At 68.4% G+C, this 57671-nt stretch carries 53 protein-coding genes and 1 pseudogene (2 of these 54 running past the window's edge); 30 read left to right on the top strand and 24 right to left on the bottom strand.

Translation table 11 applies throughout. The features are described 5' to 3' along the window. Both ACFWFP_RS27665 and ACFWFP_RS27670 read right to left on the bottom strand, forming a co-directional pair. Positions 1-314, bottom strand: partial view of a DUF402 domain-containing protein gene (locus tag ACFWFP_RS27665; RefSeq protein WP_379299749.1) — the 5' portion only. The gene continues 238 nt to the left of window position 1, outside the view; only the first 314 of its 552 coding nucleotides appear in the window; the start codon lies at positions 312-314; the stop codon falls past the left edge of the window. A gap of 46 nt (positions 315-360) precedes the next feature. Beyond that, positions 361-981, bottom strand: coding sequence for a DUF402 domain-containing protein (locus tag ACFWFP_RS27670; RefSeq protein ID WP_379299751.1), 621 nt, complete (start codon positions 979-981; stop codon positions 361-363). A gap of 371 nt (positions 982-1352) precedes the next feature. Between ACFWFP_RS27670 and uvrB the strand changes: the two genes are divergently transcribed. Next, positions 1353-3530 carry an excinuclease ABC subunit UvrB gene (gene uvrB / locus ACFWFP_RS27675; protein ID WP_379299753.1) on the top strand — a complete coding sequence of 726 codons (2178 nt, stop codon included), beginning with the start codon at positions 1353-1355 and terminating at the stop codon, positions 3528-3530. Positions 3531-3637: 107 nt separating this feature from the next. On the opposite strand, the gene ACFWFP_RS27680 is transcribed toward uvrB, so the two are convergent. Then, on the bottom strand, positions 3638-4105 hold the full coding sequence (locus ACFWFP_RS27680; RefSeq protein ID WP_379299755.1) for a VOC family protein: 468 nt from the start codon (positions 4103-4105) through the stop codon (positions 3638-3640). Between the two features lie 62 nt (positions 4106-4167). On the opposite strand from ACFWFP_RS27680, the gene ACFWFP_RS27685 reads away from it, so the two are divergent. From ACFWFP_RS27685 to ACFWFP_RS27695, 3 genes are all read left to right on the top strand, one after another. Further along, the gene (locus tag ACFWFP_RS27685; protein ID WP_379299853.1) at positions 4168-5007 is read left to right on the top strand and encodes a DUF6597 domain-containing transcriptional factor; all 840 of its coding nucleotides are present in this window, start codon (positions 4168-4170) and stop codon (positions 5005-5007) included. A gap of 131 nt (positions 5008-5138) precedes the next feature. Beyond that, a complete protein-coding gene (locus ACFWFP_RS27690; protein ID WP_379299757.1) occupies positions 5139-5570 on the top strand; it encodes a hypothetical protein in 432 nt (143 codons plus the stop codon). Positions 5571-5837: 267 nt separating this feature from the next. Then, entirely contained in the window at positions 5838-6290 is a 453-nt protein-coding gene (locus ACFWFP_RS27695; protein WP_378661184.1) for a universal stress protein, read from the top strand. Positions 6291-6341: 51 nt separating this feature from the next. Here ACFWFP_RS27695 and ACFWFP_RS27700 read toward each other — a convergent pair whose 3' ends face one another. The 3 genes from ACFWFP_RS27700 to ACFWFP_RS27710 are packed head-to-tail and all read right to left on the bottom strand — an operon-like array spanning position 6342 to position 10403. Further along, on the bottom strand, positions 6342-8633 hold the full coding sequence (locus ACFWFP_RS27700; protein ID WP_379299758.1) for a HelD family protein: 2292 nt from the start codon (positions 8631-8633) through the stop codon (positions 6342-6344). A 44-nt stretch (positions 8634-8677) separates the two neighbouring features. After that, positions 8678-9013, bottom strand: a complete 336-nt coding sequence (locus ACFWFP_RS27705; RefSeq protein ID WP_379299760.1) for an antibiotic biosynthesis monooxygenase family protein — start codon at positions 9011-9013, stop codon at positions 8678-8680. A 13-nt stretch (positions 9014-9026) separates the two neighbouring features. After that, on the bottom strand, positions 9027-10403 hold the full coding sequence (locus tag ACFWFP_RS27710) for a diguanylate cyclase domain-containing protein (protein ID WP_379299762.1): 1377 nt from the start codon (positions 10401-10403) through the stop codon (positions 9027-9029). Between the two features lie 94 nt (positions 10404-10497). On the opposite strand from ACFWFP_RS27710, the gene ACFWFP_RS27715 reads away from it, so the two are divergent. Further along, entirely contained in the window at positions 10498-11643 is a 1146-nt protein-coding gene (locus tag ACFWFP_RS27715) for a beta-ketoacyl synthase N-terminal-like domain-containing protein (protein WP_379299855.1), read from the top strand. 1 nt (position 11644) lies between these two features. On the opposite strand, the gene ACFWFP_RS27720 is transcribed toward ACFWFP_RS27715, so the two are convergent. Beyond that, the gene (locus ACFWFP_RS27720) at positions 11645-13468 is read right to left on the bottom strand and encodes a GAF domain-containing protein (RefSeq protein ID WP_379299764.1); all 1824 of its coding nucleotides are present in this window, start codon (positions 13466-13468) and stop codon (positions 11645-11647) included. 138 nt (positions 13469-13606) lie between these two features. Here ACFWFP_RS27720 and ACFWFP_RS27725 point away from each other — a divergent pair, with 138 nt between their 5' ends. Further along, on the top strand, positions 13607-14389 hold the full coding sequence (locus ACFWFP_RS27725; protein ID WP_379299766.1) for a sigma 54 modulation/S30EA ribosomal C-terminal domain-containing protein: 783 nt from the start codon (positions 13607-13609) through the stop codon (positions 14387-14389). A gap of 4 nt (positions 14390-14393) precedes the next feature. Here the strand turns inward: ACFWFP_RS27725 and ACFWFP_RS27730 are convergent, their stop codons facing one another. Then, positions 14394-15026: a response regulator transcription factor gene (locus ACFWFP_RS27730; RefSeq protein ID WP_056824462.1), complete on the bottom strand. Its 633-nt coding sequence runs from the start codon at positions 15024-15026 to the stop codon at positions 14394-14396. A gap of 228 nt (positions 15027-15254) precedes the next feature. Between ACFWFP_RS27730 and uvrA the strand changes: the two genes are divergently transcribed. Beyond that, positions 15255-18260 (top strand): excinuclease ABC subunit UvrA, encoded by a 3006-nt coding sequence (gene uvrA, locus ACFWFP_RS27735; protein WP_379299768.1) that lies wholly within the window; start codon positions 15255-15257, stop codon positions 18258-18260. Between the two features lie 463 nt (positions 18261-18723). Here uvrA and ACFWFP_RS27740 read toward each other — a convergent pair whose 3' ends face one another. Further along, positions 18724-19065, bottom strand: coding sequence for a DUF1844 domain-containing protein (locus tag ACFWFP_RS27740; RefSeq protein WP_379299770.1), 342 nt, complete (start codon positions 19063-19065; stop codon positions 18724-18726). A 334-nt stretch (positions 19066-19399) separates the two neighbouring features. Here ACFWFP_RS27740 and infC point away from each other — a divergent pair, with 334 nt between their 5' ends. From infC to ACFWFP_RS27760, 4 genes are all read left to right on the top strand, one after another. Then, entirely contained in the window at positions 19400-20113 is a 714-nt protein-coding gene (gene infC / locus ACFWFP_RS27745) for a translation initiation factor IF-3 (protein ID WP_379299857.1), read from the top strand. Between the two features lie 29 nt (positions 20114-20142). Next, the gene (rpmI, locus tag ACFWFP_RS27750; protein WP_056824456.1) at positions 20143-20340 is read left to right on the top strand and encodes a 50S ribosomal protein L35; all 198 of its coding nucleotides are present in this window, start codon (positions 20143-20145) and stop codon (positions 20338-20340) included. A 115-nt stretch (positions 20341-20455) separates the two neighbouring features. Continuing rightward, positions 20456-20842, top strand: coding sequence for a 50S ribosomal protein L20 (gene rplT, locus ACFWFP_RS27755; RefSeq protein ID WP_019046423.1), 387 nt, complete (start codon positions 20456-20458; stop codon positions 20840-20842). 35 nt (positions 20843-20877) lie between these two features. Then, complete coding sequence (locus ACFWFP_RS27760) at positions 20878-21675, top strand: TrmH family RNA methyltransferase (RefSeq protein WP_379299772.1); 798 nt, start codon at positions 20878-20880, stop codon at positions 21673-21675. Positions 21676-21697: 22 nt separating this feature from the next. Here ACFWFP_RS27760 and ACFWFP_RS27765 read toward each other — a convergent pair whose 3' ends face one another. Then, entirely contained in the window at positions 21698-22270 is a 573-nt protein-coding gene (locus ACFWFP_RS27765; protein WP_379299774.1) for a TetR/AcrR family transcriptional regulator, read from the bottom strand. Between the two features lie 102 nt (positions 22271-22372). On the opposite strand from ACFWFP_RS27765, the gene ACFWFP_RS27770 reads away from it, so the two are divergent. Further along, positions 22373-23806 carry a DHA2 family efflux MFS transporter permease subunit gene (locus ACFWFP_RS27770; protein ID WP_379299776.1) on the top strand — a complete coding sequence of 478 codons (1434 nt, stop codon included), beginning with the start codon at positions 22373-22375 and terminating at the stop codon, positions 23804-23806. Here the strand turns inward: ACFWFP_RS27770 and ACFWFP_RS27775 are convergent. After that, positions 23791-24255, bottom strand: a complete 465-nt coding sequence (locus ACFWFP_RS27775; RefSeq protein ID WP_379299778.1) for a hypothetical protein — start codon at positions 24253-24255, stop codon at positions 23791-23793. The genes ACFWFP_RS27770 and ACFWFP_RS27775 overlap by 16 nt on opposite strands. Positions 24256-24784: 529 nt before the next feature. Here ACFWFP_RS27775 and pheS point away from each other — a divergent pair. From pheS to ACFWFP_RS27825, 10 genes are all read left to right on the top strand, one after another. Beyond that, positions 24785-25846 (top strand): phenylalanine--tRNA ligase subunit alpha, encoded by a 1062-nt coding sequence (pheS, locus tag ACFWFP_RS27780; RefSeq protein WP_378637343.1) that lies wholly within the window; start codon positions 24785-24787, stop codon positions 25844-25846. A 19-nt stretch (positions 25847-25865) separates the two neighbouring features. Then, positions 25866-28367: a phenylalanine--tRNA ligase subunit beta gene (gene pheT / locus ACFWFP_RS27785; RefSeq protein WP_379299780.1), complete on the top strand. Its 2502-nt coding sequence runs from the start codon at positions 25866-25868 to the stop codon at positions 28365-28367. Between the two features lie 136 nt (positions 28368-28503). Next, positions 28504-29874 (top strand): TerD family protein, encoded by a 1371-nt coding sequence (locus ACFWFP_RS27790; protein ID WP_379299859.1) that lies wholly within the window; start codon positions 28504-28506, stop codon positions 29872-29874. Continuing rightward, positions 29871-30629, top strand: coding sequence for an alpha/beta hydrolase (locus ACFWFP_RS27795; protein ID WP_379299782.1), 759 nt, complete (start codon positions 29871-29873; stop codon positions 30627-30629). Before ACFWFP_RS27790 ends, ACFWFP_RS27795 begins: the two co-directional genes overlap by 4 nt. 42 nt (positions 30630-30671) lie before the next feature. Continuing rightward, complete coding sequence (locus ACFWFP_RS27800; protein ID WP_379299784.1) at positions 30672-31172, top strand: PspA/IM30 family protein; 501 nt, start codon at positions 30672-30674, stop codon at positions 31170-31172. Positions 31173-31219: 47 nt separating this feature from the next. After that, positions 31220-32245, top strand: coding sequence for a hypothetical protein (locus ACFWFP_RS27805; RefSeq protein ID WP_379299786.1), 1026 nt, complete (start codon positions 31220-31222; stop codon positions 32243-32245). A 380-nt stretch (positions 32246-32625) separates the two neighbouring features. Then, a complete protein-coding gene (locus tag ACFWFP_RS27810) occupies positions 32626-35370 on the top strand; it encodes a nitrate- and nitrite sensing domain-containing protein (RefSeq protein ID WP_379299788.1) in 2745 nt (914 codons plus the stop codon). 28 nt (positions 35371-35398) lie between these two features. After that, on the top strand, positions 35399-35827 hold the full coding sequence (locus ACFWFP_RS27815) for a roadblock/LC7 domain-containing protein (RefSeq protein WP_379299790.1): 429 nt from the start codon (positions 35399-35401) through the stop codon (positions 35825-35827). After that, complete coding sequence (locus tag ACFWFP_RS27820) at positions 35824-36264, top strand: DUF742 domain-containing protein (protein WP_379299792.1); 441 nt, start codon at positions 35824-35826, stop codon at positions 36262-36264. Before ACFWFP_RS27815 ends, ACFWFP_RS27820 begins: the two co-directional genes overlap by 4 nt. Before the next feature lie 31 nt (positions 36265-36295). After that, the gene (locus ACFWFP_RS27825) at positions 36296-36841 is read left to right on the top strand and encodes an ATP/GTP-binding protein (RefSeq protein WP_379299861.1); all 546 of its coding nucleotides are present in this window, start codon (positions 36296-36298) and stop codon (positions 36839-36841) included. On the opposite strand, the gene ACFWFP_RS27830 is transcribed toward ACFWFP_RS27825, so the two are convergent. From ACFWFP_RS27830 to ACFWFP_RS27860, 7 genes are all read right to left on the bottom strand, one after another. Further along, positions 36823-37095 (bottom strand): hypothetical protein, encoded by a 273-nt coding sequence (locus ACFWFP_RS27830; RefSeq protein WP_379299794.1) that lies wholly within the window; start codon positions 37093-37095, stop codon positions 36823-36825. The two genes, ACFWFP_RS27825 and ACFWFP_RS27830, sit on opposite strands and share 19 nt — an antisense overlap. Next, positions 37086-37712 (bottom strand): hypothetical protein, encoded by a 627-nt coding sequence (locus ACFWFP_RS27835; protein WP_379299796.1) that lies wholly within the window; start codon positions 37710-37712, stop codon positions 37086-37088. Before ACFWFP_RS27835 ends, ACFWFP_RS27830 begins: the two co-directional genes overlap by 10 nt. 88 nt (positions 37713-37800) lie before the next feature. Continuing rightward, a complete protein-coding gene (locus tag ACFWFP_RS27840) occupies positions 37801-39180 on the bottom strand; it encodes a lipase family protein (protein WP_379299798.1) in 1380 nt (459 codons plus the stop codon). A 79-nt stretch (positions 39181-39259) separates the two neighbouring features. Continuing rightward, positions 39260-39901 carry a TetR/AcrR family transcriptional regulator gene (locus ACFWFP_RS27845; RefSeq protein WP_379299800.1) on the bottom strand — a complete coding sequence of 214 codons (642 nt, stop codon included), beginning with the start codon at positions 39899-39901 and terminating at the stop codon, positions 39260-39262. A gap of 16 nt (positions 39902-39917) precedes the next feature. Beyond that, positions 39918-40727 carry an ABC transporter ATP-binding protein gene (locus ACFWFP_RS27850; protein ID WP_379299801.1) on the bottom strand — a complete coding sequence of 270 codons (810 nt, stop codon included), beginning with the start codon at positions 40725-40727 and terminating at the stop codon, positions 39918-39920. Next, complete coding sequence (locus ACFWFP_RS27855; protein WP_379299803.1) at positions 40727-41809, bottom strand: FecCD family ABC transporter permease; 1083 nt, start codon at positions 41807-41809, stop codon at positions 40727-40729. The genes ACFWFP_RS27850 and ACFWFP_RS27855 overlap by 1 nt, the downstream gene beginning before the upstream one ends. After that, entirely contained in the window at positions 41806-42837 is a 1032-nt protein-coding gene (locus tag ACFWFP_RS27860; RefSeq protein ID WP_379299805.1) for a FecCD family ABC transporter permease, read from the bottom strand. Before ACFWFP_RS27860 ends, ACFWFP_RS27855 begins: the two co-directional genes overlap by 4 nt. Before the next feature lie 83 nt (positions 42838-42920). On the opposite strand from ACFWFP_RS27860, the gene ACFWFP_RS27865 reads away from it, so the two are divergent. The 3 genes and pseudogenes from ACFWFP_RS27865 (at position 42921) to ppc (ending at position 47457) form a co-directional block, all read left to right on the top strand. Next, a complete protein-coding gene (locus ACFWFP_RS27865) occupies positions 42921-43988 on the top strand; it encodes an ABC transporter substrate-binding protein (protein WP_379299807.1) in 1068 nt (355 codons plus the stop codon). Positions 43989-44049: 61 nt separating this feature from the next. Further along, positions 44050-44585 (top strand): annotated as a pseudogene (locus ACFWFP_RS27870) (sugar O-acetyltransferase). A gap of 100 nt (positions 44586-44685) precedes the next feature. Further along, on the top strand, positions 44686-47457 hold the full coding sequence (gene ppc / locus ACFWFP_RS27875) for a phosphoenolpyruvate carboxylase (protein WP_379299809.1): 2772 nt from the start codon (positions 44686-44688) through the stop codon (positions 47455-47457). A gap of 19 nt (positions 47458-47476) precedes the next feature. Here the strand turns inward: ppc and ACFWFP_RS27880 are convergent, their stop codons facing one another. From ACFWFP_RS27880 to ACFWFP_RS27895, 4 genes are all read right to left on the bottom strand, one after another. Continuing rightward, entirely contained in the window at positions 47477-47644 is a 168-nt protein-coding gene (locus tag ACFWFP_RS27880; RefSeq protein ID WP_379299811.1) for a hypothetical protein, read from the bottom strand. Positions 47645-47750: 106 nt separating this feature from the next. After that, complete coding sequence (locus ACFWFP_RS27885) at positions 47751-48158, bottom strand: RidA family protein (protein ID WP_328661198.1); 408 nt, start codon at positions 48156-48158, stop codon at positions 47751-47753. A gap of 5 nt (positions 48159-48163) precedes the next feature. After that, on the bottom strand, positions 48164-48934 hold the full coding sequence (locus ACFWFP_RS27890; RefSeq protein ID WP_379299813.1) for an IclR family transcriptional regulator: 771 nt from the start codon (positions 48932-48934) through the stop codon (positions 48164-48166). Continuing rightward, positions 48931-49965 carry a sugar kinase gene (locus tag ACFWFP_RS27895; RefSeq protein ID WP_379299815.1) on the bottom strand — a complete coding sequence of 345 codons (1035 nt, stop codon included), beginning with the start codon at positions 49963-49965 and terminating at the stop codon, positions 48931-48933. The genes ACFWFP_RS27890 and ACFWFP_RS27895 overlap by 4 nt, the downstream gene beginning before the upstream one ends. Before the next feature lie 154 nt (positions 49966-50119). Here ACFWFP_RS27895 and ACFWFP_RS27900 point away from each other — a divergent pair, with 154 nt between their 5' ends. From ACFWFP_RS27900 to ACFWFP_RS27915, 4 genes are read left to right on the top strand one after another with little or no spacing between them, the layout of a single operon-like run. Further along, positions 50120-51415, top strand: coding sequence for an amino acid deaminase (locus tag ACFWFP_RS27900; RefSeq protein WP_379299817.1), 1296 nt, complete (start codon positions 50120-50122; stop codon positions 51413-51415). Between the two features lie 9 nt (positions 51416-51424). Beyond that, entirely contained in the window at positions 51425-53038 is a 1614-nt protein-coding gene (locus ACFWFP_RS27905) for an amidohydrolase family protein (RefSeq protein ID WP_379299819.1), read from the top strand. After that, a complete protein-coding gene (locus tag ACFWFP_RS27910) occupies positions 53035-53676 on the top strand; it encodes a bifunctional 4-hydroxy-2-oxoglutarate aldolase/2-dehydro-3-deoxy-phosphogluconate aldolase (protein WP_379299821.1) in 642 nt (213 codons plus the stop codon). Before ACFWFP_RS27905 ends, ACFWFP_RS27910 begins: the two co-directional genes overlap by 4 nt. 11 nt (positions 53677-53687) lie before the next feature. After that, the gene (locus ACFWFP_RS27915) at positions 53688-55121 is read left to right on the top strand and encodes a GntP family permease (protein WP_379299823.1); all 1434 of its coding nucleotides are present in this window, start codon (positions 53688-53690) and stop codon (positions 55119-55121) included. Between the two features lie 54 nt (positions 55122-55175). Here ACFWFP_RS27915 and ACFWFP_RS27920 read toward each other — a convergent pair whose 3' ends face one another. Continuing rightward, positions 55176-55724: a TetR/AcrR family transcriptional regulator gene (locus ACFWFP_RS27920; RefSeq protein WP_379299825.1), complete on the bottom strand. Its 549-nt coding sequence runs from the start codon at positions 55722-55724 to the stop codon at positions 55176-55178. Between the two features lie 98 nt (positions 55725-55822). Here ACFWFP_RS27920 and ACFWFP_RS27925 point away from each other — a divergent pair, with 98 nt between their 5' ends. Then, a complete protein-coding gene (locus ACFWFP_RS27925) occupies positions 55823-56920 on the top strand; it encodes an FAD-dependent monooxygenase (protein WP_379299827.1) in 1098 nt (365 codons plus the stop codon). 257 nt (positions 56921-57177) lie between these two features. Here ACFWFP_RS27925 and ACFWFP_RS27930 read toward each other — a convergent pair whose 3' ends face one another. Beyond that, positions 57178-57671: the 3' portion of a helix-turn-helix transcriptional regulator gene (locus tag ACFWFP_RS27930; RefSeq protein ID WP_379299829.1), read on the bottom strand. Its footprint extends 487 nt past the window's final position; 494 of the gene's 981 nt are visible here — the last part of the coding sequence; the start codon falls outside the window, past its right edge; it ends in the stop codon at positions 57178-57180.

Genomic DNA, 57671 nt, shown 5'->3' on the forward strand with positions numbered 1-57671 from the left:
TGATCGACCGAGCGCCACAGCGTCGGCGACTCCCTGGTGAACTCGCCGACATCGACATAGATGTCCTGCCATTGCTCGACGCCGGGGTTGTAGTGGAGCTTCGACGCCCGCAGCGACAGCTCCGGCAGCACCCACGATTCCAGGTAGTGGAAGTGCGCGTGATCGGAGTGGCGACCCATGTACAGGCCCCACGGCTCCACCCGATAGATCTCCACCGGCCGGACGAAGCCTTTGGGATCGGTGTTCGTCCTGGCCGCGACGTCGAAGTACTCGACCTTGGGTGGATGCACGTGCACGGTGGATGCCTGCGTCATGAGCGCAGAATCTACCGGCGCGCGCCGACCCGCGCCCGGTCGCCGGTCACATCCAGGTCAGCGTGATGTCCCGGGACCGCAACCACTGTTCGACGTCGTGGTCGTTGGCCGCCAGCCCGTCGAGCACGCGCGCGGCGCGCTCGAACGCCCGGTCGGCGAGCTCGGTGTCGACATGACCCGCGGCGTGCGCGGCGAGCAGCTCGCTCGACCCGGACAGCGTCGAGGACCGGCCGCGCCGCACCGCGATGTCGAGGAAGTAGTCGGTGGCCCGCCATCGTTTCGGCCCCACCTGGACGCACTCGACGATGTCGAGCACGTAGTCGTGGCTGCGGTGATGGCCGGGCCGGTCGTGGCTGATGGTGGCGCGAACGGCCTGGTCGGGCAGCATCCACGACTCTTGGTAGCGGCCGTGCGGCCGGTCGAGGATGCGGGCCAGATAGAGGCCCCACGGCTGCACTTCGTACCGGTCGACCGGGCGGATGAAGCCCCTGGTGTCGGTGGTGGTCAGCTCGGCGAGGTCGAAGTATTCGACCCGGGGTCTGGCAGCCGGTGAGACGGTCGTCGAAACGGGGGCCGGTGTGTGCGGGTTGCGTATCTCTCTGGCGAAATAGCCGGCGAATCCGGTTACCGCGGGAGCCGCGACGAGCAGGGGAAGCAGAACGCTCATGGCCTTGTCCTTCACCACGTCCGATGATCAGCTCAGGGTACGCCCGCCTCGGCGGATGTGGCGGGGTCGGTTCGGCGCCTCGATCGTCGAATGCCCTTGGTGCAAGGGGCTTTTCGGGCATCGCACGAGGTGCCGGGCATTCGCCGGGCTCGCTTGCGACTGCCTCGACCAGGCGGAACAGGGGTCGCCGATGGTTTGCTCGATGGTGGCTGTTGTCACATTCGCGCAGTGCCGCGACGGCATCGATGAGCAGAAGTTCACCGGAACGACCACGACGCGACCGGCGGTCATCGGCGCGGCGCGGGGTGTGGCGGACGGGCGGTGGCTCGCGGAAGCCGAAACGTGTCAGTGGTCGCGCCTAAGCTGGATCCATGGCATTCGCAACCGAGATCCCGACGGAAGGGTACGAAGAGCGGGGTCACCCGATCGCCCATTCCGAACACCGCCCCGTCGGCACGATCGAGCGCTCGGGCGCCCGATTCGAGGTGGTCAGCGAGTATTCGCCCGCCGGGGACCAGCCCGCGGCCATCGCCGAGCTCGAGCGCCGGGTGAACGCGGGGGAGAAGGACGTCGTCCTGCTCGGCGCCACCGGCACCGGTAAGTCGGCGACCACCGCGTGGCTGATCGAGAAGTTGCAGCGCCCCACGCTGGTGATGGCGCCGAACAAGACCCTGGCCGCGCAGCTGGCCAACGAGCTGCGCGAGATGCTGCCCAACAACGCGGTCGAGTACTTCGTCTCGTACTACGACTACTACCAACCCGAGGCGTACATCGCCCAGACCGATACCTACATCGAGAAGGACAGCTCGATCAACGACGACGTCGAGCGGCTGCGGCACTCGGCGACCTCGAGTCTGCTCTCGCGTCGCGATGTCGTGGTGGTCGCCTCGGTGTCGTGCATCTACGGTCTGGGCACCCCGCAGTCGTATCTGGACCGGTCGGTGCAGCTCGAGGTCGGCGGCGAGATCGACCGCGACGCGCTGCTGCGGCTGCTCGTCGACGTGCAGTACACCCGCAACGACATGTCGTTCACCCGTGGTTCCTTCCGGGTGCGCGGCGACACCGTCGAGATCATCCCGTCCTATGAGGAGCTGGCGATCCGCATCGAGTTCTTCGGTGACGAGATCGAGGCGCTCTACTACCTGCACCCGCTCACCGGTGACGTGGTGCGCCAAGTCGATTCGGCGCGCATCTTCCCGGCCACCCACTATGTGGCCGGTCCGGAACGGATGGAGCGCGCGGTCGGCGATATCGAGGCCGAATTGGCCGCGCGGCTCGAGGAATTGGAGCGTCAGGGCAAATTGCTCGAGGCGCAGCGATTGCGCATGCGCACCGAATACGACCTGGAGATGATCCGTCAGGTCGGCTTCTGCTCGGGCATCGAGAACTATTCGCGCCACATCGACGGGCGCCCGGCGGGTTCGGCGCCCGCGACGCTGCTCGACTACTTCCCCGACGACTTCCTGCTGGTGATCGACGAATCGCACGTCACGGTGCCGCAGATCGGCGGCATGTTCGAAGGCGACATGTCGCGCAAGCGCAACCTGGTCGATTTCGGTTTCCGGTTGCCGTCGGCGGTCGACAACCGGCCGCTGACCTGGGAGGAGTTCGCCGGGCGCATCGGGCAGGCGGTGTATCTGTCGGCGACACCGGGCAACTACGAGCTGGGTCAGGTCGGCGGTGAGGTGGTGGAGCAGGTCATCCGCCCGACCGGCTTGGTCGACCCGAAGGTCGTGGTCAAGCCCACCAAGGGGCAGATCGATGATCTGGTGCACGAGATCCGTGAGCGCGCGGAGCGCAACGAGCGGGTCCTGGTCACCACGCTCACCAAGAAGATGTCCGAAGACCTCACCGACTACCTGCTCGGTCTCGGTGTGAAGGTCCGCTACCTGCACTCCGAGATCGACACGCTGCGGCGCGTCGAACTGCTCCGGCAGCTACGCCTGGGCGAATACGACGTGCTCGTCGGCATCAACCTGCTGCGGGAGGGCCTCGACCTGCCCGAGGTGTCGCTGGTCGCGATCCTCGACGCCGACAAGGAAGGCTTCCTGCGGTCGAGCACCAGCCTCATCCAGACCATCGGTCGCGCGGCGCGCAACGTGTCCGGCGAAGTGCACATGTACGCGGACAAGATCACCGACTCGATGCAGCACGCCATCGAGGAGACCGATCGTCGCCGGGCCAAGCAGATCGCCTACAACACCGAAAACGGCCTCGACCCGCAGCCGCTGCGCAAGAAGATCGCCGACATCCTCGATCAGGTGTACACCGAGGCCGAGGACGAGGTGGCCGTCGGCGGATCGGGCCGCAATGCCAGCCGCGGCAGGCGCGCGCAGGGCGAACCGGGCCGGGCCAGCTCGGGGATCTACGCCGAACGCGATGTGAAGTCGATGCCACGTGCCGAATTGGCAGCCCTGGTCACCGAACTCACCGCGCAGATGATGAACGCGGCCCGCGAATTGCAGTTCGAGCTGGCGGGCCGGTTGCGCGACGAGATCGCCGACCTGAAGAAGGAGCTGCGCGGGATGGACGCCGCGGGGCTTTCGTGACCGTGCCGGCGTCGCGGCCTGTGGGCGACCCTACCTCCGAGCCGCGCGACCGATCGCGCAGCTCGGAGTCGAGGCCCCTGCGGTCGAGGATCCGGCCGGTGAGGTCGTTACGCCTGCTCGGCCATCCAGGCGGCGACACGGCGGTCGGCCTCTTCCCGCGAGACGTCCTCGACCCGGGTGATCACCGCCCAGCGGTGGCCGAAGGGGTCGATCACCACGCCGAAGCGGTCGCCGGTGACGAAGGTCTGCGGCTCCTCGGCCGCGCGGGCACCGTGGGAGAGCGCGCGGGCGATCACCGCGTCCACGTCGGGGCAGTAGTGCACCACCGAGGTGTGCACCCAGTCCTCGGGGGCGCGAACATTGTTGTCGGGGATGGGCATTCCGAGCTGCAGGGTGGAATCCCCGATGAGCAGTTCGGCGTGCGCGGGCTGTCCGTCGGGCAGATCGGCGCGGCTGAGCACCTTCGCCTCGAAGACCGCGGTGTAGAAGTCGATGGCCGCGTTTGCGTCCGGTACGGCCAGGAAACAGGTGATGGAGTGGTAGCCCTCCGGAATGGGCGCAACGGGATTGGTCATGACTACGATCCTGCGCCGACGCCGGCGGGCAGTCTTGTAAGAACGCGACAGATCGGCCGGTGATGACGGCGGCGCCGGATCCCGGTGATGTGAAAGGCATCCTGCACCCGCAGGAGCAGGCGAAACACCGGTCGCTGAACCGGCTGGGGGTCGGGCCCGCGCTGGCCGAGTTCGCGGACCGGTACTGGGCGGTGCGGTGGGATCTGCGCGGTCAGCCCAGTTATTCGGCGCAGGTGCTGTCGTTCCCGTGTGTGAACGTCACCTTCGAACGCAGCATCACCCGTACCGGCGGCTTCGTCACCGGGGTGTGCACGACGAAGTACGTGCGTGAGCTCGCCGGGCAAGGCGAGACCTTCGGTATCCGGTTCGCCCCCGGCGGTTTCGGTGCCTTCACCGGCATGGATGTCGGCGCGCTGCGCGACGATTCGGCCCCGCTGAGCGCGGTGCTGCCCGAAGCCGCGGGGCTGGCCGCCCGAGTGCTGGCCGAACAGTCCGACGAGCGCAGACGCGACGTCGTCGAGGAGTTCTTCGCGGGCCGTGGTCGCACCGACGATCCGCACTACGCGCTGGTGACCCGCATCGTCACCGCCATGGCGGACGATCCGCGGCTGACCAGGGTCGACCAGGTCACCGATCGTTTCGCCGTCCCGATCCGCACCCTGCAACGGCTGTTCCGCCGCTATGTCGGCGCAGGCCCGAAATGGGTGCTGTGCCGGTTCAGATTGCAGGACGCGGCCGACCTGCTCGCGCGCGGCCGCCCTGATCTCGCGGTACTGGCCGCCGAGCTCGGCTATTTCGACCAGGCGCATTTCAGCCGCGAATTCACCGCCGAGATCGGGATGTCGCCGATGGAATACGCGCGCAGCGCTCAGTCGGTGAGCGCGGTCCCCGCCGCAGGCTGAGCGGGCGCGTACAGACCCCAGAAGTAGGGGGTCTGAAATATCGACATTCCACCTTGGGTGCGCGGGGTTCGTCGATAGTGTCACCGCATTCGCAGCGGCCGTTGCTGCGTGGAGACGTCAGGACCTCAACAGTGACAACATCTTTCGACCGGACTTCCCGCCTCGGCGCCGCCCTCGCGACCGCGCTGGCCGCCACGGCTCTGCTCGCGCCGGGCGCGCACGCGGACATCTCGGATGGCCAGCGGGTCAGTGTGTCGAGCTCCGATCCGAAGGCCGGCTGTTCCTACACGGTGGTCGCGGTGAACGTCGTCGGCTACAGCTCGGGCCACGCCGGCGCACCGGTGACCTTCTACGACAACGGTGTCGTGATCGACACGGTGGCGGTCCCGGCGATCGGCGAGACCAAGACCTCCTGGCGCCCCGCTGCCGCCGGCTCGCACCAGCTGACGGCGAAAGTCGACAGCTATCTCAACAGCTGGTGGATCACCCCCGCTACGGTGACCGTGGCGGCGAATACCGGCACCGGCAGCGCGGCATGTGGGTTCCCGAGTTTCTCCGGTTGATGTGATCAAAGTCCCAGCCGCACTACGGCGTTGATCGTGTTGTGATAGGCCACAATTTATTCGAACCGCGGTCTTGTTGCCGCAGGTGAATCTTCTCGACTGTTGCGAAAGCCACCGTGACATCGGGCAGGAGCGCCAACACTCCCGGTGTGATCTGTTGCGATTTCTGATAAATCGGCCTGATTTGGCGTTAGGGTCGAGCCAATTGCCGCGCTGACGCTCGATTCCCGGGTGGTTCGGCGCTGGCACCGACCAGTTGGAGGAGAGATGACCGCCTACCGGACCATTGTCGTCGGTACTGATGGCTCGGATTCGTCGTACGTGGCGGTGGAGAAGGCCGCGGCGCTCGCCGGGGACGCTGAGGCAACTCTCGTGCTGGCCTGCGCCTACTTCCCGACCGACGACCGCGACGTCGCCGCCGCCGCCGATGTGCTCAAGGACGAGGCCTACCAGGTCCGTGGCTCGGCCCCGACCAACGAGATCCTGCACGTTGCCCGGGAAAAGGCCCTGGCCGCCGGTGCGAAGAACATCGTCGATCGCGCGATCGTCGGCGAGCCGGTCGATTCGCTGCTCGACCTCGTCAACGAGGTGGACGCCGACCTGCTCGTCGTCGGCAACCGAGGCCTCAACACCCTCACCGGCCGCCTGCTCGGCTCCGTCCCCTCGGACGTGGCCCGCAAGTCCCGTTCGGACGTGCTGATCGTGCACACCGTCCGCTAGTTCGACGACGAAGGCCCCTGACCGACTGTGGTCAGGGGCCTTCGTCGCGTCTCAGGCCGGTTCGAGCGCGGACAGCGCCTCGGGGAGGTCCTCGGTGTGCACCACGGCCAGTCGCTGGGTCGCACGGGTCAGCGCGACGTACAGGTCGTTGAGGCCGCGCGGGGACTCGTCCAGGATGGCCTGTGGCTCCACCAGGTACACGCGGTCGAATTCGAGGCCCTTCGCGTCGTGGACGGTGAGCACCTGCACGAATTCGCCTGCCAGCGAAGACAATTCGGGCACCAGGGCCGCGGGGGCGAGGACCGCGGAGGTACCGGGTCCGTTCTCGGCTTCGAGTAATCGGGCCACCTCGCCCACGACTTCCGCGGACAGCACCCGGTAGGCGCGTGGGGGATGGCCGGTCTCGCGAACCGAACGCGGCACCTTGGTACCCGGATCGATCTCGGCGAGCACATCGGCCGCGACCGCCATGATCTCGGCGGGGGTGCGGTAGTTCACCGTGAGCTCGGTGAGCTTCCAGCGTTGTGCCACATACGGTTCGAGCACCTGCTGCCAGGACGACGCGCCGGCCGGATCACCGGTCTGGGCCACATCGCCGACAACGGTTATCCAGCGATTGGGGATGCGCCGCATCACCATGCGCCACGCCATCTCCGAAAGCTCCTGCGCCTCGTCGACGATCACGTGACCATAGGTCCAGGTCCGGTCGCCCGCGGCGCGTTCGGCGGTGGTCTGGCGGTTGCCGAATTCCTGGCGCTGGGCCAGCTGGGAGGCGTCGATCAGGTCGTAGGCCATCAGGATCTCGGGATCGAGTTCGTCCTCGATGTCCTGCGGGGCGGAACCGGTGAGGATGTCGAGGGCATCCTGGGCCTCCTCGATCTGGGCCCTCCACCGGCGACGCGAGCGTTCGCGTTCCTCGGTGTCGTCGACGCCGAGCAGCTCGGCCAGCTCGTCGAGCAGCGGGGCATCGGCCGCGCCGAAGGTGCCGTCGTCGGCGCGCACCAGCTCGGCGCGGTCGCCGGGGCTCAGCGTCTTGGCGGCGCGCTCGAGCCGGGCCGGGTCGGCGAGCAGGTCGGCGAGCACGTCCTGGGGTGACAGCACCGGCCACAGCGCGCTGATCGCGGCCTGCACGTGCGGGTCGGCCCGCATCTCGTCGCCGATCTCGCTGAGGTCGGCGGAGCTGAGCAGGCTCGTACCGCCGGACAGGTCGGCGCCCATCGTGGCGGCGAGCTGATCGGTGAGCGCGTCGATCACCGACGACGCGAAGATCGGCCTGGCCAGGTTGTGCGGGCGTCGCGAGGAGCGGGCCCGCCCGCGCGCCCTGGTCGCGATCTTGCGGTCCAGCGTCACCGGATAGCCGTCGAAAGCCAGCCGCACCGGCTCCGACGGCACTTCCTGACGGTCGCGCACCGCCTGCTTGAGCACCTCGAGCATGTCCAGGGAGCCCTTGATCTCCCCGGCACGCAGCGAATCCTCGCGCACCGCCTTCACGCCCGGGTACAGGTCGCCGATGGTCGACAGCAGCACGCCGGTCTCGCCGAGGGAGGGCAGCACCTGGCCGATGTAGTCGAGGAAGGTGGCGTTCGGGCCGATGATCAGCACGCCGCTCTTGGCCAGCTGCTGCCGGTAGGTGTAGAGCAGGAACGCCGCGCGATGCAGCGCGACCGCGGTCTTGCCGGTGCCCGGCCCACCCTGCACCACGAGCACGCTCTTGTGCTCGGAGCGGATGATCGCGTCCTGCTCGCTCTGGATCGTCTCGACGATGTCGTTCATGTGCCCGGTGCGGGCGGCGTTGAGCGCCGAGAGCAGCGCGCTCTCGCCACCGACGCCGTCGTCGGTGCCGACCACGCCGTCACGCTCGGCGGCATCGAGATCGAGGTACTCGTCGTTGATCGCGGTCACCGCGCGGTTGCGCGAGCGGATGTGCCTGCGCCGGGTGACGTTCTCGGGATTGGCGGTGGTGGCCAGGTAGAACGGGCGGGCCAGCGGAGCGCGCCAGTCGAGCAGCAGCGGCTCGTAGTCGTTGTCCTCGTCGAGGATGCCGAGCCTGCCGATGTAGCGCGCCGCGTCCTCGGTGCCTTCCAGATCGATCCGGCCGAAGCACAGGCCGTGCTCGGCCGCGTCGTACTTGGACAGGTCCTCGTTGTAGAGCTGGGTGAAGGACTCGCGCTCACTGCGCGCCTGCGGCGTGCCACCGGATTCGAGGAGCACGGTCTTGAGCCGGTTCTGCGCGTAGTCGCGCATGCCGTCGAGCCGGTCGTAGAGCACCGAGAGGTACTGCTGCTCCTGTTCGATCTCGCTGTTGTGCGCGGCCGGGGAGGCGTCGGCGAGGCGGTCGGGCAAAACAGGACTCCTTTGTCACCGCGTTGAGAACAGAGTTGTCGAGTCTACGTGTCCGCGGGCAGGGCCGCCGCGACCGGGAAGACTTCGTCGCCGAGGACCGGGGTGAAGTGCTCGACCACCGGGAAAGGCTCGTAGAAGTGGTGCAACAGCGCACGCCAGCGCTGATATTCCGGTGACTCACGGAATCCCACCGTGTGGTCGGTCAGTCGCTCCCAGCGCACCAGCAACAGGAAGCAGTCGGGTCGCTCGACACAGCGCGACAACGACAACCCGCCGAAGCCCGGCATTCCCGCGATGATCGGATACGCCTGCGCGAAGGCCGCCTCGAAGGCGGCGGCGGCGCCGGGGCGAACGGGTAACAGCGCGTGTTCGACGATCACGCCGACCAGTCTGTCAGGAGGCGTGGGTGTTGTTCGAGCGTCGATTCTGACCGAGACCGAGCTCACGATGGGCCGCCGGCTTGTCGCGGTACATCGCCAGGTCGGCGTCGTGCAGCACGGCCTCGGGCGTGCGGCGTTCGTGCGGGCCGAGTTCGGTGATGCCGACCGAGGCGCTCACCTCGAGTCGGTGACCGCTGGCGATGATCGGTTCCGCCATTCTCACGCGCAGGCGCTCCACCAGCGCGGGCAGGTCGGTGCGCTGCGGATGACCCGCCAGCAGCACCAGGAATTCGTCGCCACCCAGCCGCCCGACCAGGTCTTCGTTGCGCAGTGCCTGTTGCAGCCGCTGGGCGACGATCTGTAACACCGTGTCGCCGATGGCGTGCCCGAGGGTGTCGTTGATCGCTTTGAAGCCGTCGAGGTCGATGAACAGCACCGTGGTGACCAGTGTGCCGCCGTCGTCGGCCAGCGCCGCGGACAGCTGCGAGAGGATCAGGGAACGATTCGCGAGCCCGGTCAGCGCGTCGTGGGTGGCCTGGTACTCGAGCTGGCGCCGACTGGCTCGGTACTCGGTGATGTCGGAGAACGAGGACACCCCGGACGAATCCGGGCTGTCCGGGTTGAGCAACCGGCAGTTGCACGACACCCACACCTGGTGCCCGTCGGCGCGCTCGACACCGAAGACGAATCCGGTGACCACCTCGCCGGTCGCGAGGGTGTGCGCCATCGGATGCTTACCCGGCGGCAACGGCTGCCCATCGCGGTCGACCATCGTGAGCGGCAGGTCATCGATGAGGCGCCCGAGGATCTGCCCGCCCTCCTCGATGCCGAGAATGCGTCTGCCCGCCGGGTTGATCGACTCGAGGCGACCCCGCCGATCGACGACGAGTACACCCTCCTCGAGCTGGGACACCACGGTCGTGAAGTACGCTTCCGCCTGCCGGGCCGACGCCTCGGCGGCCCGCTGCGCGGTGAGATCGTGCACGACCACCTGGAACGCGAGCTTCTCCTTCCACACCGTGAGCACCGACACGGTCTGGACCGGCACTGTCCGCCCGTCCACCCGGATGAGGTCCATGTCGGTGGGCGGGGAGGCCGAACCCTCGGCGGTGAGCTGATCGATCCGGTCGAGCATGGCCGCGACGGAATCGGGATGGACGAAGACGGTGATCGACAAGCCGAGGAGGTCGTCGGCCGAATCCGCGCCGAGCAGACGAACCATCGCCGGATTGACGTAGACGATCGTCCCGGACTCGTGCACACAGATGGCATCGGGGGTGTGTTCGACCAGCGACCGGTAGCGCTGCGCGAGCTGCTCGGCGCTCGCCGCGTCGGTCCTTCCTTCTCCCACTGCGAAACCCCCGATCTCGGCCTGGTCTGCGAACGGCATACCGGACTAGTCTGGTGATCCTTCATGAAGATCCGCGAGGAGCGATGTGACACTGGATGTGCTCACGGGCGGCATGACCCACCGCCTCGATTCTATGTCGATCGCCGGGATCGGTGTTGTCTCCGGTTACGGGTGGGGTCGCGAACACCTGTGGCAGGGACTGATGGGGTGCAAACCGGCTGCCCGTTTGTACCCCGGTTACGGGCCCGGACGTGATCAGCACGCCTGGGTTGGGCGGATCGGCGACGGTGGTGACCCGGCGTACGGCACCGGGCTGTTCGGGCGTGCCGTGTTCGCCGTGGCCGCCGAGGCGATCGCCGACGCACGGGAACGCGGGTGGCGCCGGGAGGGACGCACCGTCGGCCTCGTCCACGCGTTCACCCTGGGCGACGTCGCCGATTGGCGCGATTTCTACCGCCATGACGAAGGCCACCGGCGCTCGCGCGACTATCTGCGGATGCTGCCGTCGACACCCATCTCGGTGGTGATGCAGGAGTTCGGTTTTCACGGACCCGCGATGAACGTGTCGGCGGCGTGTAGTTCGGGCAATGCCGCCCTGCTGACGGCGAAGATGTGGCGTGACGCGGGTCTGGTCGATGACGTGTTGTGCATCACCACCGACCTGTCGGCCACCCCGGACATGCTCGAACATTTCGTCGGTCTGGGTGCCGCGATCGCCGATGCCGACCCGTTCACCGCCTGCAGGCCCTTTCAGGAAGGCACCCTCGGTTTCACCATGGCCGAGGCGTCGGTGGCGCTGCTGCTCACCGACGCGATCGAGCAGCCCTATGCGCGACTGCTCGGCGGCGCGATGACCAACGACGCCTTCCATGTCGTCTCGGTCGATCCCGGCCACGCCCAGATCATCGCCTGCGTCCGGCGCGCACTGGCCGACGCCGGAATCGATGCCGGCGACGTGGCGTACTACAACGCGCACGGCACCGGGACCAAGCAGTGCGATGCCGCCGAACGCGATGTGCTGAGCACCGTCTTCGACGACCGGCCCGCCGTCGCCGCGCTCAAACCGCTGACCGGGCACTGTCAGGGCGCCTGCGCGGCAGTCGAAGTCGCCACGATCGCCCTGTCCTACGAGCGCGGCCGGGTCGCGTCGGCGCCGATCGTGGCCCCCGCGCACCCGCGACTGCTCAACGGCCCGACCCCGCTGCTCGCGGGCCCGACGCTGAAACTGTCGATGGGAATGGGCGGCAACAACGCCGCCGTGGTCCTGGCCCCGGCCTGACTCAATCCTCGCCCGGCTCGGGTCCGGCGGCGAGGGCGAACCCGCCGGTCGCCGGCGCGTCCTGGGGCAGTGGCACCGCCCAGCGCAGCTGTGTGCCCGACATCTCGGGGTGGTTGCCGTCGGCGTCGGGGCGTTTGGCCGGACCGACCTCGAAGTAGCCGCCCGCCTCCTGCGCGCGCTGCTCGAGATTGCGCAGCCCGCTGCGGATGACGTGGTTCGGAATGCCCCAGCCGTTGTCGGACACCGTGATCACCAGATCGTCGGCCACCTCGATCACGATGGCCACGGTGTCGGCGCCGGAATGGCGCACCGCGTTGCTCACCGCCTCGCGCACCACCGCCTCGGCGTGGTCGGCCAGCTGCGGATCGAGCACCGACAGCGGACCCGATACCTGGATCGTCGCGCGCAGGGCGATGTCGGAGGTCTGGCGCCGGATCGCCACCTCGAGGCGCTGCTGCAGCCCTTCGCTGTGGCCGGAGCCGCTGGCATGCAGATCGAAGATGGAGGTGCGGATCTCCTGCACCACTTCCTGCAGATCCATGATCACTGTCGAAAGCCGTTGCCGCACTTCGGGAACCACCGCCTTGGGCAGGGTTGCCTGCACGGTGAGGCCGATCGCGAACAGTCGCTGGATCACGTGGTCGTGCAGGTCGCGCGCGATCCGATCGCGGTCGGCGACCAGGTCGAGTTCGCGCATCCGCTGCTGGGCGTCGGCCAGCCGCACCGCCAGCGCGGCTTGATCGCAGAATGCCGCCGTCAGCTCGAGCATCTCATCGGAATACGGCGCGAAACCCGGCGGCCGGAACGTCACCAGGACGCCGAGGGTGGCATCGGGGGTGCACAGCGGCAGGACGAGAGCCGGTCCGGCGCCGGGTAATTCGGCCACGGGGAACTCGACGCCCAGCGACACCTTCGACACGTCGTCGAAGCGCAGTGGCGTCCGTCTGCTGAAGGCGTCGCCCACCACCGTTCCCGCGATCGGGATGGTCTGCCAGTCCTGGCCCGCATCAGGTCCGGTCCACTGTGTGACCACCAATTCGCTGATCTCGCCGGGCAATTCGTCGGGCACCGGCACCGAGGCGAGGAACGCCTGATGCGATCCGGTGAGCCCGCGCGCGTGATCGACCACATGGCCGAGCACCCGATCGGATTCGGTACCGGCCAGGAATTCCGTCGCGATATCGCGGGTCGCCTCGATCCACGCCTGCCGGGTGCGGGCCTGCTCGTAGAGTCGCGCGTTGTCGACCGCGATCCCCGCGGCGGCCGCCAGCGCCAGCACCAGGACTTCGTCTTCCTCGGTGAACGGCTGGCCGTCGGACTTCTCGGTCAGATAGAGACTGCCGAACACCTCGTCCCGAATGCGTACGGGCACACCGAGGAACGTGTGCATCGGCGGATGTCCCGCGGGAAACCCGATCGAGGATTCGTGCTGGGTGAGATCGGCCAGCCGCAGCGGCGCCTTGTGTGCGAACACCGCGCCGAGTACGCCGTGGCCCGCGGGTAATCGCTGGATCCGGTCGCGGATCTGATCCGGCATGCCCTCGTCGATGAACTGCGCGACCTGCTGATCGTGGCCGCGCACCGCCAGCGCGCCGTAGCGGGCGTCGACCAGGTTCATCGCGGTCCGCACGATGGTGCGCAGGGTTTCGTCCGGGTCCAGACCCGCGGTGACCGTGAGCATGGCCTCGACGAGGCCGTCCATCCGATCGCGCGAACCGATCATCACTTCGACCCGATCGGCGACCTCGCCGAGCAGGCTGCGCAACATCTGCCGCGACACCGTCTGGTCAGCCGAATAGCGGCCGCCCCGACCGTCATTCGCCATCGCAGTACCCCGTCTTCGCAGCTCCTGGAGTGAGTCCGAACAAGTCTAGTCGGCAATGAGGGGACTTTCGGCCCTTCACTCGCACCGGTGGTAATGGTGGCATTGGGCACCGGGAAATGGGATCGAGAAGTGGGGCACATGATGAATTCGTTGTCGAGCACCCAGCACTGGACGACCGCCGCGGACCCGGAGCTCGCCGTGACCACGCGTGGCGAAGTGCCGGCCCAGGACGTCACCCGTGCTGTTCGCGCCATCACCCGCGTGATGCGCAGGCATCACCTCGACAGCCCGGCCAGGGTGCGCGTCACCGCGCCGCAGGGATACGACGAGCCGACCCTGGTGCAGGCCAATATCCGGACCAACGACACGTTCACCCGTGTCCAGGTCACCGGCCCCGGCGGCTTCGCGGTCACCTTCGCCGCCGAACGGCTCGACCGCCAGCTCGCCCGCCGCGCGGGTAAGGAAGCGCGCGGCGCGTGGCCCGACCCGGCCCGCCGTCCGCTGGCCCAGATCACCGAGACGCGCCCGATCATCCGCCGCAAGGACTGTGCCCTGATGACCGGCACACCGCTGGAAGCCAGCACCGTCCTGGACGCGATGGACTATGACGCCTACCTGTTCACCGACGCCGACACCGGCGAGGACGCCATCGTGACGTGGGCCGACCCGCACGGCGTCTCGCTGGCCAGGCAGCGGCTCACCGCCGCGGCGGACCGGTCGGCCGAGCTGCCGCTGACCGCGAGCGCGATGCCGGTACGGGTGGTGCAGGACGCGGCTCCCGTCTTCGCCGAGGACGAGGCCTCCGACGCGCTGTGCGCGGCCGGGCTGCCCTACCTGTTCTTCACCGACAGCCACACCGGCCGCGGCAACCTGCTCTACCGCCGCTACGACGGGGACCTCACCATCGTCGTCCCGTCCTGAGCCGTCAGGGCTCGCGGAGTTTGGTCGCCAGGACGGCGGCCTGGGTGCGACGTTCGACACCCAGTTTCGCCAGCAGTCGCGAGACGTAGTTCTTGACCGTTTTCTCCGCGAGGAACATGCGCGCGGCGATCTGCCGGTTGGTCAGGCCCTCACCGAGCAGTTCGAGCAGTCGTCGTTCCTGGTCGGTGAGCCCGGCCAGTGGCCCGGACGGTTCGGCGCTGCGGCGCAGCCGGGCGCGCAGGGCGTCGGCGGCGCGGGTATCGAGCAGCGAGTGGCCCGCGCCCACCTGCTTGATCGCGTCGGCCAGTTTCATCCCGTCGATGTTCTTCACCACGTACCCGCTGGCGCCGGCCAAAATGGCGTCGAGCATGGCGTGCTCATCGGAGAACGAGGTCAGGATCAGGCAGTGCAGGTCATCGAACTCGGCCAGCAGGTTGCGGCACAGCTCGATGCCGTTGCCGTCGGGTAACCGCACGTCGAGGACCGCGACATCGGGGCGGGCCTCGCGGATGCGCACCATCGCCTCGGCGACGCCACCTGCCTGACCGATCACAGTGAGTTCTGGATCACCTTCGAGCAGGTCGATCAACCCTCGCCGCACGATCTCGTGGTCGTCGACCAGGAACACCTCGAGCACGCCGGCTCCTTCATCATGTCGAACGATCCCCCCTTGTGGTCCAACATAATCCGCGTAACTCGGTCGTGGGGCTTGTCGGCGAACGAGAAATGTCACGCCCCCTGCACAGCGCCACGGGGCGAGGGGGCCGCTCGCCTGCGGACCGAAACTTGTCGGACCCCCGGCCTAGCATTGACGACGGGGGAATATGTCCGGTCGGCGGATGACGATGGAGAAGGGATTCACCAGGTGGCGGAACGCCTCACTGTGCGCGGAGCTCGGGAACACAACCTGAAAGGTGTAGACCTGGATTTGCCGCGCGACAGCCTGATCGTGTTCACCGGTCTGTCCGGTTCCGGGAAGTCGAGCTTGGCGTTCGACACGATCTTCGCCGAGGGGCAGCGTCGCTACGTCGAATCGCTGTCGGCCTACGCGCGTCAGTTCCTCGGGCAGATGGACAAGCCGGATGTCGACTTCATCGAGGGGCTCTCGCCCGCGGTGTCGATCGACCAGAAGTCGACCAACCGCAACCCGCGGTCCACGGTCGGCACCATCACCGAGGTCTACGACTACCTGCGCCTGCTCTACGCCCGTGCGGGCACACCGCACTGCCCGGTCTGCCACGAGCTGATCGAAAAGCAGAGCCCGCAGCAGATCGTCGACCAGGTACTCGCCATGGACGACGGCCTCAAGTTCCAGGTGCTCGCGCCGGTGGTGCGCACCCGCAAGGGCGAGTTCGTCGACCTGTTCGACCAGCTCAAGACCCAGGGTTACTCGCGCGTGCGGGTCGACGGCGTGGTGTATCCGCTCACCGATCCGCCGAAGCTGAAGAAGCAGGAGAAGCACGACGTCGAGGTGGTCGTCGACCGGCTCTCGGTCAAGGCCGCCTCCAAGCAGCGCCTCACCGACTCGATCGAGACCGCGCTGCGGCTGGCCGACGGCATCGTCGTGCTCGACTTCGTCGACCGCGACGAGCACGCCCACGACCGGGAGCGCCGCTTCTCCGAACGCCTGGCCTGCCCCAACGGCCACCCCCTCGACATCGAAGACCTCGAGCCCCGCTCGTTCTCCTTCAACTCGCCCTACGGCGCCTGCCCTGACTGCACCGGCCTCGGCATCCGCAAGGAAGTCGACCCGGAACTGGTGGTGCCCGACCCGGACCTGAGCCTGGCCGAGGGCGCGATCGCCCCGTGGTCGCGCGGGCAGACCGCCGAGTACTTCAACCGGTTGCTGTCCGGCCTGGCCGAGGCGATCGGCTTCTCGATGGACACCCCGTGGCGCGACCTGCCCGCGAAGGCCCGCAAGGCGGTGCTGGAAGGCAGCTCCGACCAGGTGCACGTCTCCTACACCAACCGCTACGGCCGCAAGCGCTCCTACTACGCCGATTTCGAAGGCGTGATGCCGTTCCTGCAGCGGCGCATGGAGAACACCGAGTCCGAGCAGATGAAAGAGCACTACGACGGGTACATGCGCGATGTGGCGTGCCCGGTCTGCAACGGCTCCCGGTTGCGCCCGGAGATCCTGGCCGTCACCTTGGCCTCCGACGGCACCGACAAGTCGATCGCCGAGGTCAGCGAGCTGTCCATCGGCGACTGCGCGCACTTCCTGAACGCGCTCACGCTGGGGGAGCGCGAGACCGCGATCGCCGGGCAGGTGCTCAAGGAGATCCAGGCCCGGCTCGGCTTCCTGCTCGACGTCGGCCTCGAATACCTGACGCTGTCGCGGGCCGCCGCGACCCTGTCCGGCGGTGAGGCGCAGCGCATCCGGCTGGCCACCCAGATCGGCTCCGGTCTGGTCGGTGTCCTCTATGTCCTCGACGAGCCGTCGATCGGCCTGCACCAGCGCGACAACCGCAGGCTCATCGAGACGCTGCTGCGCTTGAAGAAGCTGGGCAACACGCTGATCGTCGTCGAGCACGACGAGGACACCATCCGCGCCTCGGACTGGGTGGTCGACATCGGCCCCCTCGCCGGCGAGCACGGTGGTCGCGTGGTGCACAGCGGTCCCTATGCGGAGCTGCTGACCGAGCCCGAATCGCTCACCGGCGCTTACCTTTCCGGCCGCGAGCAGATCGAGCTGCCGCTGGTGCGGCGCCCGATCGACAAGAAGCGCAAGCTCGCCGTCGTCGGCGCCACCGAGCACAATCTGCGCAATGTCGACGTGGCGTTCCCGCTGGGGGTGCTCACCGCGGTCACCGGTGTCTCCGGTTCGGGCAAGTCGACCCTGGTCAACGACATCTTGGCCACTGTTCTCGCGAACAAGCTCAACGGTGCCCGCCAGGTGCCGGGCCGGCACACCAGGGTCAACGGTCTCGACAACCTCGACAAGCTGGTGCAGGTGGACCAGTCGCCGATCGGGCGCACCCCGCGCTCGAACCCGGCCACCTACACCGGTGTCTTCGACAAGATCCGCACCCTGTTCGCCTCCACCACCGAGGCGAAGGTGCGCGGTTACCAGCCCGGGCGGTTCTCGTTCAATGTCAAGGGCGGCCGCTGCGAAGCCTGCTCGGGCGACGGCACGCTCAAGATCGAGATGAACTTCCTGCCCGATGTGTACGTTCCGTGCGAGGTCTGCCACGGCGCTCGGTACAACCGGGAAACCCTCGAGGTCCACTACAAAGGCAAGACGATCGCCGAAGTCCTCGACATGCCGATCGACGAGGCGGCCGACTTCTTCGAGGCGATCACCTCGATCCACCGCTATCTCAAGACACTCGTCGAGGTCGGTCTGGGGTACGTGCGGCTGGGCCAGAGCGCGCCGACCCTGTCCGGCGGTGAGGCGCAGCGCGTGAAGCTGGCCGCCGAGCTGCAGAAACGGTCCATGGGGCGGACGGTCTACATCCTCGACGAGCCGACCACCGGCCTGCATTTCGAAGACATCCGCAAACTGCTCAAGGTGATCAACGGACTGGTCGACAAGGGCAACACGGTGATCGTCATCGAGCACAACCTCGACGTGATCAAGACCGCCGACTGGGTCATCGACATGGGCCCCGAGGGCGGTTCGGGCGGCGGCACCGTGGTCGCCACCGGTACGCCGGAGGACATCGCCGGGGTGTCGGACAGCTACACCGGTCAGTTCCTGAAGGAAGTGCTGGCAGCGCCCGCGCCGAAGAAGCCCGCCGCGAAGAAGACGGCGGCGAAGAAGACGGCCGAGAAAGCCGCCCCGGCGGCGAAGAAGGCACCGGCGAAGAAGGCGCCGGCGGAGACGACCGCGGCCAAGCGGTTGGCGCGAAAGGCGGCCGCGTTGCGCTGAGCCGGGCTACCGTCCTTTCGAGACGTTCCGGCAGGGACTTTCCGAAAGCGCCACGAAGTGAAACAGCCGTGGGTAACATTCGCCTCACCGTCCCCGGAATGCCGGGTGGTAGCGGTTTGTCGACGGCTCGATCGTCGTGTAGTTCGAAAGGAACGTCCTCATGGATGAAGCCACCACGGCGCTCATCGCCCAGATTCTCGGTTTCCTCGCCGGCGGGTCATCGTTGGCTTACGAGCCCACCAAGCCGACCGTCTGACCTGGATTCGAAAGGAACGCCTGTAATGGATACCGGAAGCGCGGCGCTGCTCACCGCACTCGCCAACATGATCTCCTCCGGCTCGGCCGTCTCGGTCACCCCCGGCGGTCCCACGCCGACCCCCGTGGTCTGAGTCGCGACATTCGTTCGCAGCACAGAAAAGATCCGCCGACGCACCGCGTCGGCGGATCTTTTCGTTGACAGAACTCAGTGCACCGGGCCGGTGTACTTCTCGCCCGGGCCCGCGCCCGGTGCGTCCGGCACCGAGGAGGCCTCGCGGAACGCGCGCTGTAGCGCCTGCAAACCCTCGCGGATCGGGCCCGCGTGCGGGCCGAGGTACTCCACCGACGCCGTGACCAGCCCGGCCAGTGCGGTGATCACCCGGCGGGCCTCGTCGAGGTCGACGCCCGCGCCCGAATCCGGGTTCTCGCCGGCCAGGCCCAGCTTCTCCGCGGCCGAACTCATCAGCATCACGGCGGCGCGGCTGATCACCTCGACAGCGGGGATGTCGGCCAGGTCGCGGACAGGAGGATCGAGCTCGTCAGTCATGCTGATCAGGCTATAGCGAGCCCGATCGCGGGTGCTCGCGCCCGGGCGATTCGGTGATAGCTCAACGCCATGCTAAGCTTTCCGCTGACGACCGCCCCTGGATGTGTCATGCATCCGTGGGGCAGATAAGTGGAGCCCGACTCCCACCGTTACCGGCGAGCCATCGTTCGGATATACGGTCCCGGTCACCCGCTCATTGTGGTGGGTTTTCCGTGTGCCTGGCACGCGGGGGTCGACGACCGAGCTTGCGAGAGCATCGGCTGTGGGCGATCGGTCGACATCGGGCCCCGTCGCGGAGAAATACCGCAGCGGGGCTTTCGTGTTGAAACAGGGGTTGCAGTTATTGCGTGCGGTCGTTAAGACGACACCGCTTGACCTAGGAGGCCCCATCAGCACTGAGACCCGCATCAACGATCGCATCCGTGTTCCCGAGGTTCGTCTCATCGGACCCGGCGGCGAACAGGTTGGGATCGTGCGTGTTGAAGATGCACTACGCGTCGCGCTCGAAGCCGACCTCGACCTCGTCGAGGTAGCACCCGATGCCCGTCCGCCGGTCTGCAAGATCATGGACTACGGCAAGTTCAAGTACGAGACCGCGCAGAAGGCGCGCGAGTCCCGTAAGAACCAGGTCCAGACCGTGATCAAGGAGCAGAAGCTCCGTCCGAAGATCGACGACCACGACTACGAGACCAAGAAGCGCAACGTCGTTCGCTTCCTCGAAGCCGGGTCCAAGGTCAAGGTCACGATCATGTTCCGCGGTCGTGAGCAGTCGCGTCCCGAACTCGGCTTCCGGTTGCTCCAGCGTCTGGGCTCCGATGTGGCCGATCTCGGGTTCGTCGAGACCTCGGCCAAGCAGGACGGCCGCAACATGACCATGGTCCTCGCTCCCCACAAGGGTGCGAAGACGCGGGTGAAGGCCCAGCAGGACTCTTCGGCGCCGGCGGCGACACGTCAGCCGCTGCCGACCGGTCCCGCGAGCGCAGACCCGGCCGCACCGGTCGAGCAGGCCGCGCCTGCCGAGCAGGCTGCGCCGGCCGACCCGCAGTAAACGATTTCAACGACTAGATAGAGGAATCCATGCCGAAGAACAAGACCCACAGCGGCGCCAAGAAGCGATTCAAGGTGACCGGCCGGGGCAAGCTGCTTCGCGAGCAGGCGAACCGTCGCCACCTCCTGGAGCACAAGTCCTCTCGCCGGACTCGTCGTCTGGAAGGCACGGAGTCCGTCGCTTCCGTCGACGTCCCCCGCGTGAAGCGGCTGCTCGGTCTCGCCTGACCTTCGGGTCAGCCGGACCGTCGCAACCCGACGATTCCGCGGCCGGGATAACCGGACGCCGACAACTACCGAATTCGGGCGCCGCCGCGCCCCCAGATGATCAAGGACTACCAAAGTGGCACGCGTCAAAAGGGCCGTCAACGCTCAGAAGAAGCGCCGTTCCATCCTCGAGGCCTCCAAGGGCTACCGGGGCCAGCGTTCGCGCCTGTACCGCAAGGCCAAGGAACAGCAGCTCCACTCGCTGACCTACGCCTACCGTGACCGCAAGGCGCGCAAGGGTGACTTCCGCAAGCTGTGGATTGCTCGTATCAACGCCGCCGCGCGTCTGAACGACATCACCTACAACCGCTTCATCCAGGGCCTCAAGGCCGCTGGCGTCGAGGTGGACCGCAAGATCCTCGCCGAGCTCGCGGTCTCGGACGCCGAGGCCTTCGCCGGCCTGGTGGCTGTCGCCAAGGCCGCGCTGCCGGCCGACGTCAACGCCCCGGCCACCGCTGCCTGAGCTTGACAACACACAGCGATCTGTCGGAACGACCCGTGGACGCGCTCTCCGAGCGCAATCCGCGGGTCGTTTCCGCTGTCAAGCTCCAGCGCGCGGCCCAGCGCCGCAAGTCCGGGCTGTTCCTCGCCGAGGGCGCCAACGCGGTCTCCGCTGCCCTGGAGACCGGCCGCGTCCGGGAGATCTTCTATTCGCTCGCGGCCGCCGGTCGTGAGAACGCGCTGATCGCCGGTGCCACCGCCGACGGCGTCCGCACCACCTTGGTCAGCGATCGCGCCGCCGAACATCTCGGTGAAACCGTTACCGCGCCCGGCCTTGTCGCGGTGTGCGAACTGGTCGACGTGCCGCTCGGCGAGATCCTCGACCGTGGCCCGCGGATGCTCGCCGTACCCGTCGAGATCGCCGAACCCGGCAACGCGGGCACTCTGATCCGGGTAGCCGACGCGGTCGGTGCCGACGGCGTGGTGCTCGCGGGCGAAACGGTCGACCCGCACAACGGCAAATGCGTGCGTGCCAGCGCGGGTTCGCTGTTCCATGTCCCGGTCGCCCGCAGCCGCGATATCACCGCGACCCTCGACGCGATCTCCGCCGCAGGCGTGACGATCCTCGCGACCGCGGCCAACGGCGAGGTCGACCTCGACGCCGCCGACGACATCCTGCGCGGACCGGTCGCCTGGCTCTTCGGCAACGAGGCCCACGGCCTCGACCCCGCCGTCGCCGCCCGCGCCGACCACCGCATCCGCATCCCCATCCACGGCCGCGCCGAGAGCTTGAATCTGGCTGCGGCAGCGGCTATCTGCCTCTACGCGAGCGCCCGCGTCCAGCACGCGACGTAGTTCTCCCGCGCGCTGATGGGGCTCAGCACGAGGGTGTGGTGGCGCTGCGCAGGTCGGTGAGGATTTCGGTGGCCCAGGGGAGCGGAATCGCCTCGCTGCCCGCGACCTGCATCGCGGTCATGATGGTGAGCAGCATGCCGGTGGCGACGAAGCGGCGCGATTCCAGCGTGTCGGCGCCGGTGAGTTCGCCGATCAGGCGATAGATGCGCCCGAATCGCTCCCGCATGTGGTCGCCGATCGCCGGATCCGCGCTGGCGGCGGCGCCGTGCAGCATCATGAGGGGCAGTTCGCGTTCGGCCAGGAAGACGTCGAAGCCGTGGCCGAGGGTGCGCAGGGCCTCCGCGGTGTCGGCGCCGGGGGCGATCTCGGCGTCGCGGAACACCTGCTCGATGCGCGTGCACACCTCGAGCAGGCAGGCGATGAACAGTTGCTGCTTGGTGCCGAACAGGCGGATCACGTAGGGCTGCGACACTCCCGCCAGCCTGGCGATCTCATCGGTTTTCGTTGCGGCATAGCCGGTTTCGGCAAAGGCATGGATCGCGGCTTCGAGCACCTGGGCGCTGCGCTCGGACGCGGTCATCCGGGTTCTCGTCATGGGCGTCACTGCCTCCTCGTTCGAATGCCTCTTGACATGTTATCAGTCGATGCATAACGATGAGCAGAGAAGTTATCAGTCAATAACAACTAAGGGCTGGGCATGACGCAGACACTCGAATCCGGCGACGCGCGAGCCGCCGTGACGCCACCGACCTCCGGGGCGAAGAACAAGCCGCTCGGCGCGGTGATCGCCGCCGTCGGCATCCCGATGTTCATGGTCACGTTGGACAACCTCGTCGTGACGAACGCGCTCCCGGTGATCAAAACCGAACTGGGAGCGTCGCTGTCGGACCTGCAATGGTTCATCAACGCCTACACGCTGTCCTTCGCCGCGCTGCTGCTGTCGGCGTCGGCCCTGGGTGACCGGATCGGCCGTCGCCGTGTCTTCCTGGCCGGAATCGGGGTCTTCGTCGTCGCTTCCGCGGCGTGCGCGCTGGCCACCGAGCCGTGGATGCTCATCGCCGCCCGCGCGGTGCAGGGCGCCGGTGGTGCGGCCGTCATGCCGCTGTCGCTCACCTTGCTGGCTGCCGCGGTACCCGAGAAGATGCGCAGCGCCGCGATCGGCATCTGGGGCGGCATCGCCGGCCTCGGCGTCGCGGTCGGGCCGGTCGTCGGTGGTGCGGTGGTCGACGGCCTGAACTGGCAGTGGATCTTCTGGCTCAACGTCCCGATCGGTCTGCTGGCGCTGCCCTTCGCCGCCCGCATGCTGTCCGAATCACGGGGCGCCGCACGGAAACTCGACTACTTGGGCGTGCTGCTCTCGGCTGGTGGCGTGCTGGCGCTGGTCTGGGGCGTCATCCACGGCGCCGATGACGGCTGGACCGCACCGCAGGTCCTCACCGCGTTGATCGGCGGGGCTGCCCTGCTCGTCGCGTTCGTCGTCTGGGAGACCCGTGCCACCGATCCGATGCTCCCGCTGCGCATGTTCAGATCCCGCGGCCTGAGCCTCAGCTTCATCGTGTCCTTCGGCTTCTCGTCCGGCGTCTTCGGTTCGATCTTCCTGCTCGCCCAGTTCTTCCAGGTGGTCCAGGGCTACTCACCGCTGGAATCGGGTATCCGCACGATGCCGTGGACGATGGTCCCGATGGTCGTCGCACCGCTGGCAGGCCTGATCGTCGACCGCGTCGGCGCCCGCACCCTCATCGCGATCGGCCAGCTCTGCCTGGCCGTCTCCCTCGGCTGGATGGCGATGATCACCACGGCTGATGTCCCCTATCTCGCCTTCGTCGCCCCGTTCGTCCTCGGCGGCATCGGCATGGGCCTCACCTTCGCGCCCTCGTCCACCATCGTCATGGCCAGCGCTTCCCCCGCCGACCAGGGCATGGCATCGGGCATCAGCAGCACCGTTCGCGAAGTGGGCGTGGCCATGGGCATCGCCGTCCTGGCCTCGGTCTTCGCCTCTTACGGCTCCTACACCGACCCCCAGGCCTATGTGGACGGACTCGTTCCCGCGGTGTGGGTCGGTGCAGCCCTGGTCGCCTGCGCCGCGGTGGTGGCAGCGTTCCTGCCCCGGCACACTCAGCCCGCGCAATAGCCGCTGATCGGTTCCCTGGGCAGGTGGTTGCCGCCGAACGGCACGACAACCACCTGCTCGGCGTCGTCGTAGATGATGGAGCCCGGTGCGGCGGAGTCCAACCGCTCCCACTCGACCCCGTGCGCGTCGAGGATCGCGAGATATCCCTCGACCCGCTCGATCATCGCCACCGCGCTCGCCTTGAACCACGAGGCGGCACCCGGATGCCGTGCGCGGTCGTACACCGCTGGGTCGACGTCACCCGGATTCGTCAGATTCTCGCTGAACCAATCGTTGCCGCCACGGCGAAACCGCACCTCCTCGGCACTCAGCAGCCCCGCGGCCCACAGCCCGTTCACCAGGCCGAACACACCCGGACGCCGGCCGTGTCGGTCAGGGTGCGCCGCCTGGAATCGAACGTAGGACAGGGCGGCGGCCGACGTGATCCGGCGGCCGTCGAGCCCCGTCATCCTACACTGTCCGGGTGCTGGCCCTGCTCCGGCGCCGCCTGCCGTTCGGGCCGGTGCGCGCACAACCCCGCCGCCCGGGGGAACGGACGCCGCCCCACGGGCCCGATCCCGAAGCCACACAACGCAAGCCCGCTCCCCGGAGCGGTGCGTCGAGCACGCCGCCCCGGCGCAGACGTCGGATCGCCGGTCTGTTCAGCCATCGAGTCGTCCTGTTCTCGAGTCGAACACGCTGGTGTGTTTGCTCAGTTGGACGCGCCCCGATCCCATTCGGTTCCCTCGATCCCCGACCGATTTCCGATTGCCTCGAGAAGCGGCGAGCAGGCAGGGGCGACAGTGAAGAAACGACGCGGATCCTCGTCCCGACCTGGACCGGTCAGTCTTCATGGAGACCCCGCCGACCTGCGCTGATCGCGTCGCGAGTAATCCGGATGAATCGCGTCAACCCCATCCCATAGGATTTACGCAGCACCGATGCGGGATGGCAATGACGCGCCCGCGAACCGATCCCCAGGGGAGAGTCGAGAAGATCGTGGCCGACGACAACAGTGGAGTCGAGCAAAACGCCTCTTTGACCGAGGAGGCACTCGCGGCAGCGGCGGCGGAGGCCGAGAAGGCGTTTGCCGCGGCGGCCGATCTGGATGCGCTGGCGGTCGCCAAGACCGACTTCATCGGCGGTAAGTCGCCGATCGCGCTCGCGCAGCGTGGGCTGGGCAGCGTGCCCAAGGAAGAGAAGGCCGAGGCCGGTAAGCGGGTCAACGTCGCGCGTAAGCGGGTGTCGGACGCGTTCGAGGCGCGCCGGGCCGCGCTCTTGGCGGAGCGCGATCAGGCGGTGCTCATCTCCGAGAAGATCGACGTCACGCTGCCCGCCCGACGTCAGCCGGTGGGCGCCCGGCACCCGATCACCGTGATCTCCGAGCAGATCGCCGACTTCTTCGTCGGCATGGGCTGGGAGGTCGCCGAGGGGCCCGAGGTGGAGACCGAGCACTTCAACTTCGACGCGCTGAACTTCCTGCCCGACCACCCGGCGCGCACCATGCAGGACACCTTCCACATCGCCCCGGAGGGTTCGCGCCAGGTGCTGCGCACGCACACCTCCCCGGTCCAGGTGCGGTCCATGCTGGAGCGCGAGGTGCCGATCTATGTCGCGTGCCCCGGTCGCACCTTCCGCACCGACGAGCTCGACGCCACCCACACCCCGGTGTTCTCCCAGGTGGAGGGTCTGGCGATCGACAAGGGCCTGACCATGGCGCACCTGCGCGGTGTCCTCGACGCGTTCGCGCAGGCCATGTTCGGCCCCGAGACCCGTACTCGCATGCGCCCCAACTACTTCCCCTTCACCGAGCCGTCGGCCGAGGTCGACGTGTGGTTCCCGAACAAGAAGGGCGGCGCGGGCTGGATCGAGTGGGGCGGCTGCGGCATGGTGAACCCGAAGGTCCTGATCGCCAGCGGCATCGATCCCGAGGTGTATTCCGGGTTCGCGTTCGGCATGGGCATGGAGCGCACCCTGCAGTTCCAGACCACCATCGCCGACATGCGCGACATCGTCGAGGGTGACGTGCGGTTCACCCTGCCCTTCGGTATCCGGTCTTAGAGAGAGAGCGAAACGTCAAGTGCGAGTAGCACAGTCCTGGCTGACCGAGATCCTGCAGCGCACCACCCCCGAGTGGTCGGTGTCGGCGCAAGAGCTCGACGCGGGCTTCGTCCGGGTGGGTTTGGAAGTCGAAGAGGTCGACCAGCTCGAGCCGATCGGCGGCAGTATCGACAAGCCGCTGGTTGTCGGCCGCGTCGCCGAGATCACCGAGCTCACCGAGTTCAAGAAGCCGATCCGCTTCTGCAGGGTCGACGTCGGCAACCCCGAGTTGCAGGAAATCGTCTGTGGTGCGCGCAATTTCGCGGTCGGTGACCTCGTCGTCGTCGTGCTGCCCGGTGGCGTGCTGCCCGGCGGGTTCACGATCTCCTCGCGCAAGACCTACGGTCACACCTCCAACGGCATGATCTGCTCGGTCGCCGAACTCGGCATCGGCAAGGATCACGACGGCATCCTGGTGCTCGAGCCCGGTTCCGCGCAGCCCGGCGACGACGCGAATGTGCTGCTCGGCACCGATGACACGATCATCGAACTCAACATCACGCCCGATCGTGGCTACTGCTTCTCGGTGCGCGGCCTGGCCCGCGAGCTGGCCTGCGGATTCGACCTCGAATACGCCGACCCCGCCGTGCGCACGCTGCCGGAGGCCGACCCCGAGGCCTGGCCCGTTCGCCTGGAGGACGATTCGGACTGCACCCGCTTCGGCGTGCGCCGCGTCACCGGGATGAACCCGAACGCGGTGAGCCCGCTGTGGTTGCAGCGCAGGCTGATGCTGTCGGGCATGCGCCCGATCTCCCCGGCTGTCGACGTCACCAACTACGTGATGCTCGAACTCGGTCAGCCGCTGCACGCCTTCGACGCCGCGAAGCTGCACGGTGGCCTGGTGGTTCGCTCGGCGCACAAGGGCGAGACCCTGCGCACCCTCGACGACACCGAACGCACCCTCGACGCCGAGGACGTGGTGATCGTCGATGATTCCGGCGTCATCTCCCTCGCCGGTGTCATGGGCGGCGCGAGCACCGAGGTCAGCGCGCAGACCACCGATGTGGTCCTGGAGGCCGCCGTCTGGAACCCGCTGCGGGTGTACCGGACCTCGCGCAGGCACAAGCTCTCCTCGGAGGCGGGCAAGCGCTACGAACGCGTCGTCGACCCCGAGATCAATGTCGCCGCGCTCGACCGCGCCGCCACTCTGCTCGCCGACATCACCGGCGGCACCATCGAATCCGCGCTCACCGACATCCGGGTGCCGCTGGAGCCGGTCGCGCCGATCGCGATGGACATCGACCTGCCCGACCGCGTCGCCGGCGTCACCTACCCGGCCGGCACCTCCGTGCGCAGGCTGGCCCAGATCGGCGCGGGCGTCGAGATCGAGGTCAACGACGCGGGCAAGACCCAGCTGCTGGTGACCCCGCCGAGCTGGCGCCCCGATCTCGCGCAGCCCGCCGACCTGGTCGAAGAGGTCCTGCGGCTGGAGGGTCTCGAGCAGATCCCGTCCGTGCTGCCGACCGCGCCCGGCGGTCGCGGTCTGACCGCGCAGCAGCAGCGCCGTCGTGCGGTGAGCCGGGCGCTGGCCTTCGCCGGCGCCGTCGAGGTGCCGCCGCCCGCTTTCCTGCCCGGCGGTGTGTTCGAGGTGTGGGGGCTCGACGCCGACGACCCGCGCCGCAACACCACCCGCGTCCTGAATCCCCTGGACAGCGACCGTCCCGAACTGGCGACCACATTGCTGCCGGGTCTGCTGGAAGTGGCCGCCCGCAACATCTCTCGCGGTGCGCGCGACCTGACCATCTACGGCATCGCCCAGGTGGTGCAGCCCGGCGCGCAGACCCACTCGGTCGAGGCGCTGCCGGTGGACCGTCGTCCCACCGACGAGCAGATCGCCGAGCTCATAGCGTCGCTGCCCGCCCAGCCGGTGCACGTCGCCGCGGTGCTCAGCGGCAAGCACGACCCGCGCGGGCCGTGGGGTCCGGGCCGTCCGGCCGAGGCCGCCGACGCCTTCGCGCTGGTCGACGACATCGCCGACGCGGCGGGTGTCGTCATCGAACGCCGGGCCGTCGCCTACCTCCCCTGGCACCCCGGTCGCTGCGCGGAACTGCTCGTCGACGGTGTGGTCGTCGGCCATGCGGGCGAACTGCACCCCGCTGTGCTGGAGCGCGCCGGTCTGCCGCCGCGCACCTGTGCGCTGGAAGTGGACCTCGACGCCCTGCCGCTGAGCGAATCCCTGCCCGCGCCCACGATCTCGGCGTTCCCGGCAGTCCTGCAGGACGTGTCGATCAGCGTCGAGAAGACCGTCCCGGCCGCGCAGGTGGAAACGGCGCTGCGCACCGGCGGCGGCGACCTGCTCGAGAGCATCGCCCTGTTCGATGTCTACGAAGGAGCCCAGGCAGGCGAGGGCCGCAAATCCCTCACCTACGCCCTGCGCTTCCGGGCACCCGACCGCACCCTCACCGAAGACGAGGCCAGCGCCGCCCGCGACGCCGCCGTCGCCTCGGCCACCACCGCGGTCGGCGCCGAGCTGCGCGGCTGATCCTCACCCGCCACCCGAAGGCCGCCCGGTTCCGCCGGGCGGCCTTTGTCGTGCGCGGGTGTCTCGCAGATGCGCGGGGAACAGGGGCGAGCGGTTGGGCTCGGATCGGGGGCGGGCTAGGTTGGACGGTGTGTCGATGATGAAAGGCGCCAATGTCGCGGTGCCCGCCGCCGCTGTCCGCGTCGAATTGGGTTGGCAGTCGGGGCCGGGTGTGCCCGATGCCGACGCGTCCGCGCTGTTGCTCGCCGGGGCGAAGGTGCGCTCCGATGACGACTTCGTGTTCTACAACCAGGCCGTGCACCCCTCGGGGGCGGTGCGGCACGAAGGAAAACAGCAGGGGCACACCGTTGTCGACGCGCTCTCGGTGAATCTCGGGCAGGTCGAGCCGCAGATCGAGACGATCGTGCTCGCCGCGTCCGCCGATGGCGGGACCTTCGGGCAGTTCCACGGGCTCTACATCCGGGTGATCGATACCGCGAACGGCGCCGAGGTCGCGCGGTTCGACAGCAGCGGGGCGAGCACGGAAACCGCGTTCGTGCTCGGCGAGCTGTACCGCCGCCAGGGTGCGTGGAAGTTCCGTGCGGTCGGCCAGGGGTACGACAGCGGATTGGCCGGGCTCGCTACCGATTTCGGCATCTCCGTCGACGATGCCCCCGCGCCTCCCGCACCCCCGCCACCGTTCGGCTCGGACCAGCCGACTCCGCAACAGTCGTACGCCCCGCCGACGCAGCCGTTCATCCCCGCGCCCCAGCCGAACCGGCCCCACACCCCGCCGATCCCCGCGTTCCCGATGAATCAACAGCCGCAGTACGCGCCGCCGCCGAACCAGCCCGGCCTCCCAGCTCAGCAGAACCCCCCGCCCTCACCACCTCCGGTCAACCTGGCCAAGGTGTCGCTCACCAAAGAAGCCCCGTCGGTCTCCCTGACCAAACACGGCGCCACCGGCGGCGTCCTGCGCGTGAACCTCAACTGGACCTCGATGGCCGCCACCGGCCGCCTGTTCGGGAAACTCCGCGGCAAGAACATCGACCTCGACCTGTGCTGCTTCTTCGAATTGGTCAACGGCGCGATCGGTTCCGTGCGCGCCCTCGACCGTCGCTTCGGCGCCCTCTACGAACCGCCGTTCATCCATCTCGACCAGGACGACCGCACCGGCGCCAGCATCACCGGCGAGAACCTGTCGGTCAATCTCGACTGCACCCCGTTCATCCGCCGCATCCTCGTGTTCGCCTCGATCTACGACGGCGCCGGCGATTTCCGCAATGTGCACGCCACCGTCACGCTGAACACAGTGAATGCCGCGCCCATCGAGGTGACGCTCGACGGCTGCACCGACAATTCCCGCGACGCGGTGCTGTTCGCGCTCGAGAATGTCAACGGCGAATTCGTGGTGCGCCGCGAGGGCAGCTTCGTCCGCCCGCCCGCCGGTCAACCGGGCGGCGGTGTCGTGGAGATCGCCCGCCTGTACAACTGGGACTTCGGCTTCCAGACGGGTCGCGGCAAGTGATCCGGCATCCCGCGACGCGCGTGCTCAACGCGCTGGTCTACCACCCCGACAAGCATCTCGCCCAGACCCCGGCGGCGCTGGGTCTGGACTACCGCGACCTGACCGTGCGCACCACCGATGGCGTCGATGTGCACGGCTGGTTCGTGCGGGCCGAGCGCCCGCTCGGTCACATCCTCTACGCGCACGGCAACGCGGGCACCATCGGCGACCGCGTCTCGATCATCGCGCTGCTGGTGCACGCCGGCTTCGACGTGCTCGCCTTCGACTACCGCGGCTTCGGCCACAGCACGGGCACCCCGAGCGAACAGGGCACCTACCTCGACGCCAGGGCCGCCCGCCAGGCCCTGCTCGATCAACCCGAAGTCGATCCCGATCGGGTCTACTACCTGGGCAAATCCCTCGGCGGCGGGGTATTGCTCGAACTGGCGGGCGAATATCCACCCGCGGGGATGATCCTCATGTCGACCTTCAGCGGCATGCGCGCCGCCGCCCGCTCGGTCTACCCGTTCCTGCCCGCGCCGCTGATCCCGAACGCGTATCCGAGCCTGCGCCACATCGCGAACCTGCGCGTCCCGGTCCTGATGATGCACGGCGATCGCGACGAACTGCTCCCACTGCGTCACGCCGAACGCCTGTACGCGGCGGCGCGGGAACCGAAACAGCTGATCGTGGTCCCCGGTGCGGGTCACAACGATGTGATCGACACGCTCGGCGCCCAGTGGCCGAAGATCATCGCCGAGTGGGCGGCGCGATAGTTCCGCGGCCCGGGGGTCGCTGATTCTGCGTAGCCTGGCGATATGAGCGAAACGAGCGAACTCCTCGGCCGCCTGGCTGCGCTGCCCGACGACGAGCTGGTGTCGGTGCTGCGCGCCGCGGTCGCCGGACGCCCCGGGCTCGGCGCGGTCGCCGCCGTGCTGGACCGGGCCGAGGTCGGTCATGCCGAAACCGGATCCCCTGTGACTCTGGACACGAACGTCATCGACGCGGATGTGGTGCCCGTCGCATCCGGGCAGGTCGGAGGCGCGATCCCGGTACCGCCGGTACCGTCCGGGCTACCGGTCACCGGCGCACCCACCGCCACCGGCGGGTATTCCACTTCCGGAGTGCCGACATTCGACTCGGTTCGGGATAAGGTCGAGCAGCGTTTCGGCACCGCGCAGGGGATGGACGAGCTCGACCGGCAGACTCCCGCGGGGCGTAGCGTCGACGAACAGTGGGAGGCGCGGGAGAAGGCCGCGCGTGAGCGGCTGGACCAGATCCGGAAATCGGTGCAGGGCAACGATTCCGGCGAGAAGTAGCCTCGCGTCCTCCCCTCCAGCAACGACCGTGATGGGTGGACACACAGATGACGCAGGCGCGCCAGATCGCCGACCGACTGCTCGACGCGCAGGTGGAATTCCTGCTCGCGGAGGTGACCGGTGACCGGTTCGCCGAGGTGATCGCCCGCGACGTGGCCGCTGTGCTGGCCGTCGGCGAGACGATCCGGTTCGGTGACGTGGTCTCCTTGGAACAGGGCGAGCAGACCGTGGCCACCGTGTTCGACCGGATCGGCGGCAGTCCTGTGATCGCCGATACCGTCGGCATCTTCTCCGACGCCATCTACGACCACATCGCCTCGAACACCGAGTACACCCTCGGCGACGTGGTCGACCGCGAACCGGTGGAAGCGTTGCTGGAGAAGATCTTCGGCATGCACCAGGCTCAGGAGCGAATCCTGGACCGGCTCACCGAGAGCCCGCTCGTCGCCACGGTGGCCTCGCGTTTTGTCGACAAGCTGATCGGCGACTTCGTGCAGGCCAATCGCGAACGCGCCGAGAAGATCCCGGGCGTCTCCTCGCTGATGTCACTGGGGCAGTCCGCCGCGAACCGAGCCAAGAAGGTCGCCGCCGACAGCACCTTCGTCGGTGATCTCGCGGGCAAGGGCGCGTTGTTCGCGCTCAAGCGCACCAACAACGCGATCCGCGACATGTTGCGCGACGCGCCCGTGCACTCGGCCGCGATGGAATTCTGGGACCTGCACGCCGACGAGCCCGTCGCGGGACTGCGTGAATACCTCACGCAGAAGGACCTCAACGAGCTGGTCCAGATCTGCTACGAGATCGCGGTGACGACCAGGGAGAAGGAGTACTTCGGTCTGCTCGTGCGCGAGTGCGTCGAGGTGTTCTACGCCAGGTACAGCGACCACACGCTCTCGGCGATGCTGCCCGAACTCGGCCTCGACGCCGACGACATCAGTGCCGAGATCCTGCGCTACGGGCCGGCTGTCATCGAGGCGGCCAAGCGCAACGGTGTGCTGGCCGGGCTGATCAGGGAACGGCTCGAGCCGTTCTTCTATTCCGATCAGGTGCTGGGAATTCTCGGCGGCGAGTAATTCTCGCGAATGCCGTTCGGTAGCGCGAATTGATCGATACGACTTCGCTTCTCGATTTGCGTGACATCGTCGCAACCGGTAGTGATGTCGAGCATTCGAATTGCGGCTTCTGATCGCTCGCGTCAAATGTGCTGTGTGTCACGCTCTCTGGTGACCTGTATGTATCCGGCAGTGAACCGGCCGACCAACTCGCCGCCGGTGCGGCTGTGAGCATTCGGCTACACACAGCCCGCTGGATTTCCGGCATGTTTAGATCAGTGCACGAATTGCTGCTTTACACCGTTCCGCATTGACCGCGCACTGCGCGGAGTGCAAGTTTGCACCTGACTTTCCGTGAGCCACCGTGACCGACGTTGCGTTGGCATTGCCAAGGAGTAGGTGTGCGTGCACGTTCCCGGCCGAACCCGACCGGAACCCGATCGGACGGCGGCGCTCGAGGGCAGCGGGCCGGCGCCGGGCTGATCCGGCCGCGCACCATCTCCGGACAGCTCGCCCGGATCCTGGTGGTGTCGCTGGTGCTGGTGCTCGCACTGCTCGGGCTGACCATATCCACACAGGTCAGCGCCTACCGCCGCAGTGGGGAGACCGTGGACGCCGTGGCGGTCGCGCTGGCCGCGCAGGACCTCGTGCAGCAGGTCCAGCGCGAGCGCGGTCTGAGCAACGGTCTGCTCGGCGGTGATCAGCGCCTGCGCCAGCCCGTCACCGACCAGCGCACGGGCACCGACGCCGCCCTGCATGCCCTGGTGAACGCCATCGTGGGGAACCCGCCCGGTGCCGGGGAGGTGCGCTCGGCGCTGGGGCATCTGGCGGGTCTGCCCGCGATCCGCTCCCAGGTCGACAATCGCACTGTCACCCGGCAGGCGGCATTCCAGTTCTACACCGACGGCATCGACGCGCTGAACCGCCTCTCGCTGGGTCTCGACCAGGCGCGTGACCCGGCCGTCCGGCACGGCCTGCAAGCGCTCTACGCGCTCGGTGACGCGAAGGAATTCGCGGCCCGTGAACGCGGTTTCCTCAACGGCGTTTTCGCCGCGGGGGAATTCGCGCCGGGGGAGTACGTGCAGTTCCTCGACATCCGCGCTGCCCGCAATGCCGCGCTCACCGCCTTCGGCCACGACGCGACACCCGCCCAGCAGGCACGGCTGGACGCGGTACTGGCAAGCGAGAACGCCACGCGGGCAACCGAATCGGAGAACATCGCGATCGCCTCGACGTTGGGACCGCTGGTTCAGCAGGTCGACCCGGCCGTGTGGTGGACGCAGATGACCGCGGTCATCGACGAGCAGCGGATCGTCCAGCAGGTCATCGGCGACGACGTCGGCGCGCGGGCCGAGAAACTCCGCCGCGATGCCGCGCTGATGCTGGCCGCCTTCGGCCTGGCCGCGCTGGTGGCGATCGCCGCCGAGTTCGCGCTCGTGTTCGCCAGCATCAGGGCCATCGTCCGCCCCTTGGCCCAGCTGGCCACCGAAGCCGACGACGTTGCCTCCACCCGGCTACCCGAGGTGATCGCGGCCTGGCACAGTGCCGCCGACGCCCACCCCGATCCGCCCGCCCCGGTGCGCACACCGCCCGGCGCGAGCGTCGAGATCGCCGCTGTCGCGGACGCCTTGGATCGTGTGCAGACCACCGCGTTCGACCTCGCTTCCGAGCAGGCGCTGGTGCGGCGCAACACCACCGAATCGATGGCGAATCTGGCCCGCCGCAATCAGAACCTGGTGCGCCGTCAGCTCGGCTTGATCAGCGAGTTCGAACGCGAGGAACTCGACCCGAAGGCACTGTCGAACCTGTTCGAACTCGACCACCTGGCCACCCGCATGCGGCGCAACGCCGAAAGCCTGCTGGTGCTGGTCGGCGAGGCGAGTCCGCGCCGATGGGCCGAGCCGATCGCGCTCACCGACGTGATCCGGGCCGGGCTGTCCGAGGTCGACGACTACCGGCGGGTGGTCCTGCGCCGGATCGATGACATCGCGGTGACCGGCGCCGTCGTCAGCGAACTGGCGCATATCCTGGCCGAACTCATCGAGAACGGGCTGGCCTTCTCGCCGCCCGATCTCGAGGTGGAGGTGTACGGCCGCAAGGTCGCGGGCGGTTATCTGCTCGCCGTCGTCGATCACGGCGTCGGCATGCCCGCCGAGCAACTCGCCGAAGCCAACGCCCGGCTGCGCGGCGAGCAGGACTTCATCGTGGCCTCCACCCGCTACCTGGGCCACTACGTGGTCGGTCGGCTGGCAGGTCGCCTCGGCATCGACGTGGAACTGAACACGTCGCCGGTCAGCGGCATCGTCGCCCGCCTGCTCCTCCCGCCGTCGCTGCTCGCCGACGGAAAAGCCGGGCAGGCAGCGGATCCGAGACAGGGCGCCGCCCGAGACCCCGCAAGTCTGGATCTGACCGAACCCGCAACGCTGGAGCGCACTGCCACCTCCGTGGCCGTGGGTCACGCGGTGGCCCCTGCACGCACTGGGACCACGATCGGTTCGGCGATACCGGGACAGCACGCGATCCCGGCGGGCCCACCAGGTGCGGACCGCGGCGATGGTCGACCGGTCGGGTTCCTCGACGATACGTCGCACGCCATCCGCGGTGGCTCGGCGTCGACGACCGGCACCAACGGGCGGTCGCGGCACAGCCGGAATCCGGAATCGGGAACCGGCAACAGCGCCAACGGCAGTGGTCCGGCCTCGGTGAACCATTCGTCCACCGGTTCCGTCTACGCGCAGTTCCTCAGCAGTTCAACCGATTCCGCGCCCCTGCGTAACGGTGTGGTCCGCAACGCAGCGTCGGCTGAGGACCACTACGGCGTAGTAGCCCCGCAACGCTCGGAGGGGGCGGTCCGAGGACACAACAGCTCGCCGGTACTGCCATCGGGTGAACTGCCCGCCGTGGAGTCCATCGGCGCACCCGCCGTCGAACGCACCCGCAACGGCCTGGTCAAACGCAGCAAGCGCGCCAAGATCACCGGTGCGCCCGAGCGGCCTCGCCGCGATCCGGCCGGCAGTCCGGACCGGCCCCCGGTCGTCGAACGGACCCCCGACCAGACTCGCAGCATGCTCTCCTCGTTCCGCACCGGCCACGAACGCGGCGGCGAGACCGAATCCTCTTCCGCTCCACTCGATCCCACCCGCTGACCGATCGGACAAGACCCCAGGAGACCCAGTGACCACCCACCTACCGACCGCCGATCCACACACCTTCAACTGGCTGCTCGGCAACTTCGTCCGCAATACCGACGGCGTGCGCGACACCGTCGCCGTCTCTTCCGACGGGCTGCTGATCGCGATGTCGGACGGACTCGACCGCACCGGCGCCGACCGGCTCGCCGCGATGGTGTCGGGGCTGTCCAGCCTCGCCCGGAGTGCCTCGCGCAGTTACGATTTCGACGGCCTCAAACTGATCATGATCGAAATGAAGCGTGGCTTCCTGCTGGTGTCGGCGCTGGGCGACGGCAGCTGCCTCGGCGTGATCGCCGACGGCGGCTGCGATGTCGGCCTGGTCGGCTACGAGATGGCGATCCTCGCCGAACGCGCCGGAGCACTGCTCGACCCGCTGCTGATCAGCGAATTGCGAGAGTCGCTGCGCAGATGAGAGATGTCGATCTCCCGCGGCTGCCCGACCCGCGCATGATCCCGATGAACCAGCCGGTGGGGTGGCGTGGTCCCGTCCCGTCGGTGCCGGTAGCTCCCGCCGGTCACGACGATGTCGACGACCGCTTCGTTCGCCCGTTCGTGGTCACCGCGGGCCGCACCGTCCCGGTGCTGGACGGTCTGCGCATCGAAACCCTCGTCCAGGCACCGCCGTCCGCACTGTCGGCGCCGCTGCGGTTCGAAGAACGTACCGTGGTGCAGCTGTGTCCGACGCCGCACTCCATCGCCGAAATCGCTGCCGCCCTGCGGGTTCCGATCGGCATCGCCAAGGTGATCGTCAGCGATCTGGCGGCGGCGGGGCATGTGACCGTCCGTGACGCGCCGGAACTGTCGACCGCCGCCATCGAGAGGATCCGTGACCTTGTCCGCGCACTGTGAGGCACCAGCTATGCCGTCCTCGGTGAAGATCGTGGTCAGCGGCGGCTTCGGCGTCGGCAAGACCACCTTCATCGGCGCCATCTCCGAAATCGAGCCACTGGTCACCGAAGCGTCGATGACCGAGGTCTCCCTCGGTATCGACGACCCCGGTCGCCGCGCCGACAAGACCGCGACCACCGTCGCGTTGGACTTCGGCCGGATCACCCTCGACCGGTCGCTGATCCTCTACCTCTTCGGCACCCCCGGCCAGGATCGATTCGTGTTCCTCTGGGACGACCTGGTCGACGGCGCCCTCGGCGCGGTGATCGTCGTCGACACCGGCCGCGTCGAAGACTGCTACCCCGTCCTGGACTACTTCGAAGAACACAACACGCCCTTCGTCGTGGTGGTGAACCGCTTCGCCGACGCCACCCGCTTCGATCTCGGCGAAGTCCGCGAAGCGCTCGGCCTCGACGATTGGATCCCGGTGCTGGACTGCGATGCCCGCGACCGCGACTCCGTGCGCGATGTGTTGGTCGCGCTGCTCGAGCAGGTCCTGCTGCACCGCGTCCAACCCCGTCAGCGGGAGGTGAGCTGAACCGTTCCCGTCACGCCGGTCAGCGTCGATTCAGCGTGAGGTCCGACCGGGCCAGGTGGAACCGTCGCCAAGGCGAAAGTCGCCAGTCCGGCGTCGGATTCGTCGACGGCCACTTCCGGGGTGCCGGCGGTACCCATCGGCAGGCACCCCGGATCGGCGACTGCCGCCGATGGGGTGGTGACCCCGGCGAATACCACCCCGGCTGCCGCGATCAGCGCTGTACGCCGGACGGCACGCCCGCGCCTTACAGCCACCCCGCCGCGCCGAACCCGACGAGGGCGAGCGCGTCGATCCCGAAGATCGTGCCGACCACCAGCGCCTTGGTCCGCACGCTCGCCAGATCGTGCACGAAGAAGCATGCCGCGAAGAACGGCACGTACCCGATGATCCAGATCAGGAACGGGAAGCTCGGCTGCCACCATGACCAGTCCCAGGTCAGCACGCCGGCCTTGTTGAGCAGTATCTCGACACCCACCGCCGCGATCGAGTTGACCGCGATCAGTACAGGCCGGTTCGGTAACCCGAAGATGCGGGTTTCCTTCGGCGGCAACATCTTTGCCGCCGCGATGCCCATGATCGCGAACATGAAGCAGATCTCGATATTCAGCCCGATCAGGATCTGGTACGCCGTCGGTCCGCTCGCCGCCCAGACCGGTGCCCGCTCGGTGACGTGGAAGACCAGCGAGTTCCAGATCTCGTTGAACCAGTCCATGCCCCACAGTGCGAGCCCGGCGAACAGCACGTTCCAGTTACGCCGCTCGACTTCGACCGCGTAGATGTAGATGACCACCAGTAGGAGCGGAATGACATACCACTTGAACTGGCTCGCATCGCGAAGGATCTCCAGCGCGGCCCGTGCGTTGTCGGTCACCGGGGCACCTCCTGCTCATGATCGACGAACTCGGCGAGTATGATACAAATCAACATCAAACGTCAATGTGTATCGCCGAGTTGACGACTCAGCTCCCGAGCGGCATTCCGAACAGGGACGCGAACTTCGCGGCGAGCGAATCGCCGAGGAAGTCCAGTGCGCCGGGGGTGGCGGCCATGGTGCCCGCGTCGGAGGTGGTGCAGCCGGTGGGGGCCGGGATGCCGTCGAGGCGGTCGCGCAGCCAGATCAGCGCGGCCGGACCGCCGACCACTTCCGCGACGATGTGTTCGCTGGCGTGGTCGCGGGTGTAGGTCAGCGACGTGTTCGGATCGCGGCAATAGGTGTCGACCAAGGTGTCGGTGGCGGCGAGGGGCAGGATCTCGTCCCACGCGGAATGCCACACGAACAGCGGCATGTCGGGCACGGACTTGCCCATGCGGGTGTCGTCGAGCATCGCCGCGACCGGCGGAGCATCGAGGGGATTGCCGTCGGAGCCGATCATGCCGGTCAGATTCAGGAACGGCAGCAGTGCCGACTGATACTGCACGCACAGCGGCGATTTGATCGCGAACAGGGCCTTGCCCAGCGGGTCGAGCCGCTGATCGAGGTAGGCGGCGAAATCGGGGTACTCGCGGGTGAGTCCGAGAACGGCGGCGAACACCAGGCCCGAGGTCAGCTGATTGTTCGCCATGCTCAAGGCGGCGCCGAGGTCGGCGCCGACCCCGCCCTCGGCCGCGCCGACGATGTTCAGCTCGGGCGCGTAGCTGCGGCGCAGTTCGGCGGCGTGACCGGTCGCGATGGAACCGCCGGAGTAGCCGTAGAGCCCCACCGGCGCGGTCGGACCCGCCTCGAGTGGGGCGAAGCTGGTCGCCGCGCGAATGCCGTCGAGGGTGATCCGGCCGGCCAGCGGCCCGGCCGCGTAGGCCGAATCCGGGCCCTGATGGTCCGGGATGACCACGGCCCAGCCCTGCGACAGCGCAGCCTGCGCGAACAGGAACTCGGCGGGCACCACGATCTGGCCCGCCACCGCGGCCGCCGAAAGATGTTGCAGCGCATAGGACGGCGCGCAGTAGCCCGCGGTCGAGTCCTCGGCCAGCTGCACCGACAGCAGCTTGCGCGGCGCAGGCGCCTGCCCGCGCGGCTTGATCAGGGTGGCGACCGCGGGGATCGCCTCGTCACGGCTGTTGTTGGAGCGATACGACACCTGCCACGCGTCGACGTCGATCGGCAGCAGGCCGAAATCGGCGACCCGCACCTGCCGGACCGCGATGATCGCGCCCGGCGCGGTCGCCGCCACCACCTCCGCGGGCGGCAGGTAGAAACCCGGATCCCATTCGGGCGGTAGCGGAATCACCGGCGGGGGCGTCACCGGCGGCTCGGCCGCGACCGGCCCGGCGGTCACCACTGTTGCCGCCGCGAGCAAACCGGTGGCAAGGGCAAGCCATCGCTGAACGAAGGGAGATCTCATCGCGCACAGTCCTCACGTCAATTGAGACTCCTTCGTCTCAATAGCGGCAACTATGACACGGGTGTGGCGTAGATCGCAATCACGCGCTGGGCGGTGCCGCCGAGATCAGGCTGTTCAGGATGGTGGTGAAGACCTCGACCAGGTCGTCGACCGGTGGTCGCGGGTCGTCCAGGCTCCACTGGTGCACGGCGCCGTTCACGGCCCCGATGAACGCCGCCATCGGCACCCGCCAACCGCCCGGCGGCATCCGCACTCCGTCGCGCCCCGCCGCGATCGCGGTGACCACCTCGCCCCACCGGTCCCTGACCTGCGCCCGATACGCCTCGATCTTGGGGCTCACCCCGACGATGTCGACGAAAGCGACCTTGGCGCACCGGATGTCGTCGGTGATCGCCATCGTGTATGCCCGCACGGCCGCGTCGATGAGTGTGCGCAGTTCGTCGGATTCCGCCGCTGCCAGGGCCGCGGCCACCGCCGCTCCCGCCCTGTCCTGCACGGAGTCGTACACCGCGACGAGCAGTTCCTCGCGCCCGGCGAACTGTTCGTAGAACTGCCGACGTGACAGCCCGGCGGCCGCGCACACATCGGTCAGCGAACTGTTGGCGTACGACTTCTCCGCGAACACGGTCAGTCCCGCGTCGATGAACAGCGCCCGGCGCTCGACCTGTCGTTCGGCGACCGAGGTGCCGGTGTAGTTGTGTCGAGTTCGCCCAGAGGTCACCCCATGACCCTACTGTTCAGGATCCGGTCGAGGCGCCGGCGCCGACGGGTCCGATCGGGACCACCAGCGGGGTGCCGGTGACCGGGTCGTCGATCACCTTGGCGCGCAGCCCGAATACCTGCGCCACCACATCCTCGGTGAGGACTTCGGCGGGCGTACCCGCGGCAACCACCCGGCCCGCGCGCATCGCGACCAGTCGATGCGCGTACCGCGCGGCGAGGTTCAAGTCGTGTAGCACCATCACCACCGTCCGCCCGGCTTCGGCGTGCAGGCGCCGGACCAGGTCGAGAACCTCGATCTGGTGAGCGAGGTCGAGGAAGGTGGTGGGTTCGTCGAGCAGGAGCAGGTCGGTGTTCTGGGCCAGCGCCATCGAGATCCACGCGCGCTGGCGTTGTCCGCCGGACAGCTCGTCGAGGGAACGATCGGCGAACTCGACCATGTCGGTCCAGGTCAGCGCTTCGGTGATGGCGGCTTCGTCGTCGTCGGACCACTGGCGGTACCAGCGCTGGTGCGGGTGCCTGCCGCGGGCGACCAGGTCGGTGACGGTGAGACCTTCCGGGGCCAGCGGAGATTGGGGCAGGATGCCCAGCACCCGCGCCACCTCCTTGGTGGACATGCGATCGATCCGTTTGCCGTCCAGGTGGACATGTCCACCGGTGGGCCGCAGGAGCCGGGCCATCGCGCGCAGGAGAGTGGATTTGCCGCAACCGTTGGGCCCGATCACCGCGGTGACAGTGCCACCGGTGATGTCGAGGTCCAGACCGTCCACGACGGTGGTCGGCCCGTAGCCGAGGGTCAGTTCGGCGGCCTGCAGTCGAACGGTCATCACACGCCCGCTTTCCCGACGCGATTGCGCCGCATCAACAGATAGATCAGATAGGGCGCGCCGAGCACAGCGGTGATCACCCCGACGGGCAGCTCGCCCGCGGGCAGCAGTGTGCGGGCGACCAGGTCGGCGGCGACCGTGAAGGCCGCGCCCAGCACCACCGAGGTGAGCAACGGTGGTTGTGGCGAACCGGTGAGTCGCAGCGCTACCTGCGGCACCGCGAGCGCGATGAAGATGATGACGCCCGCCGAGGCGGTGGCGACTCCGGCGAGCAACACGGCCAGCACCAGCAGCGTCAGCCGGGCGGCGTTGAGCCGCACGCCGAGTGAGCGGGCGGTGTCGTCGCCGAAGTGCAGCGCGCCGAGCAGATGGGTGCCCCCGAGGACGACCGGCACCAGGACGGCCAGGGCGATCGCCACCGGGGTCACCTGGATCCAGCTGCTGCCGTTGAGGCTGCCGGTCAGCCAGGTGACCGCCCGCGTCGCGATGTCGACGTCACCCACGCTGAGGAGCCAGAAGGTCACGCTGGACAGCAAGGAACCGGCGCCGAGACCGACGAGCACGAGCCGGTAGCCTTCGATACCGCCGCGCCAGGCCAGCAGGAAAACGCAGAGCGCGGCGAGTAATCCGCCGAGCATGGACGCGACCGGCACCCCGATCTCGGCGGCGGCGCCGCTGATCTGGCCACGGCTGCCCGACAGTGCGATCACCGCGACCGCGGCGACACTCGAACCCGCAGTGACGCCGAGAATATCGGGACTGGACAACGGGTTTCGGGCAATGCCCTGCGTGATCGCGCCGGACAGCGCCAGCGCCGCGCCGACCAGCGCGCCGGTGAGAATCCGGGGCAGCCGCAGATCCCACACCACATAGGCCAGGCCGTCGTCGCCGCCACCGCTGAGCACCGCGAGCACGTCCCACGGCGTGACCGGACCGCCGTCGGGCATCGTGTAGGTGCCCAGCGCCAGCGCGACGCAACTCGCGGCGCCGAGAATCGCGAGCCCGACGAGCAGGACGGCCGTCGTGCGCAGTCGTAGCTGCCAGGACACCGGTCCCAGCCGGACCGCCCGGACGCTACTCATATGCTCACCAGCTTTCGGCGGCGGACCAGCACGATGAAGAACGGGACGCCGACGAAGGCCAGCATGATGCCCGCCGGAAGCTCGCCCTTGTCCAGAACCAGCCGCCCCGCGATGTCGGCGACCAGCACCATGACCACGCCGAGCAGCCCGGCGACCGGGACCAGCCAGCGGTAGTCGGGCCCGGTGATCCCGCGGGCCAGGTGCGGAACGACGAGCCCGACGAAGCCGAGTGGTCCGGCGATGGCCACGACCGCGCCGGTGAGCAGCACGATCGAGCCGATGCCGAGGGCGCGCACGAGGGAAACGCGATGGCCCAGCGCACGGGCGGTGTCCTCGCCGAGGCTGAGCGCGTTGAGCGTGGAGGTGTTGGCCAGCGCGAGGACGATCCCGACGAGGATGAACGGTGTGGCCTTGCCGAGCAGGTCCAGGTTCGATCCGACCAGCGAACCGGCCTTCCAGAAGCGGTAGATGTCGGTGACGTCGGTATCGAACAGCACCACCGCCGAGATCAGGCCCTGCAGCAGGTAACTCACCGCGGCGCCCGCCAAGGCGAGGGTCACCGGGGTCGGCCCGCCACGGCCCGTCGCGCCGATGACGAACACGGTGACGGTGGCGATCAGCGCGCCGGCGAAGCCGAACCACACGTAGCCGAACAGGCTGGAGATGCCACCGATCATCACCGCGAGGACGATGCCGAGCGCCGCGCCCTGGGTGATGCCGAGCAGCGCGGGGTCGGCGAGGGGATTTCTGGTGTGACCCTGGATCACCGCGCCCGCGACGCCGAGCGCGAGCCCGGCGAGGACCCCCAGCAGCGTGCGCGGCAGGCGAAGGCCGTTGACGATGGCGCCGGTCTCGGTGTCGGTCGTGCCGCCGAGCGCCTGCAGAACATCAAGGGGAGCAATGAATTTGGAGCCGACGGCCAAACTGAGCAGAACGGCCGCGAGCACCGCGGACACCAGTCCGGCGATGAGTAGCAACCGGCGAGACCGCGTATTGGCGAACACGGCTCCGGGTGGTGATGCGGTCACTATCCCTCTTCATAGTTGGTAATTAGGTAAGGCTTCGCTAGGTTAGCAACCCTAAAGAACTCTGAACCACTCGGGAGACCTCGATGAACACCCCACTGAGCCGTCGGCTCGCCGCCGCCGCCGTAGTCGCCGCGGCCGTCCTGAGCCTGTCCGCGTGCGGACAGGACCGGACGACCACCGGCGCCGCGGGCAGCGATTGCGATACCGCGAGCAATCTCGACGGCGGTGCCTACCCGCGCACCATCGACAAGGGGGCGGTCAAGGACGCGGCGGGCGCCGATGTCGGCACCGTGGTCAACCCGGCCACCATCGCCACCCGGCCGGTCCGGGTCGCGGCACTCGACCAGACCTTCGTCGACGCCGCGCTCGTGCTGAACACCGAAGTGGTGGCGTACACGACGTACCAGGCCATGGGTGAGAAGCTGCCCGCGTTCCTCGGTGCGGCCGCCCAGACCTGTGGTGGGCGGGCGGTGAACATCGGCAACCTGCAGACCCCCGATATCGAGAAGCTGGCAGGCACCCGGCCGGATCTGATCGTGTCGGCGAAGGTGCGGCACGAGAAGCAGTACGAGCAGTTCAAGGGCATCAAGCTCGGTTCGGGCACGGTGCCGGTCGTGTTCAGCCAGACCACCGGTGCCACCTGGAAGGAGAATCTGCTGCTGCTCGCCAAGGCGGTCGACAAGGAGAACCTGGCGAAGGCCAAGCTGGCGGCGTACCAGGACCGCGCCACCAAGATCGGGGCGGCGATCAAGGCGAAGAACGGTGGCAACGCGCCGACCGTGTCGCTGCTGCGCTTCCTGCCCAAGGAGGACCGGCTGATGCAGCGGGTCAGCTTCGTCGGCGACATCTTCGCCGACACCGGCCTGAACCAGCCCGACAAGTCCACCGATCCGAAGAACGACTTCTCGATCACGCTGAGCCCCGAGCGTCTCCTCGACGCCGACGCCGACTACATCTTCCTCACCAGCAACGGCGAGGACGCCGCCGCCCAGCGCAAGGCGGCCGCCGAGGCCAACCCGCTGTGGAACCAGCTGCGCGGCAAGGTCACTCCGGTCGACGACCTGGTCTGGCTGACCTCGGTCGGCCTCACCGGCGCCCACGCGGTCCTCGACGACATCGCGAAGACCTTCCAGGTCGACCCGGCCAAGTAGGCCGAACGCGCGCTGTTCGCCCACCCCTACACTCGGCGGGGTGGGCGAACAGAAGCAGCGGATGCTGGCGGGGGAGCTGTATCGGGACAACGATCCGGAGCTGGTGGCCGAACGGCAACGGGCGCAACGGCTGTGCGACGAGTTCAATCGCACCGGCCCGACGAGACCGGGCGGCGGACCGAGTTGCTGGGTGATCTCCTGGGCAAACTGGGGGAGGGCTCGTGGATCATGCCGCGGTTCCAGTGTGACTACGGGTACCTGATCGAGATCGGGGCGAACAGCTTCCTCAACTACGACGCGATCCTGCTCGACTGCGCGCCGATCACCATCGGTGACGACTGCTCGATCGGGCCGCGTTGTCAGCTGCTCACCGCGCTGCATCCGATGGAGGATCACGAAAAGCGCAGGCAGCGCTGGGAATCCGCGGCGCCGATCCGGATCGGGAACAATGCCTGGTTCGGTGGCGGGGTGATCGTGTGCCCAGGGGTGACCATCGGCGACGACGTGGTGGTCGGCGCGGGCAGCGTGGTGACCCGCGATCTGCCGGACCGGGTGTTCGCGGCGGGCAATCCGGCGCGGGTGATCCGGCAACTCTAGGTTCGCGACCCCGTGGGCACCGCCCGCGACCACGGCCGTGCGCGACATGCGGGTGCGGCGTCGGGTCGCGCCCGCGGCCCCGCGGCAATACTGTCTGACCATGGGCGAATCGCGAATCGAGATGGAAGCCGAAGCTACCCGGCCGCTGCGCGAGGACATCCGCTTCCTCGGCGGCATCCTGGGCGACACCATTCGCGACCACGAAGGTCCCGAGGTGTTCGACCTGATCGAGCGCGTCCGCATCGAGGCGTTCCGGGTGCGCCGCGAGGAGGTCGAGCGCAGCGCCGTCGCCGACATGCTCGACGGCACGCCCACCGAAGTCGCGATCCCGCTGATCCGGGCGTTCAGCTACTTCGTGCTGCTGGCCAACCTGGCCGAGGACATCCAGCGTGATCGACGCCGCGCCGTGCACGTGGCCGCGGGCGAGCCACCGCAGGACTCGTCCCTGGCCGCCACCTACGACAAGCTCGACGCGGCCGGACTGGACGGCGCGGTGGTGGCCGACCTGCTCACCGACGCGCTCGTGTCCCCGGTGATCACGGCGCACCCGACCGAAACCCGCAGGCGCACCGTCTTCGACGTGCAGTCCAAGATCACCGAGCTGATGCGTCTGCGCCGCCGCCTCGAGCCCGGCGAGCCCGGCCTCGACGAATCCGAGGCGCGGATCCGCCGCGAAGTGCTCACCCTGTGGCGCACGGCGCTGATCCGGCTGGCGCGCTTGCGGATCCAGGACGAGATCTCCGTCGGCCTGCGCTACTACGACCTGACCCTCTACGAGGTGATCCCCGCGATCAACGCGCAGGTGCGCGCGGCGCTGCGGACGCGCTGGCCCGCCGAAGACCTCCTGCCGCGCCCGATGCTGCGTCCCGGCTCGTGGATCGGCGGCGATCGCGACGGAAACCCCTTCGTCACAGCGGAAGTCGTGCACACCGCGGCCGAGCGGGCCGCCGCCTACGCTTTCGGTCGCTACCTGGACGAGCTGGTCGAACTCGAGAAGACCCTGTCGCAATCGGCCCGCCTGGTGCGGGTGACACCCCGGGTCGCCGAACTCGCGGCAGCGGGTTACCCCGACCCCGGACTGTTCGCCGACGAGCCGTATCGCCGTGCGCTGCACGCGATTCGGGCCCGCCTCAGCGCCACTGCCGAGCTCGCGCTCGGTGACCTGCCCGAACACGGCCTGGACGCGGGCGCCGCGCCGTATCCGACGCCCCAATCGGTCCTCGACGACCTCGACGCGATCGACGAGTCCATGCGTGCCAGCGGCGACGGACTGCTCGCCGACGACCGCCTCGCCGCGCTGCGTCACGCCATCGAGACCTTCGGTTTCCATCTGCAGGGCCTGGACATGCGCCAGAACTCCGAGGTGCACGAACAGGTGGTCACCGAACTGCTGGCGTGGTCGGGTGCGCACCCCGACTATCCGAGCCTGTCCGAAGCCCGGCGGGTGGAGCTGCTCGCCGCCGAATTGCGCACGCGCCGACCACTTCTCGGGCCGAACGCACAGCTGAGCGAACTCGCCACCAAGGAACTCGGGGTCCTGAGCGCCGCGAAAGAGGTCATCGATACCTTCGGTGCCGCCGCCATCCCGAACTACATCATCAGCATGTGCACCTCGGTCAGCGACATGCTCGAGGCGGCGCTGCTGCTGAAGGAAGCCGGCATTCTCGATCCGGGCGGCGCCGACACCGCGCCGAGCTGTCCCGTCGGTATCGTCCCGCTGTTCGAAACCATCGAGGACCTCAGCGCGGGTGCGGCGACGCTGGCCGCGGTACTCGAGGTTCCGGTCTATCGCGAGCTGGTCGAAGCGGCGGGCATGCGCCAGGAAGTGATGCTCGGCTACTCCGATTCCAACAAGGACGGCGGGTATCTCGCCGCGAACTGGGCGCTCTACCGCGCGGAACTGGACCTGGTGGAGGTGGCCAGGAAATCGGGCATCCGGTTGCGGCTGTTCCACGGTCGCGGCGGCACCGTCGGTCGTGGCGGTGGCCGCAGCTACGACGCCATCCTGGCTCAGCCCGCGGGCGCGGTGCGCGGTTCGCTGCGACTGACCGAACAGGGTGAGGTGATCGCCGCTAAGTACTCCGAATCCGGTGCGGCACACCGCAATCTGGAGTCGCTGATCGCGGGCACCTTGGAGTCGACGCTGCTGGACGTGGAGGGTCTCGGCGACGACGCCGAACCGGCTTACGAACTCCTCGACGACCTCGCCGCCCGCGCCCGCGCGGCCTATGCGCACCTGGTGCACGACACCCCCGGCTTCGTCGAGTACTTCCGCGAATCCACGCCGGTCGCCGAGGTCGGTGACCTCAATATCGGTAGTCGCCCCGCCTCCCGCAAACCCACCAATTCGGTCTCGGATCTGCGCGCGATCCCCTGGGTGATGGCGTGGAGCCAGGCCAGGGTCATGCTGCCGGGCTGGTACGGCACCGGCACCGCGCTCGAGGACTGGGTCGGCGACGATCCCGCCCGCCTCGCGCGTCTCACCGACCTCTACCAGCGGTGGCCGTTCTTCAACACCGTGCTGTCGAACCTGGCCCAGGTGATGGCCAAGAGCGACCTCGACATCGCCGCCCGCTACGCCGAACTCGTCACCGACGAAACCCTGCGCGCGACGATCTTCGCCATGATCGCCGAGGAACACGCCCGCACCATCCGCATGTACCTGGCGGTCACCGGCCACACCGAACTACTCAGCGACAATCCGTCGCTGGCCGAGTCGATCCACAACCGCTTCCCCTACCTGGAGCCGCTGAACCAGCTCCAGGTCGATCTGCTGGCCCGGCTGCGCGGCGGTGACGACGCCGAACTGGTGAAGCGGGGCATCCTGCTCACCATGAACGGCCTGGCCACCGCGCTGCGCAACTCGGGCTAGCGGCAACTCGGGCCGGCGACTACAGGCAGACGCTGATGGTGAAAGGCCCGACCGGGATGCCGGTGCAGATCGACACCGAGCCGACGACCGGCTGCGCGGGGGCGGCCGATGCGGTTGCGGCGCCGATCGCGGTCACGGACAGGGCAAGGGCGGCGACGGCGAGCGGGCGGGCGATCTTGGCGAACATAGGCTGATCCTCGGGTAGAACGGGGTGAACACCCCCTGTGCGGGGGCGACCCCATCTCAACACGAAGCGCCGGCGGCGTCCACGACATCGTGGGAATCGCGGTGGCTCAATCGGTTACGACGGCGATGGCGTCGATCTCGACCAGCATCTCCGCGCGCGGCAGGCCGGTGAAAACGGTGGTGCGTGAGGGCAGCACGCCGTTGCTGGTGTGTTTCGTGACGAATTCGCCGTACGCCTCGTTCATGATCGCGAAGTCCTCGCGCTTGGTGAGGTAGACGCGCAGCATCAGCACATCGTCGAAGGTGGCGCCGGACGCGTCGATGATCGCCTTGACGTTCATCAGGGTGCGCGTGGTCTGGGCGGCGACATCGCCTTGGTGCAGGTACTCGTTGGTCTCGGGATCCACGGGTCCTTGACCGGACACCTGGACGAACGGGCCCTTGCGCACACCCTGGGAGAAGGTGTGGGCGGGCGCCGGGGCGTCGGAGGTGCGCACGGCGGTCTTGTCGGACATGGGGTTCAGCCTTTCCTCGCGGTGACGTCTCGGCGGGGGTCCCAGCCGAGTTCGGTGGAGATGGCGTCGGCTGTCGCCCTGACCTGTGGCAACAGCGCCAGCACCTGGTCGTGGTCGAGCAGCACGTCGGGCACGGAGACCGACACGGCGGCAACGACGGCGCCGATCCCGTCGCGCACGCCGACGCCGATGCAGTTGACGAAGCTCTCGTGTTCCTCGTGGTCTTCGGCGAAGCCCTGCGCCGCAACGAGTTTCAACTCCGCCAGGTACTGCTCGGGGGTGCGCAGGGTGCGAGTGGTGAAGGGGTGGTAGTCCAATCGGGCTGCCACCGCGGACCATTCGCCGCGTGGCAGCGCGGCGACGAGCACCTTGCCGACCGCGGTGCAGTGCAGCGGCGCGGGCCTGCCGATCCGCGAGTACATCCGCACCGCCTGCTCGGCGTCGACCTTGTCGATGTAGACGGCATCGCCCGATTCGTAGGCGGCCAGGTGCACGGTCTGCCCGGTGGCCGCGCCCAGCGCGCTCAGATGGGGACGGGCGACGGTGCGCACGTCACGGTTCTCCAGTGCGCGACTGGCCAATTCGAACATGCGGGTGCCGAGCGAGTAGCGGTGCGCGTTGTCGCGCACGACGAACCGATCGGCCTGCATGGTCTGCAGCAACCGCAGCACCGTCGACTTGTGGACGCCGAGCCGGGCGGCCAACTCGTCGAGGGACTGCGAGTTCTCGCCGAGGGCGATGAGAATGGACAGGGCCCGCGACACGCTTTGACTCATGCGCTGATCGTTTCATTCAGCGCCGCGGGATAGCGCAGCGTGGCCCAGATATCGTCCGGAACCAGCGCGAGGCGCTGAATATCCTGGGGTGGCGGCAGTTTCGCCGAGTCGCCGGTCGCGGTCAGCGCCGCTGCCGCGCACAGGTGCCCGTATCGAAGGCGGGTGGGCAGGTCGCCGCCGTGCAGCAGGGCGGCGAGATAGCCGCCGGCGAAGGCGTCGCCCGCGCCGATGCGCTCGGTGATCGCCAGCGTCAGCGCAGGCACCTCGATCGAGGCGGCACCGTCGAATCCGGTGACGGTGTGCTTGTCGTTCTTGACGATCAGCTGAGCGGGTTCGGGAAACAACGCGCGCAGGGCGGCCGGTTCGCCGGTGCCGAAGATCTCCTCGGCCTCGTCGGCGCCGAGGAACACCACGTCGGCGCCGCGAATATGCGCGTCGAGCTCGTCGGCGGCCTCGTCGATGCGCGAACCCCACACGGCCGGACGGTAATTCAGGTCGAAGCTGACCAGCCCGCGACGGGGCCGGGCGAGCAGTGCGCGGGTGAGTTCGGTCGCCGACGCCGACAGCGCCGGGGTGATGCCGGTGCAGTGCACGAGATCGGCGCCCTCGAGCAAGGCCGCGCGTTCGGCGAGGTCGGCGGGCGACAGCGCGCTGGCAGCCGAACCCGTGCGGTAGTAGTGCATGCGGCTGGCATCGGCGCCCAGATCGTTGGCCGCGCCGGAGCCCGCACCACGTTCCTTGACGTAGAGACCGGTGGGTCGCACCGGATCGATCGCGACCGCCGTGACATCCACGCCCTGCGCGCTGAGTTCGCCGACCAGATATCGCCCGAATCCGTCGTCGCCGACCCGCGACAGCCAGGCCGCCGACACATCGAGCTGGGCGAGCACGACGGCCACATTGGCCTCCGCGCCGCCCGCGCCACGGTCGAACCGCGCGGACAGCTCCAGTGGCCCCGCATCCGCGATCAGCACGGCCAGCCCCTCGCCGACGGTGACCGCCCTGGGCTGAGTGGTTGTTGCCTGGGTCACCTTGATCGCCCTTTCGTGCTTGCGGTCACTGCCTTCGAGATGCACAATAACGAGCGGAAACATTCAGCGCAACCACCGTTGCATAATACGCAATGCATAGCGGATATGACTGATCGAGCCGCCACCCCGGGCTCGGTCGACAGAAAGGGATGCTGTGATCATCGACAACGACGTCGTGGACGCCCTCGCCGACGAGTTGCTCGGACCCCACGACAAGAGCGCGCCGCCCGCGGCGTGGGGCAGTGCCGTGCGCGAATATCTCGCGGGCGCACCGCGACTCGCTCAGTGGCAGACGCCGTTGCTCACCCTCGACCGGGGCAGGCTCGACACGAACCGCGACCTCATGGCCGAGTGGACCGCCACGGCGGGCGTCGCGCTCGCCCCGCACGGCAAGACGACGATGGCGCCGCAGCTGTGGCGCGAGCAGCTCGTGGCCGGAGCGTGGGGGATCACCGTGGCCACCGCGTGGCAGGCGCAGCTCGCGCGTACGTTCGGGGTCGGCCGGATCATGCTCGCCAATGCCCTGCTCGACCCGGTCGGATTGGCGTGGGTCGCGGCGGAATCGGCGCGCGCGGCCGACTTCGAGTTGTACTGCTGGGCCGACGGCGTCGCCACCGTCGAACTGATGGACAAGATCTTGCGCGAAACCGCCGCGGGTCCGCGCGTGCGCGTGCTGGTCGAGTTGGGGGGCCCGCACGGCCGGACCGGCGCCCGTACCCGGGCTCGAGCGCGCGCGGTCGCCGCCGCCATCGGTGCGAGTGAGCGGCTGAGTTTGGCCGGAGTCGCGGGTTACGAGGGCGCGCTGGCTCACGATCGCAGCACCGAGGGTGTCGCCGCGGTGCGCGCCTATCTCCGTGAGCTGGCCGCGCTGCACACCGAACTCGTTGCGGCGGAAGCCTATTCCGGTCCGGCGGTGGTCACGGCAGGCGGCAGTGCCTACCCCGAGCTCGTGGTCGAGGAACTCGCCGGACTGGCCGACCCCGAGGGTGCGCGCGGTGTGCCGACCACGGTGGTTCTGCGCAGCGGCGCCTACGTCGTCCACGACGACGGCTTCTACGCCGGAATCTCCCCGCTCGCCGCGCCCGCGAACGAGCCGGGCCTGCGGTCCGCCATGCACGGCTGGGCCAGGGTGGTCTCGCGGCCCGAACCGGAGCTGGCCCTGCTCGACGGCGGCAAACGCGATTTCCCCTTCGACGAGGGTCTGCCGGTGCCCCAACTGGTCGTCGGGGGCACCCTCGCGCCGAACGCGGTGGTCACCGCGCTGAACGACCAGCACACCTTCCTGCGGCTGCCCGGCGCCGAGGCGGCCGACCTTCCGGTCGGCTCCATCGTGCGCCTCGGTCTCTCACACCCCTGCACCGCGTTCGACAAGTGGCGCCTGATCCCGGTGATCGACAGCGCCGACGCGCCCGATCCGCGCGTGGTCGACCTGATCCGCACCTACTTCTGACGGATGACCATGACGCACCTGCTCTTTCGTGACATCGGCATCGTCGACGGCACCGGCGCCCCACGCACCAGCGGCGACGTGCTGGTCCGCGACGGCCGCATCGCCGAGATCGCGCCACCCGGCACCGTCGACTCCGACGCGAGAGTCGTTCCGGTACAGCCGGGTTCGGTCATCTCGCCCGGATTCATCGACATGCACGCGCATTCCGACCTCTACCTGCTCACCCATCCCGACCACTTCCCGAAGATCACCCAGGGCGTCACCACCGAGGTGATCGGCCAGGACGGCCTGTCCTACGCGCCGATCGACGAGGCCGCACTCGCGGTGGTGCGCAAACAGATCGCGGGCTGGAACGGCAACCCGGCGGACTTCGACTTCAGCTGGCGCACCGTCGCGCAATACCTGGACCGCCTCGATCAGGGCATCACGCCCAACGCCGTCTACCTCGTCCCGCAGGGCACACTGCGCATGCTCGTCGTGGGCAGCGAACAGCGGGTGGCCACCGCCGCCGAGATCGACCGGATGTGCGCGCTGCTGGCCGAGGGGTTCGACCAGGGTGCGGTCGGCATGTCCAGCGGGCTCACCTACACCCCCGGAATGTATGCCGACACCGGCGAACTCGCCGCGTTGTGCGCGGTGGTCGCGTCGTACGGCGGCTTCTACGCACCACATACCCGCTCCTACGGTGCGGGGGCGCTCGAGGCCTACGCGGAGATGATCGGCCTGGCGAAAGCCACCGGCTGCGCGCTCCACCTGACCCACGCCACCATGAACTTCGGCGTGAACCGTGGGCGCGCACCGGAATTCCTCGCGATGCTCGCCGCCGCCCGGGCCGACGGCTGCGACATCACCCTCGACACCTACCCCTACCTGCCCGGCTCGACCACGCTGTCCGCGTTGCTGCCCAGCTGGGCGATGTCGGGCGGTCCCGATGCCGCGCTCGCCCGCCTCGACGACCCGGCCGCGCGGGCCAGGATCACCGAAGACGTCGACGTCAACGGCTCCGACGGCTGCCACGGCGTCACCGTCGAATGGGAGACCATCCAGATCAGCGGCGTCGGCGACGACGCGCTCTCGGATGCGGTGGGCCGCACCGTCGCCGAGCTCGCCACCGAGCGCGGCACCGCCCCGGTGGCGGTGTTCTTCGACCTGCTGCGCCGCGACCAGCTCGCCACCACGATCCTGCAGCACGTCGGTCACGAGGAGAACGTGCGCGCCATCATGGTCGACCCCGGCCACATGGGCGGCAGCGACGGCCTGCTCGTCGGCGCCCGGCCGCACCCGCGCGCCTGGGGTACCTTCCCGCGCTACCTGTCGCGCTATGTCCGGGAACTGGGTGTCCTCGGACTCGAGGACTGCGTGCATCACCTCACCGGCCGACCGGCTGCCCGGCTCCGCCTGGCCGAACGTGGCCTGGTCCGGCCCGGTTATGCCGCCGACCTGGTCGTCTTCGATCCGGCGACGATCCACGACACCGCGACCTTCGACCATCCCCAGCAGCAGGCCCGTGGCATCCAGCACGTGCTGGTCAACGGTGAATTCGCGCTGGAGAACGGCACCGCGACCGGCGTGCGCGCCGGTCGCTCCCTGCGCCTGGACACCACGAAGGAGGAAACCCGATGAACCCGTTGCTGAGCTCGTCGTCGGAGGCCATGGACGTGATCCGCGCGGATCGTGCCCTCACGGTGGTCCGCGCCCCCGACATCCCCGACCCGGCCGCGCTGGCCGCAGCGCTCGCGGGCGCCGGTTTGCGGGCGGTCGAACTGACCTTCACCACTCTCGGTGTGCTCGACGCGATCAGCACGGCGAGCGCGGTCACCGACGCCGTGATCGGGGTCGGTACCGTCACCACCCGCGCGCAGGCCGAAGCGGCCATCGAGGTCGGCGCCCGCTTCCTGGTGACACCCGCGCTGCGTCCCGCGGTCGCCGAAGTCGCTGCGGCACATACGATTCCGGTGATCATGGGCGCTTTCACGCCGTCGGAGGTCCTCGCCGCGGCGGAGCTGGGGGCGGCGGCGGTGAAGATCTTCCCGGCGCGCGCGCTCGGCCCGCAGTACTTCAAGGATCTGCTCGGGCCGTTCCCGCACATGTTCCTGATCCCCTCCGGCGGCGTCAATTCCCACAACGCCCGCGACTTTCTCCGCGCGGGCGCGATCGCCGTCACCGCGGGCACCGAAGTGGTCGCCCCGGCCGACGTCGAGGCCGCGCGCTGGTCCCACATCGGCTCCAAAGCCGCGCATTTCGTTCATTCGCTCGATTGAGAGGTTTTTCCATGGGCGCCACCATCGACTGGTTGCGCACCACCACCCCCGGGTTGCTGGTGCTGTGCGGTCTCGCGATCGCTGTCCTGCTCATCGCCATCATCAAGGTCAAGCTGGAGCCGTTCGTCGCGCTGCTGCTGACCGGACTCCTGCTGGCGCTGGCCGCCGGGCTGCCGATCTCCCAGATCGTCGGCACACCGCTGAAAGCCGGTGAGTCACTGCTGGAAACCGGCTTCGGTGGCATCCTCGGCCATATCGCGGTGATCATCGGTCTCGGCACCGTGCTCGGTGCGATCCTCGAAAGATCCGGTGGCGCCGACGTTCTCACCGACAAACTGCTGAAGATGTTCGGTGAGAAGGGCGCTCCCGTCGCGATGGGCCTGCTCGGACTCATCTTCGGCATCCCGGTGTTCTTCGACATCGGCATCTTCGTGCTCGCGCCGCTGGTCTATGTCGCGGCCAAGCGCGGCGGACGATCGCTGGTCCTCTACGCCATGCCGATGCTCGCCGGACTGTCGATGACGCACGCCTTCCTGCCGCCGCACCCCGGTCCCGTCGCGCTCGGTGGGCTGCTCGGGGTGAGCCTGGGCTGGCTGATTCTCATGGGCTTCGTCTGTGGCATCCCGGGTTTCATCGCCGCGGGCATCGTGTGGGGCACCTATATCGGTAAGCGCGTGCAGGTGTCGGTGCCCGAGGAGTTCGTTCCGTTGGAGCCCGAACCCGAGCCGGAGCCGGCCGATGGTTCGGGTGGGACGGCGGTGCTCACGAAATCGCCACCCTCGGTCGCGCTGATCGGCGGCATCATCGCGATCCCGCTCGTGTTGATCCTGGGCGCCACGTTCGGCTACCAACTGCTGGCGAAGGATTCGACGCTGCTGCAGGTGCTCACCTTCTTCGGCACCCCGGCGGTCGCGCTGCTCATCACCGTGCTCGTCGCGTTCTATCTCCTCGGGATCCGGCGCGGTTCGACAGTGCAGGAACTGAGCACCATCACCGCCGAATCGCTCAAGCCGGTCGGCATGGTGCTGCTGGTGGTCGGCGCGGGCGCCTTCTTCGGCAAGGTCATCTCGGCCACCGGCATCGGCTCGGCCCTGGCCGACACGATGTCGGCGGCGGGACTGCCGATCATCGTGCTCGCCTACCTGATCAGCTGCGGACTGCGCATCGCCCAGGGTTCGGCCACGGTCGCCATCGTCACCACCGGCGGCATCGTCGCACCGCTGGTGGCCGAGCAGGGCTATTCACAGATGTCGATCGCGCTGATCGCCATGGCGATCGCGGCGGGCTCGATCATCCTCAGTCACGTCAACGACGGCGGCTTCTGGATCATCGCGAAGTACTTCAACATGACGGTGAAGCAGACACTGCAGACCTGGACGGTTCTCGAAACCATCCTGTCGGTGGTCAGTTTCGCGGTCGCGGCCCTGCTGTTCTCGATCGTCTGACACCTACCACGAAGCCGGGCTGCCCCACGGGTCAGCCCGGCTTCGTATGGCACGTCAGCCGAGGAGCGCGCGTGTCAGCCGGGCGAGCGCCTCGCGCGGGTCCTTGCCTGCTTCCGCGCCGGTCAGCCGGTGGACGACGGCGCCGTCGAGATAGTCGACGAGGATGCCGGTATCGGCCGCGCCCAAACCGACCGAAGCGGCCATCTCGACAGCCCAGGCGCGCAGTCGCTGGTGCCCACGATCCACCGATTCGGCCAGAGCGGGCATCGTCTGCGACTCGCCGAACAACGCCAAACGGGCCTGAGTACGGATACGGTCGATGGTTGTCGCGTGGGTGACGAACAGGGCGAGACCGTCGATCAGGTGGTCGATGGTGGCGGGGCCGAGAGTGCGGTTCAGCATCTCCCAGTCCGCGTGATCGCGCTGCTCGAGGCGTTCGGCCACGCCGCAGAGCAGCGCTTCGCGTGTACGGAAATAGTTGGATGTCGAACCCGGTGGCAGGTCGGCGAGCCGGTCCACTGCGCGGTGGGTGAGCGCCCGCGATCCACCGGTGCCCAGCACCTCGATCGCGGCATCGAGAACCCGCTCGCGTTTGGTAGCCACTCGCTGATACTACGCCCGTAGTGAATCGCACTACATTCGTAGTGTGTTCACTACGGCCGTAGTACCTTCAGGTCGTATCCGAAACAAGGGAGTGTGCGATGTCCACAGCGATCGTTGTCGGTGGCGGGATCGGCGGCATGGCCGCGGCGCTCGCGCTCGCCGGGAAGGGATGGTCCGTTCAGGTGCTGGAACGAGCGCCGGAGGTGGCGGAGGTCGGGTCGGGGATCTCGCTGTGGTCCAACGCCTTGCGGGCGCTGGATGCCCTCGGTGTCGGTGACACGGTCCGTGCGCAGGGTCTGGCGGAAGTGTCGGCCGGAATCAGAGACCACCGTGGGCGCTGGCTCTCACGCACCGATGTGGCGACACTGCGCGCACGCTTCGGTGCTCCGGTGGTGATCCACCGTGCCCGGTTGCTCGATGTTCTGCGCGCGGCGCTTCCCGAAGGTGTGGTGCGCACCGGTGTTTCGGTAAGCGAGGTGACGACCGACGGGGTGGTCGTGCACTCCTCGGGTACCTCGTCCGCTGATCTGGTCGTGGGCGCCGACGGGATTCACAGCGTCGTCCGGCGTGCGGTCTGCGGCGAAGTCTCACCACGCTACGCCGGCTACACCGCCTGGCGCGCGGTGGTCGACATCGACGAGCCGCTCACCGAGTTCGGTGAAACCTGGGGTCGCGGAGCACGTTTCGGCATGGCACCGCTCGCGGACGGACGCGTCTACTGCTTCGCCGTGTACGACGCCCCCGAAAACCTCCCCGGCAGCCTCGCCGAAGTGCGCGATCGCTTCGGCGGCTGGCACCACCCGATCTCGGCCCTGCTCGCGGCCGCGGACCCGAACACGGTGCTGCACAACGACATCTACGACCTACCGGCGCTGCCGACCTTCACCGCCGGCCGCATCGCCCTGCTCGGCGACGCCGCCCACGCGATGACACCGAACCTCGGCCAGGGTGGCTGCCAAGCCCTGGAAGACGCAGTGGTCCTGGCCCGCTCGGCCGACGAGCCCGACGGCCTTGCCCGCTACGACCGAGAACGACGCCCCCGCACTCAGATGATCGTCGCCCGCTCCGCCCGGATCGGCACCGTCGCCCAACTGTCCGCACGCCCCCTGGTCACCCTCCGCAACACCGCATTGCGCCTCACACCGACGTCGACCCAATTGCGCTCCATGGCAGCGATTCTCGACTGGACCTGTTAGCGGTCAGACCTGCTTCCTCCGCGGTGTCTGCGAGTCCTCGCTTCACGCGCACGCCGCCTTGTGGTCGTGACTGGGAATGATGCGAACAGCGCTGCGAATCGCGTGCGGCCGGTGGACAGTTCGCCAGATCTCGGTGTGGTTGTTGTCGGCCGGCCTTCCCGGATAGCCCGACTTCTGCTGTAGTTCCTCGACCCCGCCATCGAGTTCAGCCGGTGGGGTACATCGAAGTCGGCGTAGGTGTCGCGGTATCGGTGTGCCTAGGTGGTCGTCGCGCGGTGGTATCGGGCGAGCACGGCGGCGGCGGTGGCGGTCATGGTCGCGCGGAGTTCGGGTGGGGAGAGGACTTCGATGTGTTCGCCGAGGGGGAGCAGGGCGTGGGCCAGGACTTCGTAGGACTCGGCGGGGATGGTGATCTCGGCCCAGCCGTCGGCGTCGGGGGTACCCGTCGAGGCGAGCGCCGCGCGGACGGCGGCGGGGTCGTTCATGAGGCGCAGCAGGCTCAGATGGCCGGTGGAGATCCGGCAGTGCGCGCTGACTCGCAGCATGGATCGGGCGAACTCCTCGGCGGCGGACTGCCAGTGCTCGGCGAGGTCGAAAGTTGCCGGGCGGGTGAACGAATCGCCGGTGTGGACGGCGGTGGCGATGCGGCTCGCCCGGTACGAGCGGATGTCGGTGTGGTCGCGGGCGATCAGATACCAGGTGCCTGCCTTCATGACCAGGCCGAGTGGGTCGAGAGTCCGCTCCACCGTGC

The organism is Nocardia sp. NPDC060249, assembly GCF_042728755.1.
Classification (GTDB): Bacteria; Actinomycetota; Actinomycetes; order Mycobacteriales; family Mycobacteriaceae; genus Nocardia.

Excerpts from the sequence above, each read along its gene's own strand:
- ACFWFP_RS27800 (WP_379299784.1), top strand. The coding sequence starts at position 30,672 with ATGAGCGAAACGAGCGAACTCCTCGGCCGCCTGGCTGCGCTGCCCGAC.
- ACFWFP_RS27715 (WP_379299855.1), top strand. The coding sequence starts at position 10,498 with ATGTCGATCGCCGGGATCGGTGTTGTCTCCGGTTACGGGTGGGGTCGC.
- ACFWFP_RS27695 (WP_378661184.1), top strand. The coding sequence starts at position 5,838 with ATGACCGCCTACCGGACCATTGTCGTCGGTACTGATGGCTCGGATTCG.
- ACFWFP_RS27670 (WP_379299751.1), bottom strand. The coding sequence starts at position 981 with ATGAGCGTTCTGCTTCCCCTGCTCGTCGCGGCTCCCGCGGTAACCGGA.
- ACFWFP_RS27890 (WP_379299813.1), bottom strand. The coding sequence starts at position 48,934 with ATGAGTCAAAGCGTGTCGCGGGCCCTGTCCATTCTCATCGCCCTCGGC.
- ACFWFP_RS27925 (WP_379299827.1), top strand. The coding sequence starts at position 55,823 with ATGTCCACAGCGATCGTTGTCGGTGGCGGGATCGGCGGCATGGCCGCG.
- ACFWFP_RS27805 (WP_379299786.1), top strand. The coding sequence starts at position 31,220 with ATGACGCAGGCGCGCCAGATCGCCGACCGACTGCTCGACGCGCAGGTG.
- ACFWFP_RS27680 (WP_379299755.1), bottom strand. The coding sequence starts at position 4,105 with ATGACCAATCCCGTTGCGCCCATTCCGGAGGGCTACCACTCCATCACC.
- rpmI (WP_056824456.1), top strand. The coding sequence starts at position 20,143 with ATGCCGAAGAACAAGACCCACAGCGGCGCCAAGAAGCGATTCAAGGTG.
- ACFWFP_RS27820 (WP_379299792.1), top strand. The coding sequence starts at position 35,824 with ATGAGAGATGTCGATCTCCCGCGGCTGCCCGACCCGCGCATGATCCCG.
- ppc (WP_379299809.1), top strand. The coding sequence starts at position 44,686 with ATGGGCGAATCGCGAATCGAGATGGAAGCCGAAGCTACCCGGCCGCTG.
- ACFWFP_RS27910 (WP_379299821.1), top strand. The coding sequence starts at position 53,035 with ATGAACCCGTTGCTGAGCTCGTCGTCGGAGGCCATGGACGTGATCCGC.
- ACFWFP_RS27905 (WP_379299819.1), top strand. The coding sequence starts at position 51,425 with ATGACGCACCTGCTCTTTCGTGACATCGGCATCGTCGACGGCACCGGC.
- ACFWFP_RS27710 (WP_379299762.1), bottom strand. The coding sequence starts at position 10,403 with ATGCCGTTCGCAGACCAGGCCGAGATCGGGGGTTTCGCAGTGGGAGAA.
- ACFWFP_RS27765 (WP_379299774.1), bottom strand. The coding sequence starts at position 22,270 with ATGACGAGAACCCGGATGACCGCGTCCGAGCGCAGCGCCCAGGTGCTC.
- ACFWFP_RS27720 (WP_379299764.1), bottom strand. The coding sequence starts at position 13,468 with ATGGCGAATGACGGTCGGGGCGGCCGCTATTCGGCTGACCAGACGGTG.
- uvrB (WP_379299753.1), top strand. The coding sequence starts at position 1,353 with ATGGCATTCGCAACCGAGATCCCGACGGAAGGGTACGAAGAGCGGGGT.
- ACFWFP_RS27850 (WP_379299801.1), bottom strand. The coding sequence starts at position 40,727 with ATGACCGTTCGACTGCAGGCCGCCGAACTGACCCTCGGCTACGGGCCG.
- ACFWFP_RS27855 (WP_379299803.1), bottom strand. The coding sequence starts at position 41,809 with ATGAGTAGCGTCCGGGCGGTCCGGCTGGGACCGGTGTCCTGGCAGCTA.
- ACFWFP_RS27880 (WP_379299811.1), bottom strand. The coding sequence starts at position 47,644 with ATGTTCGCCAAGATCGCCCGCCCGCTCGCCGTCGCCGCCCTTGCCCTG.
- ACFWFP_RS27885 (WP_328661198.1), bottom strand. The coding sequence starts at position 48,158 with ATGTCCGACAAGACCGCCGTGCGCACCTCCGACGCCCCGGCGCCCGCC.
- ACFWFP_RS27775 (WP_379299778.1), bottom strand. The coding sequence starts at position 24,255 with ATGACGGGGCTCGACGGCCGCCGGATCACGTCGGCCGCCGCCCTGTCC.
- ACFWFP_RS27770 (WP_379299776.1), top strand. The coding sequence starts at position 22,373 with ATGACGCAGACACTCGAATCCGGCGACGCGCGAGCCGCCGTGACGCCA.
- ACFWFP_RS27740 (WP_379299770.1), bottom strand. The coding sequence starts at position 19,065 with ATGACTGACGAGCTCGATCCTCCTGTCCGCGACCTGGCCGACATCCCC.
- ACFWFP_RS27725 (WP_379299766.1), top strand. The coding sequence starts at position 13,607 with ATGATGAATTCGTTGTCGAGCACCCAGCACTGGACGACCGCCGCGGAC.
- ACFWFP_RS27840 (WP_379299798.1), bottom strand. The coding sequence starts at position 39,180 with ATGAGATCTCCCTTCGTTCAGCGATGGCTTGCCCTTGCCACCGGTTTG.
- ACFWFP_RS27685 (WP_379299853.1), top strand. The coding sequence starts at position 4,168 with ATGACGGCGGCGCCGGATCCCGGTGATGTGAAAGGCATCCTGCACCCG.
- ACFWFP_RS27865 (WP_379299807.1), top strand. The coding sequence starts at position 42,921 with ATGAACACCCCACTGAGCCGTCGGCTCGCCGCCGCCGCCGTAGTCGCC.
- ACFWFP_RS27915 (WP_379299823.1), top strand. The coding sequence starts at position 53,688 with ATGGGCGCCACCATCGACTGGTTGCGCACCACCACCCCCGGGTTGCTG.
- ACFWFP_RS27790 (WP_379299859.1), top strand. The coding sequence starts at position 28,504 with ATGATGAAAGGCGCCAATGTCGCGGTGCCCGCCGCCGCTGTCCGCGTC.